General features: G+C 60.6%; 57 protein-coding genes and 2 pseudogenes (1 of these 59 running past the window's edge). 34 read left to right on the top strand and 25 right to left on the bottom strand.

Annotated elements, in window-relative coordinates; all coding sequences use genetic code 11:
- From NKI59_RS20785 to NKI59_RS20770, 4 genes are all read right to left on the bottom strand, one after another.
- On the bottom strand, positions 1 to 261 hold the 5' portion of the coding sequence (locus NKI59_RS20785) for an ABC transporter permease (RefSeq protein ID WP_023678808.1). The gene continues 690 nt to the left of window position 1, outside the view; the window shows 261 of its 951 coding nt (coding positions 1-261); its start codon is at positions 259 to 261; the stop codon falls past the left edge of the window.
- An 84-nt stretch (positions 262 to 345) separates the two neighbouring features.
- The gene (locus NKI59_RS20780; protein ID WP_352450650.1) at positions 346 to 2,016 is read right to left on the bottom strand and encodes a peptide ABC transporter substrate-binding protein; all 1,671 of its coding nucleotides are present in this window, start codon (positions 2,014 to 2,016) and stop codon (positions 346 to 348) included.
- 23 nt (positions 2,017 to 2,039) lie between these two features.
- A complete protein-coding gene (locus tag NKI59_RS20775; protein ID WP_352706477.1) occupies positions 2,040 to 3,704 on the bottom strand; it encodes an ABC transporter ATP-binding protein in 1,665 nt (554 codons plus the stop codon).
- Positions 3,705 to 4,120: 416 nt separating this feature from the next.
- On the bottom strand, positions 4,121 to 4,324 hold the full coding sequence (locus NKI59_RS20770) for a hypothetical protein (RefSeq protein ID WP_352622923.1): 204 nt from the start codon (positions 4,322 to 4,324) through the stop codon (positions 4,121 to 4,123).
- A gap of 156 nt (positions 4,325 to 4,480) precedes the next feature.
- Here NKI59_RS20770 and NKI59_RS20765 point away from each other — a divergent pair, with 156 nt between their 5' ends.
- The 3 genes from NKI59_RS20765 (at position 4,481) to NKI59_RS20755 (ending at position 7,451) form a co-directional block, all read left to right on the top strand.
- Positions 4,481 to 5,806 (top strand): NAD(P)/FAD-dependent oxidoreductase, encoded by a 1,326-nt coding sequence (locus NKI59_RS20765; RefSeq protein WP_352640987.1) that lies wholly within the window; start codon positions 4,481 to 4,483, stop codon positions 5,804 to 5,806.
- A gap of 84 nt (positions 5,807 to 5,890) precedes the next feature.
- On the top strand, positions 5,891 to 6,964 hold the full coding sequence (locus NKI59_RS20760; protein ID WP_352593981.1) for a tartrate dehydrogenase: 1,074 nt from the start codon (positions 5,891 to 5,893) through the stop codon (positions 6,962 to 6,964).
- Between the two features lie 10 nt (positions 6,965 to 6,974).
- Complete coding sequence (locus tag NKI59_RS20755; RefSeq protein WP_023678802.1) at positions 6,975 to 7,451, top strand: Lrp/AsnC family transcriptional regulator; 477 nt, start codon at positions 6,975 to 6,977, stop codon at positions 7,449 to 7,451.
- 305 nt (positions 7,452 to 7,756) lie between these two features.
- On the opposite strand, the gene NKI59_RS20750 is transcribed toward NKI59_RS20755, so the two are convergent.
- Complete coding sequence (locus NKI59_RS20750; RefSeq protein ID WP_352638017.1) at positions 7,757 to 9,133, bottom strand: aspartate aminotransferase family protein; 1,377 nt, start codon at positions 9,131 to 9,133, stop codon at positions 7,757 to 7,759.
- A gap of 429 nt (positions 9,134 to 9,562) precedes the next feature.
- On the opposite strand from NKI59_RS20750, the gene NKI59_RS20745 reads away from it, so the two are divergent.
- On the top strand, positions 9,563 to 10,252 hold the full coding sequence (locus tag NKI59_RS20745; protein WP_352706474.1) for a haloacid dehalogenase type II: 690 nt from the start codon (positions 9,563 to 9,565) through the stop codon (positions 10,250 to 10,252).
- Positions 10,253 to 10,406: 154 nt separating this feature from the next.
- On the opposite strand, the gene NKI59_RS20740 is transcribed toward NKI59_RS20745, so the two are convergent.
- The 5 genes from NKI59_RS20740 to argE form a co-directional block, all read right to left on the bottom strand.
- Positions 10,407 to 11,882 (bottom strand): NAD-dependent succinate-semialdehyde dehydrogenase, encoded by a 1,476-nt coding sequence (locus NKI59_RS20740; RefSeq protein WP_352706471.1) that lies wholly within the window; start codon positions 11,880 to 11,882, stop codon positions 10,407 to 10,409.
- Between the two features lie 18 nt (positions 11,883 to 11,900).
- A complete protein-coding gene (locus NKI59_RS20735) occupies positions 11,901 to 12,944 on the bottom strand; it encodes a tartrate dehydrogenase (RefSeq protein WP_352593976.1) in 1,044 nt (347 codons plus the stop codon).
- Positions 12,945 to 13,115: 171 nt separating this feature from the next.
- Positions 13,116 to 13,472, bottom strand: coding sequence for a cupin domain-containing protein (locus NKI59_RS20730; RefSeq protein WP_023678793.1), 357 nt, complete (start codon positions 13,470 to 13,472; stop codon positions 13,116 to 13,118).
- Between the two features lie 14 nt (positions 13,473 to 13,486).
- The gene (locus NKI59_RS20725) at positions 13,487 to 14,410 is read right to left on the bottom strand and encodes a 2-hydroxyacid dehydrogenase (protein ID WP_352593975.1); all 924 of its coding nucleotides are present in this window, start codon (positions 14,408 to 14,410) and stop codon (positions 13,487 to 13,489) included.
- 16 nt (positions 14,411 to 14,426) lie between these two features.
- Positions 14,427 to 15,551 (bottom strand): acetylornithine deacetylase, encoded by a 1,125-nt coding sequence (argE, locus tag NKI59_RS20720; RefSeq protein ID WP_352706469.1) that lies wholly within the window; start codon positions 15,549 to 15,551, stop codon positions 14,427 to 14,429.
- A 242-nt stretch (positions 15,552 to 15,793) separates the two neighbouring features.
- Here argE and NKI59_RS20715 point away from each other — a divergent pair, with 242 nt between their 5' ends.
- The 6 genes from NKI59_RS20715 (at position 15,794) to NKI59_RS20690 (ending at position 20,898) form a co-directional block, all read left to right on the top strand.
- Complete coding sequence (locus tag NKI59_RS20715; RefSeq protein ID WP_352593973.1) at positions 15,794 to 16,672, top strand: GNAT family N-acetyltransferase; 879 nt, start codon at positions 15,794 to 15,796, stop codon at positions 16,670 to 16,672.
- 66 nt (positions 16,673 to 16,738) lie between these two features.
- Positions 16,739 to 16,918, top strand: coding sequence for a YdhR family protein (locus NKI59_RS20710; protein WP_352706467.1), 180 nt, complete (start codon positions 16,739 to 16,741; stop codon positions 16,916 to 16,918).
- Between the two features lie 452 nt (positions 16,919 to 17,370).
- Positions 17,371 to 18,339 carry a helix-turn-helix domain-containing protein gene (locus NKI59_RS20705; RefSeq protein WP_352594023.1) on the top strand — a complete coding sequence of 323 codons (969 nt, stop codon included), beginning with the start codon at positions 17,371 to 17,373 and terminating at the stop codon, positions 18,337 to 18,339.
- A gap of 145 nt (positions 18,340 to 18,484) precedes the next feature.
- Positions 18,485 to 20,002 carry an aldehyde dehydrogenase gene (gene adh / locus NKI59_RS20700; RefSeq protein ID WP_352706465.1) on the top strand — a complete coding sequence of 506 codons (1,518 nt, stop codon included), beginning with the start codon at positions 18,485 to 18,487 and terminating at the stop codon, positions 20,000 to 20,002.
- 69 nt (positions 20,003 to 20,071) lie between these two features.
- Complete coding sequence (locus NKI59_RS20695; protein ID WP_352455633.1) at positions 20,072 to 20,404, top strand: DUF779 domain-containing protein; 333 nt, start codon at positions 20,072 to 20,074, stop codon at positions 20,402 to 20,404.
- A gap of 62 nt (positions 20,405 to 20,466) precedes the next feature.
- Positions 20,467 to 20,898: a potassium channel family protein gene (locus NKI59_RS20690; RefSeq protein ID WP_352593970.1), complete on the top strand. Its 432-nt coding sequence runs from the start codon at positions 20,467 to 20,469 to the stop codon at positions 20,896 to 20,898.
- 12 nt (positions 20,899 to 20,910) lie between these two features.
- Here NKI59_RS20690 and hemN read toward each other — a convergent pair whose 3' ends face one another.
- Positions 20,911 to 22,260 (bottom strand): oxygen-independent coproporphyrinogen III oxidase, encoded by a 1,350-nt coding sequence (hemN, locus tag NKI59_RS20685; RefSeq protein WP_352706463.1) that lies wholly within the window; start codon positions 22,258 to 22,260, stop codon positions 20,911 to 20,913.
- Between the two features lie 155 nt (positions 22,261 to 22,415).
- Between hemN and NKI59_RS20680 the strand changes: the two genes are divergently transcribed.
- Positions 22,416 to 23,144, top strand: coding sequence for a Crp/Fnr family transcriptional regulator (locus NKI59_RS20680; protein WP_352593968.1), 729 nt, complete (start codon positions 22,416 to 22,418; stop codon positions 23,142 to 23,144).
- Here NKI59_RS20680 and NKI59_RS20675 read toward each other — a convergent pair.
- Positions 23,141 to 23,557 (bottom strand): hemerythrin domain-containing protein, encoded by a 417-nt coding sequence (locus NKI59_RS20675; protein WP_352706550.1) that lies wholly within the window; start codon positions 23,555 to 23,557, stop codon positions 23,141 to 23,143. The two genes, NKI59_RS20680 and NKI59_RS20675, sit on opposite strands and share 4 nt — an antisense overlap.
- A 252-nt stretch (positions 23,558 to 23,809) precedes the next feature.
- Here NKI59_RS20675 and ccoN point away from each other — a divergent pair, with 252 nt between their 5' ends.
- The 10 genes from ccoN (at position 23,810) to NKI59_RS20625 (ending at position 34,135) form a co-directional block, all read left to right on the top strand.
- Positions 23,810 to 25,420 carry a cytochrome-c oxidase, cbb3-type subunit I gene (gene ccoN / locus NKI59_RS20670; protein WP_352593967.1) on the top strand — a complete coding sequence of 537 codons (1,611 nt, stop codon included), beginning with the start codon at positions 23,810 to 23,812 and terminating at the stop codon, positions 25,418 to 25,420.
- Between the two features lie 11 nt (positions 25,421 to 25,431).
- Positions 25,432 to 26,163, top strand: coding sequence for a cytochrome-c oxidase, cbb3-type subunit II (gene ccoO, locus NKI59_RS20665; protein ID WP_352706460.1), 732 nt, complete (start codon positions 25,432 to 25,434; stop codon positions 26,161 to 26,163).
- A 12-nt stretch (positions 26,164 to 26,175) separates the two neighbouring features.
- Positions 26,176 to 26,325, top strand: a complete 150-nt coding sequence (locus tag NKI59_RS20660; RefSeq protein ID WP_023759205.1) for a CcoQ/FixQ family Cbb3-type cytochrome c oxidase assembly chaperone — start codon at positions 26,176 to 26,178, stop codon at positions 26,323 to 26,325.
- 2 nt (positions 26,326 to 26,327) lie between these two features.
- The gene (ccoP, locus tag NKI59_RS20655; protein WP_352706458.1) at positions 26,328 to 27,191 is read left to right on the top strand and encodes a cytochrome-c oxidase, cbb3-type subunit III; all 864 of its coding nucleotides are present in this window, start codon (positions 26,328 to 26,330) and stop codon (positions 27,189 to 27,191) included.
- Positions 27,192 to 27,408: 217 nt separating this feature from the next.
- Positions 27,409 to 28,968, top strand: coding sequence for a cytochrome c oxidase accessory protein CcoG (gene ccoG, locus NKI59_RS20650; RefSeq protein WP_352593964.1), 1,560 nt, complete (start codon positions 27,409 to 27,411; stop codon positions 28,966 to 28,968).
- Entirely contained in the window at positions 28,965 to 29,462 is a 498-nt protein-coding gene (locus tag NKI59_RS20645; protein ID WP_352593963.1) for a FixH family protein, read from the top strand. Before ccoG ends, NKI59_RS20645 begins: the two co-directional genes overlap by 4 nt.
- Positions 29,459 to 31,747 (top strand): cation-translocating P-type ATPase, encoded by a 2,289-nt coding sequence (locus tag NKI59_RS20640; RefSeq protein ID WP_352706455.1) that lies wholly within the window; start codon positions 29,459 to 29,461, stop codon positions 31,745 to 31,747. The genes NKI59_RS20645 and NKI59_RS20640 overlap by 4 nt, the downstream gene beginning before the upstream one ends.
- Positions 31,744 to 31,899, top strand: a complete 156-nt coding sequence (gene ccoS, locus NKI59_RS20635) for a cbb3-type cytochrome oxidase assembly protein CcoS (RefSeq protein ID WP_352455561.1) — start codon at positions 31,744 to 31,746, stop codon at positions 31,897 to 31,899. Before NKI59_RS20640 ends, ccoS begins: the two co-directional genes overlap by 4 nt.
- 208 nt (positions 31,900 to 32,107) lie before the next feature.
- Positions 32,108 to 33,214, top strand: a complete 1,107-nt coding sequence (gene nirK, locus NKI59_RS20630; protein ID WP_352593961.1) for a copper-containing nitrite reductase — start codon at positions 32,108 to 32,110, stop codon at positions 33,212 to 33,214.
- Positions 33,215 to 33,265: 51 nt separating this feature from the next.
- Positions 33,266 to 34,135: an SUMF1/EgtB/PvdO family nonheme iron enzyme gene (locus tag NKI59_RS20625; protein WP_352622944.1), complete on the top strand. Its 870-nt coding sequence runs from the start codon at positions 33,266 to 33,268 to the stop codon at positions 34,133 to 34,135.
- A gap of 18 nt (positions 34,136 to 34,153) precedes the next feature.
- On the opposite strand, the gene NKI59_RS20620 is transcribed toward NKI59_RS20625, so the two are convergent.
- Together NKI59_RS20620 and NKI59_RS20615 are read right to left on the bottom strand one after the other, a co-directional pair.
- Positions 34,154 to 35,368, bottom strand: a complete 1,215-nt coding sequence (locus tag NKI59_RS20620) for an NnrS family protein (RefSeq protein WP_352706452.1) — start codon at positions 35,366 to 35,368, stop codon at positions 34,154 to 34,156.
- Positions 35,369 to 35,470: 102 nt separating this feature from the next.
- Complete coding sequence (locus NKI59_RS20615) at positions 35,471 to 35,908, bottom strand: pseudoazurin (protein WP_352706450.1); 438 nt, start codon at positions 35,906 to 35,908, stop codon at positions 35,471 to 35,473.
- Positions 35,909 to 36,058: 150 nt separating this feature from the next.
- Between NKI59_RS20615 and NKI59_RS20610 the strand changes: the two genes are divergently transcribed.
- A complete protein-coding gene (locus NKI59_RS20610) occupies positions 36,059 to 36,760 on the top strand; it encodes a Crp/Fnr family transcriptional regulator (protein ID WP_352706447.1) in 702 nt (233 codons plus the stop codon).
- Between the two features lie 4 nt (positions 36,761 to 36,764).
- On the opposite strand, the gene NKI59_RS20605 is transcribed toward NKI59_RS20610, so the two are convergent.
- The 6 genes from NKI59_RS20605 to NKI59_RS20580 all read right to left on the bottom strand — a co-directional run bounded on the left by NKI59_RS20605 (position 36,765) and on the right by NKI59_RS20580 (position 39,319).
- A complete protein-coding gene (locus NKI59_RS20605; protein ID WP_352594021.1) occupies positions 36,765 to 36,950 on the bottom strand; it encodes a DUF1858 domain-containing protein in 186 nt (61 codons plus the stop codon).
- Between the two features lie 133 nt (positions 36,951 to 37,083).
- Complete coding sequence (locus tag NKI59_RS20600; RefSeq protein WP_352455556.1) at positions 37,084 to 37,227, bottom strand: hypothetical protein; 144 nt, start codon at positions 37,225 to 37,227, stop codon at positions 37,084 to 37,086.
- Between the two features lie 65 nt (positions 37,228 to 37,292).
- Positions 37,293 to 37,751 carry an RrF2 family transcriptional regulator gene (locus NKI59_RS20595; protein ID WP_352578066.1) on the bottom strand — a complete coding sequence of 153 codons (459 nt, stop codon included), beginning with the start codon at positions 37,749 to 37,751 and terminating at the stop codon, positions 37,293 to 37,295.
- Between the two features lie 55 nt (positions 37,752 to 37,806).
- Positions 37,807 to 38,277, bottom strand: a complete 471-nt coding sequence (locus NKI59_RS35115) for a group III truncated hemoglobin (protein WP_352783693.1) — start codon at positions 38,275 to 38,277, stop codon at positions 37,807 to 37,809.
- Positions 38,278 to 38,650: 373 nt separating this feature from the next.
- A complete protein-coding gene (locus NKI59_RS20585; RefSeq protein ID WP_352640996.1) occupies positions 38,651 to 38,860 on the bottom strand; it encodes a DUF6455 family protein in 210 nt (69 codons plus the stop codon).
- A gap of 324 nt (positions 38,861 to 39,184) precedes the next feature.
- Entirely contained in the window at positions 39,185 to 39,319 is a 135-nt protein-coding gene (locus NKI59_RS20580; RefSeq protein ID WP_352640975.1) for a hypothetical protein, read from the bottom strand.
- 278 nt (positions 39,320 to 39,597) lie between these two features.
- On the opposite strand from NKI59_RS20580, the gene NKI59_RS20575 reads away from it, so the two are divergent.
- The gene (locus NKI59_RS20575; RefSeq protein WP_352706548.1) at positions 39,598 to 41,085 is read left to right on the top strand and encodes a PAS domain S-box protein; all 1,488 of its coding nucleotides are present in this window, start codon (positions 39,598 to 39,600) and stop codon (positions 41,083 to 41,085) included.
- Entirely contained in the window at positions 41,075 to 41,689 is a 615-nt protein-coding gene (fixJ, locus tag NKI59_RS20570) for a response regulator FixJ (protein WP_352593955.1), read from the top strand. The genes NKI59_RS20575 and fixJ overlap by 11 nt, the downstream gene beginning before the upstream one ends.
- Here fixJ and NKI59_RS20565 read toward each other — a convergent pair.
- Positions 41,686 to 41,910 (bottom strand): hypothetical protein, encoded by a 225-nt coding sequence (locus NKI59_RS20565; RefSeq protein ID WP_352593954.1) that lies wholly within the window; start codon positions 41,908 to 41,910, stop codon positions 41,686 to 41,688. The genes fixJ and NKI59_RS20565 overlap by 4 nt on opposite strands.
- A 274-nt stretch (positions 41,911 to 42,184) precedes the next feature.
- On the opposite strand from NKI59_RS20565, the pseudogene NKI59_RS20560 reads away from it, so the two are divergent.
- The 6 genes and pseudogenes from NKI59_RS20560 to NKI59_RS20535 all read left to right on the top strand — a co-directional run bounded on the left by NKI59_RS20560 (position 42,185) and on the right by NKI59_RS20535 (position 46,548).
- Positions 42,185 to 42,630 (top strand): annotated as a pseudogene (locus NKI59_RS20560) (pyridoxamine 5'-phosphate oxidase family protein).
- Positions 42,631 to 42,790: 160 nt separating this feature from the next.
- Positions 42,791 to 43,239: pseudogene (gene trxC / locus NKI59_RS20555) on the top strand (thioredoxin TrxC).
- A 2-nt stretch (positions 43,240 to 43,241) separates the two neighbouring features.
- The gene (locus NKI59_RS20550; RefSeq protein ID WP_352622935.1) at positions 43,242 to 44,495 is read left to right on the top strand and encodes an MgtC/SapB family protein; all 1,254 of its coding nucleotides are present in this window, start codon (positions 43,242 to 43,244) and stop codon (positions 44,493 to 44,495) included.
- A gap of 158 nt (positions 44,496 to 44,653) precedes the next feature.
- Positions 44,654 to 45,244 carry an NAD(P)H-dependent oxidoreductase gene (locus NKI59_RS20545; protein WP_352593952.1) on the top strand — a complete coding sequence of 197 codons (591 nt, stop codon included), beginning with the start codon at positions 44,654 to 44,656 and terminating at the stop codon, positions 45,242 to 45,244.
- A 322-nt stretch (positions 45,245 to 45,566) separates the two neighbouring features.
- Positions 45,567 to 45,857, top strand: a complete 291-nt coding sequence (locus NKI59_RS20540) for a hypothetical protein (RefSeq protein ID WP_352593951.1) — start codon at positions 45,567 to 45,569, stop codon at positions 45,855 to 45,857.
- Between the two features lie 244 nt (positions 45,858 to 46,101).
- Positions 46,102 to 46,548, top strand: a complete 447-nt coding sequence (locus NKI59_RS20535; RefSeq protein ID WP_352455548.1) for a pyridoxamine 5'-phosphate oxidase family protein — start codon at positions 46,102 to 46,104, stop codon at positions 46,546 to 46,548.
- A 221-nt stretch (positions 46,549 to 46,769) separates the two neighbouring features.
- Here NKI59_RS20535 and NKI59_RS20530 read toward each other — a convergent pair whose 3' ends face one another.
- The 4 genes from NKI59_RS20530 to NKI59_RS20515 all read right to left on the bottom strand — a co-directional run bounded on the left by NKI59_RS20530 (position 46,770) and on the right by NKI59_RS20515 (position 50,022).
- Positions 46,770 to 47,117 (bottom strand): hypothetical protein, encoded by a 348-nt coding sequence (locus tag NKI59_RS20530; RefSeq protein WP_352593950.1) that lies wholly within the window; start codon positions 47,115 to 47,117, stop codon positions 46,770 to 46,772.
- A gap of 2 nt (positions 47,118 to 47,119) precedes the next feature.
- On the bottom strand, positions 47,120 to 47,698 hold the full coding sequence (locus NKI59_RS20525; RefSeq protein WP_352593949.1) for a hypothetical protein: 579 nt from the start codon (positions 47,696 to 47,698) through the stop codon (positions 47,120 to 47,122).
- A gap of 295 nt (positions 47,699 to 47,993) precedes the next feature.
- Positions 47,994 to 49,355 (bottom strand): glucoamylase family protein, encoded by a 1,362-nt coding sequence (locus NKI59_RS20520; protein WP_352640974.1) that lies wholly within the window; start codon positions 49,353 to 49,355, stop codon positions 47,994 to 47,996.
- A gap of 22 nt (positions 49,356 to 49,377) precedes the next feature.
- Positions 49,378 to 50,022: a CBS domain-containing protein gene (locus tag NKI59_RS20515; protein WP_352706445.1), complete on the bottom strand. Its 645-nt coding sequence runs from the start codon at positions 50,020 to 50,022 to the stop codon at positions 49,378 to 49,380.
- 302 nt (positions 50,023 to 50,324) lie between these two features.
- Between NKI59_RS20515 and NKI59_RS20510 the strand changes: the two genes are divergently transcribed.
- The 4 genes from NKI59_RS20510 (at position 50,325) to NKI59_RS20495 (ending at position 55,638) form a co-directional block, all read left to right on the top strand.
- Entirely contained in the window at positions 50,325 to 51,032 is a 708-nt protein-coding gene (locus NKI59_RS20510) for an ABC transporter ATP-binding protein (protein ID WP_352706442.1), read from the top strand.
- A 5-nt stretch (positions 51,033 to 51,037) separates the two neighbouring features.
- Positions 51,038 to 53,401, top strand: coding sequence for an ABC transporter permease (locus NKI59_RS20505; protein WP_352594018.1), 2,364 nt, complete (start codon positions 51,038 to 51,040; stop codon positions 53,399 to 53,401).
- A gap of 3 nt (positions 53,402 to 53,404) precedes the next feature.
- Positions 53,405 to 54,631 carry an efflux RND transporter periplasmic adaptor subunit gene (locus NKI59_RS20500; RefSeq protein ID WP_352593945.1) on the top strand — a complete coding sequence of 409 codons (1,227 nt, stop codon included), beginning with the start codon at positions 53,405 to 53,407 and terminating at the stop codon, positions 54,629 to 54,631.
- Between the two features lie 638 nt (positions 54,632 to 55,269).
- Positions 55,270 to 55,638 carry a hypothetical protein gene (locus NKI59_RS20495; protein ID WP_352455540.1) on the top strand — a complete coding sequence of 123 codons (369 nt, stop codon included), beginning with the start codon at positions 55,270 to 55,272 and terminating at the stop codon, positions 55,636 to 55,638.
- Positions 55,639 to 55,766 lie beyond the last annotated feature (128 nt).

Genomic DNA, 55,766 nt, shown 5'->3' with positions numbered 1-55,766 from the left:
CGGCGCTCCGTCGCGAAAGGAGTGACCCCAGTCGCCCCGCACCAGCCGCCATGCCCAGTCCAGATATTGGATCCATATGGGTCGATCGAGGCCCAGCAGCCCCTTGAGACGCTCGATATCCTGCTGGGTCATTCCGGGATCGAGCCCGAATTGCGCCAGCGGGCCGCCGGGAAGGAGGTTCAGAATGCCGAAGCCGATGATCGAAACGATCACAAGCAGCACCAGGCTCTGCGAGAGGCGATTTAGCAGGAAGCCGCGCATTCGAGTCCCTCCATTGTGGGTTGATGATTTTAGTCTGTTGCCGCCGCCGCGGCGGAATCGGCGGGGCGGCGGCAACTGCGTGGATTAGGCCTTCCACTGCCAGGCTGCGGCATCCCACGACGCGGTGCGGGTGTTGGCGTTGGGCTCGAAGCCGTCCAACCCCTTCTTGCGCCCGAGGACGATTGTGTACGCGAACAGCGGCAGGAAGGGCAGATCATGGCGCACCACTTCCTGCACGCGATTATAGATCCCGCGTCGTTCTTCCGGATCGAAGCTGCGAGCGCCCTTTTCGAGCAGGGCATCGACCTCAGGGTTGGAATATTGCCCGGTGTTCGAACCGTGTCCGCCTTGAGCGGCGATTGCCTTCGTATGGAGCCGGTTTGTGGCGTCGGGGTCCGCGGCAATCAGATAGGTGACGCCCACCATGGCGGTGTCGAATTGCGACTTCAGCCAGAACTCGCCCCACATAACTGCAGCCGGCAAATTCGAGATCGTCATCTCGACGCCGATCTCGGCAAACGTCTGCTGCAGGAACTGCTGCGTCTGCTCGCGGAGGTTGTTGCCGGAAGTTGTCGAGTTGGAGAAGGACAGTCGCACCCCATCCTTGGCGCGGATTCCATCCGGCCCCGGCGCCCAGCCGGCCTCATCAAGGATTTGGCGCGCCCGGTCCAGATTGAACTCCTGAACCGGCAGGTTCGGGTCGTAGTAGTAGGACTCCTTCGGCATGAAGGTCTCGGTGAGAGTGCCCACGCCGTAATAGATCGTGTCGACGATCGCTTTCCTATCCAAGGCGGCGTAGAGCGCCTGGCGCACTGCCAACTCCTTGAACTGCGGGCGGCCCAAATTGAGGTAGATCGACTCCAGGGATGACCCGGTCTCAAGTGTCACCACGCGGTCTGCTAGTTCGCGGGCTTCAGTATAATGGTCGGCGGTGATGTACGACTGATCGACCAGGTCCACGTCGCCGCTCTTGAATTGCGTGTAGAGCACCGTCATGTCGGGGATGTATTTGAAGATGAGCTGCTCGACATAGGGGCCTTCGCCCGCGTACTCAGGATTGGCGACGAGCTCGATGTGATCACCTGCGACGCGCTGGCTCCATTTGAATGCGCCGGTGCCGACCGGCGCCTGGTTGAAGGCGGCTGTATTCGGATCGGCCTCTTTCTCCAGAATGTGCTTGGGCACGATGAACGTTTCGGCCAAGAACGAAAGATAGGGCGCAAAAGCCTCCTTCATCCGCCATGTGATCTCGGTTGGCGAAACCACTGTGATGTCCTGCACGAGCGAATGGCCGCTCGTGCGCCAAGCGCGAAACTTCGGGTTCGTGATGAGTTCAAGGGTGAATTTCACGTCCTCGGCCGTGAAGGGCTCACCATCGTGCCAGCGGGCATTGTCACGCAACCGGATGCGCCAGTTGAGACCGTCCTCCGAAATGCCGCCGTTCTTTTGGCTTGGCACCTCGGCTGCGAGGTTTGGATGTAGACCACCTTGGGGATCCATGCGGACCAGCGCGTCGAAAACCGAGAAATGGACCGCGTCATCGACTTCGATATGCGCCATCAGCGGATTGAACACGGTCGGCTCTTGGGAGAGGCCGACGATGACGCGACCGGCCGGGCCTGCAGGAGGGGTCTTGGCGAAGGCGGGCTTGCCCAACAGATTGGGCGCGATGAGGCCTGCAGCCCCACCTATCGCCATCAGTCGCAGCGCTTCGCGCCTCGAGTAGTTGGACGTAGTCGATGAATTTTTCGTCATGGTAGTTCCTCTCTTGTTATTTCTTATGCGTTTGCTGCTACTGGACGGGCATTGCCCGGCCGCTCTCCTGGAATTGCCGCTACCAGTTGGCGCGTGTAGGCTGCTTGCGGGTTCAGGAATATTTGCGAGGGCGGTCCGCGCTCGACGATCCGGCCCTTCTGCATCACCGCGATTTCGTCGCAGATCTGGCTGGCGACGCGCAGGTCGTGCGTGATGAAGACCATCGACACGCCCGTCTCGCGCTGGATCTGGTCCAGAAGCTGCAGGATCTGCGCCTGGATCGACACGTCGAGTGCGGAGACCGCCTCGTCGGCAATCAACAGCTTCGGCTTGAACATCAGCGCACGAGCGATGCCGATGCGCTGGCGTTGCCCACCCGAGAACTCGTGCGGGTAGCGGCCAAAAGCGCCGGCATCGAGACCGACATGGGCCAGAAGCGCACGCGCTTCATCGCGCGCTTGGACATAAGGCATCCCGTGCGCCATCGGGCCCACCGTCATGATGTGACCGACCGTCGAGCGTGGGTTCAGAGAAGCGAAGGGATCCTGGAAGATCATCTGGATCCGCGGTCGAAGCGGGCGGAACTTCGCTTCGGAAAGCTTGGCTATGTCACAGCCCTCGAACAAGATCCCGCCGCCGTCATTGTCCAGCAGCTTGATCAGCAGCCGGCCCAGCGACGATTTCCCCGAACCGCTCTCGCCTACGACCCCAAGCGTGCGGCCGGGCGCCAGTTCGAACGAAACCTCGTTGACCGCTGTCACAACTCGTTGCGCGCCGAACAGCGCGCTGCCGCCGCGATAGGTCTTCACCAGACCCTCAACCTTCAGGATCGGCTCCTTGCTGGCAGCCTCCGGACGAGGGCGATCTTCGCCGGTCAAATGCGGTACGGCAGCAATCAGGCGCTGGGTATAAGGGTGCTTGGGCGACTTCAGCACCTGTTCGGCGCTGCCCTGTTCGACGACATTGCCCTTTTCCATCACCACGACGCTGTCGGCGATCTCGGCCACCACGCCGAAATCGTGGGTGATGAACATCACGCTCATGCCCTTCCGCCGCTGAATGTCACGGATCAGTTGCAGGATCTGAGCCTGGGTGGTGACGTCGAGCGCGGTGGTTGGTTCATCCGCAATCAGCACCGTCGGCTCGAGCGCCAACGCCATGGCGATCATGACGCGCTGCCGCTGCCCGCCCGAAAGCCGGAAAGGGTACTGGTGATACATGAGTTCGGGATCTGGCAGGCCTACTTCAGTGAGCAGCTCGATAGCGCGGTTTCGACAGGTTTGTGGCGTGCCGAAGCCATGCGCGGCCATGACCTCGTCAATCTGCGCGCCCACCGTCATCAGGGGATTGAGCGCCGAGAGCGGGTCCTGAAAGATCATCGACACGACCCGTCCACGCAGGTTGCGCAGCTTGTCGGGCGACATGCCGATGATGTTCATCCCCTCCAGCTGGATTATTCCCGATGAGAGGCGGATCACCTTGGGCAGTAGCCCCATGATCGCGTTCGCCGTGACCGACTTACCCGATCCGGACTCGCCTATGATGCAGAGTATCTGGCCGCGTTTCAGATCGAAGGAAATGTCCTTGACAGCATGGGTCCGTTCCATGCCTTGCGGCAAATTCACCGTGAGGTCGCGCACCGAAAGCGCCACATCGTGGGGGGCTACAGCCTGGATGCTTGCGACCATCGAGATCACCTCCCCTTTCAACCGAGCGCGTCCACCCTGTTGCGGACCGCTTCATCGCCCTTTGAGCAGAAGCGCCTGACCGTAGCGGCCGCAGTCTGGCCTTCTCGGCGCTTCGCGCGCTGAGTCTGCGAGAGACGGGTTCTGCTCATCCTGGCGGTTCCCTTATGAAATCCGGTCCGTGTACCGGACTCTGTTCCCTTTTTTCTTGGAGAACTCTCCGAAGGGGCAAGCCCTGCCTGTCGGATGTCCTCTGGAGCCTGCCTACCATAAGGAAGGGTTGCTCCGTTCTTCCCGCCAGTTTGACTGTTCTGTTTCCGCAGAGTCTTCGAAACTTGGCCCTCGCGCGGCAGGAACTTCTGAAAAGAACATCCAGTTCGGCATTTCACTCTGTTCCCGTTTCGGCGCGGAAACCGGGATCAGGCAACCATATCCTTCATCCGGCAATACGCGCCCAAGAGGGATAGGACCAAGGCTTTCCGGTGTACATCGGCACATGTGCAGGTCATGCCGCCGAGCGGATTGGTGACCGTGCGGCCCATCACAATGTCGGCCAAGGCGCTGCCGATCAAGGTCGACAACTGCGCCGTGTGCCGCCCATACCGCAGATGACGCGACTGCATGAAGTGTACTCCTGCTTGGCTCGCAGCGAGCTTTTCGCACAATAATTGCCTGTCCTGGAGGCTGCTAAACGCAGGAAATTCCGTCCAGGCACAAACTCCGCAGCCTGCATTTGCGGGCGGCAGGTTAGGATGCTTCAAATTACCGGAGTCCCATCCATGCCCGCGCCGCTCATGCACATCGACTGCAGCCCTTCCCTCCCTCGCGAGGCGGAAGTCGTCGTCATCGGCGGCGGCGTGGTGGGCGTGTTCAGCGCATATTATCTGGCGCGCCGCGGCCTCAAGGTCGCCCTGGTCGAGAAGGGGCGTATCGCCGCCGAGCAGTCCAGCCGAAACTGGGGCTGGTGCCGCCAGCAGAACCGCGATGCGCGCGAGTTGCCAATGGCAACCAAGAGCCTCGATCTCTGGGAGAAGGTGGCACAGGAGACTGGTGAGGATACTGGATTTCGCCGCTGCGGGCTCCTCTATCTCTCACAAGACGAAAATGAGCTGGCAGGCTGGGCGAAGTGGCGCGATTTTGCGAGAACGGTCGGGATCACCACGCACATGCTGAGCGCGGAAGAAGCCACCGAACGGGGCAAAGCGACGGGCCGCAAATGGAAAGGTGGCGTGTTCTCGCCAACTGACGGAACGGCGGATCCTTCCAAGGCAGTGCCGGTTGCGGCGCGCGGCATCATGGCGGCGGGCGGCACCGTACATCAGCATTGCGCGGCGCGCGGGCTGGAATTGAGCGCCGGCCGGGTGAGCGCTGTGGTGACCGAAGCGGGCACCATCCATACAAAGACTGTTGTCATGGCCGGGGGCGCGTGGGCTTCTTCCTTCTGCAACCAGCTCGGTGTTCGTTTCCCGCAAGCTGCCGTGCGTTCGTCCATTCTGGCCGTGGCACCCGGCGCAAACAGCCTGACGGATGCCCTGCATACCACGCGCGTCTCTCTGACGCGGCGCAGCAACGGTGGATACGCGCTGGCGATCAGCGGGCGGGCGCGTGTCGATCCAACGCCGCAGCAGTTCAGGTTCAGCCGCGAGTTTGTACCTATGTTCGCCCGCCGCTGGCGCAATATCGCCCCGGGCGCCTTAGAGGGCTGGCGTCAAGGCCATGAAAGCCTGCGCAAATGGGCCCTCGACGAGATCACGCCAATGGAACGGAACCGCATTCTCGACCCGAAGCCCGACATGGGACAGATTCGGCTGACATATCGAAGAGCCTGCGAATTGATCCCCGAACTCCAACGCGTCGCGATCTCCGATGTGTGGGCGGGTTATATCGACAGTACACCCGATGGCATTCCCGCAGTCGGCGAAGTGGAGGGGATTCCGGGCTTCATCCTGGCGGCGGGATTCAGCGGTCACGGCTTCGGGATCGGCCCAGGCGCGGGGCATATGATCGCCGACATCATTACAGGCAGCGAGCCTATCGTCGATCCGCGTCCTTATAGGCCCGAGCGCCTGAAGACTGCTGCGTGGGGCAAGGTCGCTGAATTCTGAGAAGACCGTCTTGCCAACATACAATCGATCGCACACGAGATTGAGGTCACCAGGCGGCCAGCACCAAAAAACAGGGAAGTGACGATGCGCGAATATGAGATTGCCGCCATTCCGGCCGACGGGATCGGCCCAGAGGTGATTGCCGCAGGTCTCCAGGCGCTTGAGGCGCTGCAGCAGCGCTGCGGCGACTTCAAGCTGCGCCTCCAGCACTTCGACTGGGGCTCAGACTATTACAAGGTCCATGGTCGGATGATGCCCGAAGATGGGGTGGCGCAACTGAAGCGCTTCGACGCCATCTTCTTTGGCGCGGTGGGCGCCCCCGATCTGCCTGACGACATCACGCTCTGGGGCCTCCGGCTGCCGATCTGCCAAGGCTTTGATCAGTACGCCAACGTGCGGCCGACCAGGATATTGCCCGGGATTGTTTCGCCGCTGGCGGGCGTTGGCCCTGGCGATCTGGATTGGGTGATCGTACGGGAGAATTCCGAGGGCGAGTATTCGGGCCACGGCGGCCGCGCCCATCGCGGACTCCCCGAGGAAGTCGGAACCGAGGTCGCGATCTTCACGCGCGTCGGCGTCACCCGCATCATGCGATATGCATTCCGGCTGGCGCAGTCACGGCCGCGAAAGCTCCTGACAGTTGTTACGAAATCCAACGCGCAGCGCCACGGCATGGTAATGTGGGACGAAATCGCAGCCGAGGTGGCGCAGGAATTCCCGGACGTCGCGTGGGACAAGATGCTAGTCGATGCTATGACAGTGCGTATGACGTTGAAACCTCGGAGCCTCGATACGATCGTCGCCACCAATCTTCACGCCGACATATTGTCGGACCTTGCAGGCGCGCTCGCGGGCAGTCTCGGCGTTGCACCGACCGCCAACATTGATCCCGAGCGGCGCTATCCCTCGATGTTCGAGCCAATTCACGGCTCGGCATTCGACATCGCCGGCAAAGGTATTGCCAACCCGGTCGCCACCTTCTGGACCGCTGCCCAGATGCTCGAACATCTGGGCGAGAGCGCAGCGGCGGTGCGGTTGATGAGCGCTGTGGAAGCGGTGACGAGTGAAGGCGTGCTGACGCCGGACGTAGGAGGGACAGCGACCACGCAGGAGGTGACGGACGCCGTCTGTCGGGCGATCCGCGGTTCGAACCTGTGACAGGTTTCCAATGAAGCTCGACAGGATCGACATCAAGATCTTATCCCAACTGCAAAAGAACGGGCGGGTCACGAATGTCGAGCTTGCCGACCTGGTCAACCTTTCGCCGAGCCCTTGCCTGATGCGGGTGAAGAAGCTTCAGGCGGAAGGCTTCATCACCGGCTATTCCGCCCAGATCGATGTGTCCAAGCTCGGACAGACTCTAACGATCTTCACCGAAGTCACGCTCAAGCACCATCAACAGAACGACTTCGCGAGATTTCTCACCGCTATTCAGAAAGTCGATTCTGTCATCGAATGCCATCTGGTTTCAGGCGGCTACGACTATCTTGTGAAGTTTGTCACAGCGGGCATCAGCGAGTACCAGACAATCATGGAGCGGATGATCGAATTGGATATCGGAATCGACAAATATTTCAGCTTCGTCGTGCTGAAGTCACCGATCGTGAAATCCCATTTGCCTCTCGACATCATTTTCGACAAATGAAGCTGCTCCGCAGTCTTGGACCTGGAGAGCCGCGCGCCAGCATTCCCTCTTGCTGTTTTCGCTGCGCTTGTGCAACGGCATGCGATTCCACATACCGGCAAATGCTTGGCACTTGGCAGACGGCGGCATCACCTGAGGATTTGTTTCGGGGCCGCTAAAGCGCGTCGCGTTCGACCGGCCTCATGCGACGCGCTTTAGGTTCTTGTTTTGATGCATGTCGTTATCGCAAAACCGCTGCACACTTTTTCGCGACATGCATTAGGCGTCTACCGCATTGACCGAGGTCGCTTCGGCGATGCCAATGATCATCCCTGCATCGCTGACCGCACGTCCTTGTCTTCGAGCGTTTGATCCAGCGTCATTCGGGTACGTTCGAGGATTCCATCAATATCGTCCTCGGTGCAGCAGAGCGGCGGCGCAAAGCCGAGGATGCCGCTGTTGAAGGCGCGGATGACAAGGCCGTTCGCCCACGCGCGCTCGAAGATGCGGCGCCCCGGATCGGCCGCCGCCGGCAGCGGCGTTTTGCGCTCCTTGTCGGTGACCAACTCGATTGCTGCCAGCATACCGCGACCGCGGATGTCGCCAACCAGCGGGTGGTCGGCGAGCGAGCGAAGGCCTTGCATCAGGCGCTTCCCGGCCTTGCGCCCATTCTCGAGCAAGCCATCTTCATAGAGACGCAGGCATTCGAGCCCAACTGCCGCGCTCACGGGATGGGCCGAATAAGTATAGCCATGGCCGACGGCCGCTTTGCCGGCTCCGTCCGCGATCGTATTGTACACGTGGTCCGACATGAAGACGGCGCCCATCGGCACGTAGCCCGAGGTCAGTCCCTTCGCTGTGGTTATGAAATCCGGCACGACGTCGTCTTCCTCACACGCGAAGAGCGGGCCGGTACGGCCAAAGGCAGTGATAACTTCGTCGGCAACGAACAGAATGTCGTGTTCCTTGCACACGGCGTGCAGAGCCTTCAGCCAACCTGTCGGTGGAACGAGGACACCGCCCGAACCCTGGATGGGTTCGGCGTAGAAAGCTGCAACCCGGCCGGCGCCGAGTTCCGCGATTTTGGCCCGCAGGGCCGCGACCGATGCATCGATGATCGACTGCGGGTCAGAACCGACCGGATTGCGATAGGCGTAGTGCGAGGGAATCTTGTGCTGCCAGTCGTATGGCACACCGAAACCAGCATGGAAAGCCGCGATCGCTGTCAGACCTGACCCTGCCGTCGAGGATCCATGGTAGCCATACTCAACCGAGATGAACTGGTCTTTTTGCGGCGTACCCTTGGCATGGTAGTAATAGCGAATAAAGCGGATCGTACTGTCGACTGCGTCGGAGCCGCCAAGCGTGAAATAGACATGGTTCAAATCGCCGGGCGCCAGTTCGGCAAGCCTGGCGGCAAGGCGAATGGCAGGCTCGGATCCCAGCCCGAAATATCCCGTCGCATAGGGAAGCTCCCTTAGCTGCTTTGCGGCTGCTTCAACGACGCTTTCCTGGCCGTATCCGATGTTGACACACCATAGACCGGCGAATCCGTCCAGCAGGGTTTTCCCGCTTGCATCGGTCACGGTTGCGCCTTTGGCGGATTTGAGCACCCGCACGCCCGTGTCCTCGTGGCCCCGATAGCATGAAAACGGGTGAACCAGATGTGCGCGATCGAGTTCGATCAGTGAGTTTGCCAGCATTTCTTCCTCCGATTCAGCGCAGTGCCTGACTTACGAGAGCATTAAGTCCGGTGTGGTGTGGTTTCGTCCTTCAGCTCGTTTTCCAGCGTGATCTGCTGCGCGGTCATGGTTCATTCCGGGCCTGAATTCTCTAGGCCCAAGATAGGCTGCTGCGGACAGCAGTTCTTCCCGACCAGAACCTGAGCGATAGGCGTTTTGACTTTGCTTTGCCGCCGGCGCCGCATTTTATGCCGACGCACGGCTGAAGGATCGCGCTCCCGCCGAAGCCCGAAACGAACTCAGGCGCAACTCTCTGCCAAAGCTCTCACCCAATACAAAACAATCTGCTTCAGGGCGCATCGAATGCGGCGACTAGCCTTCTCCGGTCCTCATTATGATCCTTGCTGTAAAAGGCACGCAGTGCCGACAGGATCGGAAGGATCGACGCCCATGACCCAGTTCAGACCGAAATACATCACCTTCGACTGCTATGGCACGCTGACCAACTTCGACATGGCCGGCGCGGCGAGACGCATATACGGCGCGCAGCTCTCCCCAGCTGGGATGGCGCAGTTCATCAAGGATTTCTCGGCCTGTCGCCTCGATGAGGTCCTTGGCGCCTGGAAGCCCTATGTCGAGGTCGTGCACAGTGCCGTGGAACGGACCTGCAAGCGCAACGGCGTCGCATTCCGGCCCGAGGATGCCCAGCGCATCTATGCGGAATTGCCGACATGGGGTCCGCACCCGGATGTCCCGGTGGGCCTGGCCAAGGTGGCCAAGGAGATTCCGCTGGTGATCCTGTCGAACTCCATGAAGAGCCTGATCATGTCGAACGTGGAGAAACTCGGCGCGCCCTTTCACATGGTCATCACGGCCGAAGAGACGGGCGCCTACAAGCCGCAGATGAAGGGCTTCGAATATATGTTCGACAAACTAGGCTGCGGCCCGGAGGACATTACGCACGTGTCGTCCTCATTTCGCTACGATCTCATGACCGCCTATGATCTCGGTATCAAGAGCAAGGTCTGGGTGAACCGCGGCCACGAGCCTGCGAACCCCTTCTACGAATATACCGAAATCAAGGATATCGGCGGTCTGGCCGGCGCCGTCGGACTGGAGCCCGTTCGGGAATTCGCCTGAACGTCTGTTTGCTGGCGCAGTCACACCAGACTGAGGCGCTCCCAAAACGTTAATGCTCACTGGTCGCAATAGAGAAAGGGGCGGTTTTCACCGCCCCTTTCTTGTGGTTCCAACGCTTTAGGGCTGCAAGTGTTTCCACCTGCGTGCAAGATAACTAGTTAAGCCCGCCAACATGAAGCGCCTTGACCTCGAGATATTCCTCGATGCCGAGCTGCGATCCTTCGCGCCCCACTCCCGACTGCTTGACACCGCCGAAAGGCGCAACCTCGGTCGAGATCATGCCTGTGTTGAGCCCGACCATACCGAACTCCAGCGCCTCGGCAACACGCCATGAGCGCTTGAGGTTGTCGGTGTAGAAGTAGGCGGCAAGGCCGAACGGCGTACCGTTCGCAATGGCGATGGCCTCTTCCTCCGTCTCGAAGCGAAAAAGCGGCGCCACCGGACCGAACGTCTCTTCCGATGCCAGGAGCATCCCCGTAGTAGCTTCTCCCAGCACGACGGGCCGTGCATATTGCTTACCCTCCGGCATCGTCTCGCTTTGGGCGATGATCTGCGCACCTTTCGCCCGTGCATCCGCGATGTGACGCTCGATCTTGTCGATCGCGGCCGCGTTGATCATCGGGCCGATCTCAGTGCCCTCGTCGGTCCCTGCGCCAACCTTCATCCGCGTGACGCGCTGGCTCAGCTTTTCGGCGAAAGCATCGTAAACGCCTTCCTGCACGAGAATCCGGTTCGCGCAGACGCAGGTTTGACCGCCATTGCGGAACTTGGATGCGATCACCCCTTCAACTGCCTTATCCAGATCGGCGTCGTCAAAGACGATAAAGGGTGCGTTGCCGCCAAGCTCCAGGCTCAGCCGCTTGATGCTATCGGCCGCGCCACGCATGAGTAGCGCACCGACGCGGGTCGAACCGGTGAACGAGATCTTGCGCACCGTCTGATTGGCCATCAGTTCGTTGCCGATTTCGATGGGCATGCCCGTCACAATGTTGATCACGCCTGCAGGGATACCTGCCCGTTCCGCCAGAACGCCGAGCGCCAGCGCCGAGAATGGCGTCAATTCCGACGGCTTGATGACAACCGTACAACCTGCGGCCAGCGCCGGTGCTACTTTGCGTGCGATCATCGCATTGGGGAAATTCCACGGCGTGATGATGGCGCAGACGCCGACGGGTTCTTTCAGCACCAGAATGCGGCGATCGGCCGTGGGTGACGGAATGGTCGAGCCACCGATCCGGCGCGCCTCCTCCGCAAACCATTTCACAAAAGATGCGCCGTAGCGGATTTCCGCCACCGCCTCGGCAAGCGGCTTGCCCTGTTCCAGCGTAAGCAGGAGCGCGAGATCCTGTTCGTGCTGACGAATGAGGTCGTGCCAGCGCTCCAGAAGTCCTGCACGCTCGGCATGGGTCTTCTTCTTCCAGCTTTTGAAGGCCTCAGCCGCGGCGCCGATTGCGGCTCTCGTCTCGTTCTCCCCCATTGCGGGAACGGTGCCGAGAACACTTTGGCTGGCAGGGTCAATGACATCGACCACGCCCTTCGTTTCGCCATCCCGCCAGACACCGCCAATCAGCGCCTGCTGGCGGAAAAGGTCGGAATCGTTGAACATGCCAATCTTCGTCATCGCATTCATGGTCTTTCCTCTGCTTTTTCAGATCAATCCTGCCAGCACGGCCTGCGTGATTGTTTCAGTCCTGTCCTTGCCTGCGATCGTGCCAATCCCTCGCGCGGTTGCGGACTCGATTGCCGACATCACTTCGGCCGCAGTCTGCCCCTCACCCAGATGCTCGAGCATCATCGCACCGGACCAGATCGCGGCGATCGGATTGGCGACACCGAGATGCGCGATGTCGGGCGCCGAACCATGGACCGGCTCGAACATGGAAGGCGCGCTGCGATCGGGATTGATATTGGCGGAGGCGGCGTAACCCAGCCCGCCCTGAATTGCCGCTCCAATATCCGTGAGGATGTCGCCGAAAAGGTTCGATGCGACGATTACGTCGAGGCTTTCCGGCGCCAGGACCATACGGGCGGCAATGGCGTCGATGTGGTAGTGCGAGACCTCCACATCGGCATAGTCTTTCGCCACCTCGCGCGTGACCTCATCCCAGAAAACCATGGAGTGTTTTTGCGCGTTGGATTTGGTGACAGATGCGAGCTTCCTGCGACGCGCCCGCGCCTGTTCGAAACCGAAACGGATGATCCGTTCGACACCCGTACGCGTGAAAATCGCGGTCTCTACCGCGACCTCATCGGCCGTGCCGGAATGAACGCGCCCACCGGCGCCGGAATATTCGCCTTCCGTATTCTCGCGGATGCACAGGATATCGAAACCATCGGAGCGGAGGGGCCCCTGAACGCCCGGCAACAGCCGGTGCGGTCGTATGTTGGCGTACTGCGAGAACCCTTTCCGGATCGGCAGGAGCAGTCCGTGAAGCGATACTGAGTCGGGCACTTCCGCGGACCAGCCCACAGCGCCGAGATAGATCGCATCGAATTTTCGAAGTGTCTCGATGCCGTCTGACGGCATCATTGCACCGGTCTCCAGGTAGTAGGCGCACGACCACGGGAATCTTGTGTCATCAAGGGCGAAACCGCCCTGCTTAGCCGCCGCCTGCAGCACCTGCCATGCCGCCTGCGTCACGTCCTTGCCGATGCCGTCGCCGGGGATCAGCGCTATCTTGTAGGTCTTCATTGATGGAGGTCCTCATTCGCACTGGCGTCACCGGAACAGTAGTCGACCGCCCGCCGCATTTTCCGTCGAGGTTGAGCTCTCCGACGGCGTCGAATCGCGTCAGGCGGAACCTGGAAAGCCGATTGTTCTGGAACCGCCGCGCGCTATTCGGCCGGACCTTGAGCACTGAACTCAGTCATAAACGCAGACGTAGATTTTGCGCACGGTCTCGATAGTGCGCCAGACGCCGACGAAACCAGGCTTCATCACGAAACTGTCGCCGGCGCGGTAGGTCTTGGTCTCACCGCCCTTCTCCTCGATTTCGACGAGACCCGAAACGATGTGGCAGAACTCGTAGATCGTGCCCTTGATCGAATGCGTCTCGCCGGGCGTCGCCTCCCAGACACCGGTGAGCACCTTTTCTCCCTTCGAGGCATCCTGCGCCCAGGTCTTGAAGGATGGATTGCCGGAAATGAGCCGCTCCGGAGCCGGTAGTGCCTCCTTCGGCGCGAAGTCTGGAACTGTGTCGATCGTGATCAGAAGTGACATGTGATGTTTCCTGGTTAGTAGCCGAGTGTCCGATCGACGAGGCCGATCAGTTCTTCTCCGGCGCGGTGGCGCCGGATGTTGTCAACGACGGATTGTGCCGCCGTATGCGGTTGCGTCACCGAGGCGATGTGCGGCGTTATCATCACCTTCGGATGCGACCACAGCGGATGGTCTTCCGGGAGCGGTTCTGGATCGGTGACATCAAGCATCGCCGCAAATACGTGACCGGTGTCGAGCGCGTTGATCAGCGCGGCCTGGTCCAGTTGCGGACCCCTGCCGACATGCAGCAGCTGCGCCCCGACGGGCAGTAAGTCGAAGAACTCTGCATCGAGCATGCCGTGCGTTTGTTCCGTGAGCGGAAGCAGGCAGACGAGAATATCCGTTTGCTTCAAAAAGCCCGCGAGTTGGTCCGTGCCGTGAAAACAGGCGACGTCCTCTATCCGCTTTTCGCTGCGGCCCCACCCGGCAAGCGGAAACTGGAAGGGCTTCAAGCGCTCGATAGCCGCCTGGGCCAGCATGCCAAGGCCGAGGAAGCCAACCCGGCGTTCGGCCGCCTGTCGAGCGGCAATCGGTTGCCAGAGGCATCTTTTCTGCTGCTCAAGATAGGCGGGCATCTCGCGGTGGAGAGTCAACACGCCGAGCGCGACGTATTCCTGCATCATGCGTATGATGCCGTCCTCGACCATGCGCACAAGCTTCACATGGCTTGGCACCACGTCCTGCTTGAACTGGTCGACGCCCGCGCCGATGCAAAACAGCACTTCCAGATTGCGGTAGCGCGAGATCTCGTCCGGCACCGTCCAGGTGATGAGATAGCGCACCTTCTCCGGCTCCATCTCGTCCCCGGAATGGACGAATTCCAGATCTGGGAGCTGGCGCGCAAAGATCTCGCGGAAGACCGCAGCACGCGCCGCATCGGAATTGAAAAGAAACGCCATGGTGACCGCCCTTCCTTCAGGCCGCAAGACGCGCGCCGAGCCCCTCGATCATCTTCCGGCAAGCGGCGAGTTCACCAATCTCGATATATTCGTCGGGACGATGGGCACGGTCGATGTCGCCGGGTCCGCAAACGACCGCATCGATGCCGGCCTGCTGATAAAGTCCGGCCTCCGTGCCGTAACTCACAGCTGTCAGCGGCTCCTGCCCCGTCAGCTCCGTCAGAACGGCCGCTAGCTCGCTCCCGTTGCCGGGCGCAAGGGCGGGATAGGTGCTCAACTCATGCCACGCCACATCGAAGCCGCTGTCTCGCAGAGCGAAAAGCCGGGCCTTGACCGGCTCAAGCAGGGAGGCTGGAGAAACGCCGGGCACGGCGCGCGCCTCGATATCGGCTGTGCAGTGGCCAGCGATGATGTTGACCGCCTGTCCACCGGCGATGACGCCCACCTGCAAGGAAGAATACGGGGGCTCGAAATTTTGATCGAGCGGCCCGTCGGCGAGGGATTGGCCGTAGGCCACGGCGTGCGCGATGACGCCGGCCATGGCGTGCACGGCGTTGAGTCCGAGATCGGGGCGTGAGGAATGGCCGGATCGCCCGATCACCTCGAGCCGCGCGGCAGCCTTCCCCTTGTGCGCGCGCACGGGCTGCATCCGGCTCGGCTCGCCGACAATCGCGCCAAGCGGCCTCTCGCATAAGCTCGGCAACGCGGCTAGGAGATGCGGCACACCACGGCACCCAGCCTCTTCGTCATATGAGAATGCGAGATGAACTGGCTGCCGCAGGTTCATCGCCGCAAGTCCTGGGAGCGCCGCCAATGCGCAGGCGAGGAAGCCCTTCATGTCGGAGGTGCCGCGGCCGTAAAGCCTGCCGCCCTCGCGGCGCAGAACGAAGGGGTCCGAGCTCCATTCCGGCTCGCTGGCCGGGACGACATCCATATGCCCGGAGATGATGTAGCCCCGACCCTGGCGCGGGCCGATCGTGAGGAAAAGGTTGGACCGGTCACCCTCGGGGCCGGGGAGGACCGTCACCTCGGCTCGGGCCGCCTGACAGTAGTCGCGGATCCAATCGACGATCGCGCCGTTTGGCGTGCCCACAACAGAGGGAAATGCAACCAGGGTCGCGAGGATTTCTTCCACGTTCATGGCGGTCCGCTCTGCTTGCACACTATCACCGGGTGCAACCAGCCTATCCGCAGGCAGCAGTGTTCCCTGCCGAATTGCGTCGTGCTTTGGCCGAAGATTGCGAAAAAGCACCTCGAACCAGCGAAACCTGCTGGCTTTCCCGTATAATGCTGCGGCAAAAGAGGTATGTCGCGACATGGCGATCGATGACAGGATCAACACCGCGTGCCTTGCGCATTCGTTGAAGGAGCGGATCGATTGAGATGCAGAGATCAGTACGCCTGAAATCCTTCGAACTGGTCGCGCGGGACATTGATGATGTCGACGTCAAGCTGCTGCACGCGCTGTCGATCTCAGTCCGCTGGCCTCACCGGCCGAAGGATTGGGACTTTCTGCGCCGTGCCGGACGCGGCATTGTTGCCGTTGATGGTATTGGACGCGTTTTCGGGAGCGCGATGTGGTTTCCCCACGGGGACGACTTTGCCACCATTGGCCTGGTGATCACAACGCCACGCACACAAGCGCAAGGAGGCGGCCGATGGCTCATGGACCTAGTCCTTGAGCAGTGCGGCGATCGCAATTTGGCGCTCAACGCGACCCATGCTGCCTACCCCCTCTACGTTTCACTCGGCTTCACGACCGAGGCGATCGTATATCAGCGCCAGGGGGAGGTCCCACAAACACTCCCGGCTATGCCGGCCTTGAACGGTGAATTGCAGGCGCTGTCGAGCGACAGGCTTAAGGACATCACGCCGCTGGATACGCGCGCGTTAGGGATAAACCGCGAGAGGCTGCTCGCGTTGCTCGCAGTGGATGCCTCAATCTGCACTTTGAGCCGCGGCGGCGAAATCGTCGGCTATTCCATGTGTCGCGAGTTCGGTCGTGGTCACGTGATCGGCCCCATGGTCGCGCGAAACGATCTCGACGCGGTCCATCTTACAGCCCTGCATCTGAAGGAACTGGCAGGACGATTCGCCCGCGTCGACACCCGCGAGAAGGATGGCGTGTTTGCCGCGTTTCTCCAGCAGAGCGGCCTCGGCATTGCCGAGACCGTTACGACCATGTCCAAAGGGCGCCGCTTCCTGAACCGGCAAGACAATGGGCCTTGGGTCTATGGATTGGCCGGCCACGCCTTGAGCTGAATGCAAGCATACTGTCGCCTTCAACCAGCCGTCAGAGAATCAATGAGCCCGGGCTGATCTGGAAGTGTGGACCGAGGCGCCCGATCGAGATGTTGCGGGCGGGTCTATTTGTTCGACAGCGTCGAGCACGCGCAAGCGTATACCGAGAAACATTCCGCGCACCTGAACTGTTTCGGTATCGCCGACATCGGCGTTCGCTCGTACGCTGTCAACGAACGGCTGTCGATGGCCACCCGTGGACGATGAGCCGATATTGATATGTAATAATTTGGTGGGCCCGGAGGATGTGCCGAAAGCGTTGATTTGTTGGGTTTTGGAGGCCACAATCAGAAAGCTTCCCGTATTGTTCCGCACGATCCCGCAGCTGATTATGGTCAGCCGTCTTTGCTATGGATCAATGAATGCCCAGTTCATACCGGTAGGCTTGCGGGGATCAGCCGAACAGTTGCCTGGAAGAGAGAGAGAGAGAGAGAGAGAGAGAGAGAGTGTGTGTGTGTGGGGGGCACAGGCGAGGACGACTACCCATTGGCCAACGTCACTGACTGACAGGAAAACATAGCGGATGTCTGGTTCTTCTGTCGAATTGACAGTGCGGTGATCGAAAGCGGAACTTGGCAGGACACCAGCGTTAGCTTGCCTTGAAGCAGCCGTGGTTTAGTAGCCGACAGGAAGAGAGCTGGGGTTCTGGGAGGACAAGCATGGGTGAGGATCTATCCGGTCATCACGCCGACCGCGTTCAGGCCGCGATCGCTTCGGACGCGGCGGCGAAGTCCGCGCTGGTCGCTTCCTGGCGACGGTCTTCCAGTCTGCACCGGCTCGATCCGGCCGATTGCAGCCCCCCACGCTATCTGACAGAGGCGGAATTGGGAGAGGCCCGGCAACGCATCGGGCCGCTCGTCCGGGTTGCTCAATCAAGCCTGGACCGGCTCTATCTTGCGGTGGGCGGCGTTGGATGCTGCGTCCTGCTCGCCGATCGCGACGGCGTGCCGGTCGAACGGCGCGGCGCGCCTGTGGACGACGAGACGTTTCGTTCCTGGGGGTTATGGACAGGGTCCGTCTGGAACGAGGAGAGCGAGGGCACCAACGGTATCGGCACCTGTCTGGTGGAACAGCGCGTCCTGACGATCCACCGTGATCAGCATTTTCACACGCGCAACACCGGGCTGAGCTGCACCACGGCTCCGATTTATGATTACCGTGGAGACCTTGCGGCTGCCCTTGACGTGTCTTCCTGCCGGGCTGATCTGACCGAGGTCTTCTCCAAGCTTATTTCCATGGCCGTCGTCGACGCGGCGCGTCGGATCGAGGCCGAGAACTTCAAAATGGCATTCCCCAAGGCGCGCATTCTGCTGGCGCCGGTGCCCGACAAGGGTTCCGGCGCGTTGATCGCGGTTGATGCGGACGACCTTGTGGTCGGCGCGACCCGTTCGGCTCGCCTGGCGCTTGGAATTACGCAACAGTGTCTCGACAAGCCGATGCCTGCGGCCGATCTGCTCGGTTGGGCCGAGAGCCGCCCCGAAGTCCTCGCCGAGGCGGAGCGCGGCGTTCTGCAGCGGGCGCTGGCGCGGGCAGACGGAAATGTCTCGGCCGCGGCCCATGCGCTCGGCATCAGTCGCGCCACGCTTCACCGCAAACTCAACCGCCTGGACGTCCACAGGTCCCACTGACTTTTGAAACGTCGCGTGACTGTCGCAATTCTGCGACACACCCGCCCGCCCACTGTCCCCGGCGCATTGGCAATAGCGGTGGGAGATCGCAAGTGTCTTCCCGAAGCGTCGCATTCCGCGGCGCCAGCTTTGCGGAGGAAGACACATGAACAAGGTAGAATTCTCACGCCCGGTCAAGGCGCCCTTCGACAAGCGCTACGGCAATTTCATCGGTGGCAAATGGGCCGAGCCGCGTTCGGGCCGTTATTTCGAAAACTTCTCGCCGGTGAATGGTCAGTTGCTCTGCGAGGTGGGTCGCTCGGATGCCCAGGACATCGAGGCGGCTTTAGACGCTGCCCATGCCGCCAAGGACGCCTGGGGGCGCAGGAGCGTGGCCGAGCGCTCACTCATCCTCAATCGCATCGCCGATCGCATGGAGGAAAACCTCGATCTCCTCGCATCTGCCGAAACCTGGGACAACGGCAAGCCGATCCGCGAAACGACCGCCGCCGACCTGCCTCTAGCCATCGACCATTTCCGCTATTTCGCCGGTGCCTTGCGTGGCCAGGAAGGCAGCCTTTCGCAGATCGACGACGATACCGTTGCCTATCATTTCCATGAGCCGCTCGGGGTGGTTGGCCAGATCATCCCGTGGAACTTCCCGCTGCTGATGGCCTGCTGGAAGCTTGCTCCCGCGCTTGCCGCCGGAAACTGCGTCGTGCTGAAGCCTGCCGAGCAGACGCCGGCTGCCATCTTGCTGTGGGCCGATCTTATCGGCGATCTGCTGCCGCGGGGTGTGCTCAACATTGTCAACGGCTTCGGCCTCGAAGCCGGTAAGCCGCTCGCGTCGTCGCCGCGCATTGCCAAAATCGCCTTCACCGGAGAAACCACGACCGGCCGGCTGATCATGCAGTATGCCAGCCAGAACCTGATCCCCGTCACCCTGGAACTGGGCGGCAAGTCGCCCAACATCTTCTTCAAGGACGTTGTCGCCGAAGACGACGATTTCTTCGACAAGGCGATCGAAGGCTTCGTCATGTTCGCGCTGAATCAGGGCGAAGTCTGCACCTGCCCGAGCCGCGCGCTCATTCATGAATCGATCTACGACAGGTTCATGGAACGTGCGCTGAAGCGTGTCGAGGCGATCGTGCAGGGCGATCCGCTCGACCCGGCAACGATGATCGGTGCCCAGGCATCATCCGAGCAGTTGGAAAAGATCCTGGCCTACATCGACATCGGCCGCCAGGAAGGCGCCGAGTTGCTGACCGGTGGCGAGCGCAACGTCCTGCCCGGCGATCTCGCCGGCGGCTACTACGTGAAGCCGACGGTGTTCAAGGGCCACAACAAGATGCGCATCTTCCAGGAAGAGATCTTCGGACCGGTGGTCTCGGTCACGACCTTCAAGGACGACGACGAAGCGCTCAGCATAGCCAACGATACGCTCTACGGCCTCGGCGCCGGTATCTGGACACGCGACAGCAACCGCGCCTACCGGTTCGGCCGCGCGATCCAGGCGGGCCGCGTCTGGACCAACTGCTACCACGCCTATCCCGCGCATGCGGCCTTCGGCGGCTACAAGCAGTCCGGCATCGGCCGCGAGACGCACAAGATGATGCTCGACCACTACCAGCAGACCAAAAACATGCTGGTCAGCTACAGCCCGAAGAAGCTCGGCTTCTTCTGATCGCCGCTTTGACCCACAGGCGCGGCTCCGCGAGGGGGCCGCGCCAAAGGCTGGAAATCGGAAAACATGATGCGAGCGAAGGTCACAGCGACACCGGCAGCCCTTGAACTGATCGCCGAGATTGTCGCCGAGCACGGTCCGGTGCTGTTTCATCAATCCGGCGGCTGCTGCGACGGCTCTTCGCCGATGTGCTATCCGCGTATCGGCTTCATCGTGGGCGACCAGGACGTGCTGCTCGGCCACATCGGCGACGCGCCGTTCTACATCGGTGCGTCGCAATTCGAGGCTTGGAAACATACCGATCTCATCATCGACGTGGTGCCGGGTCGCGGTGGCATGTTCTCGCTGGATAACGGGCGGGAGAAGCGGTTCCTGACCCGGTCGACAATCTGCACCGCATAGGCGAAACCTGCCGGTTTGATTTCGAGCAAGGAAGGCACCGCAGCAATCTCTACCTTCCGAAGATGATCCTCAATCTGCTCATCGGCACCGTCGTCATTAGCCTTACGGTCCTGGTTCACACCTTTGGTCTGATCGTGGTCACACATGTGATGGGTCACCTGGTCGCCCGGTTTCGCATGCACGGGCGCCGCAGCCGCATCGTTGCGATGATCAGCGTGGTGATGGGGCTCTTTGCCATCATGACCGCAGAGGTGTGGCTCTGGGCAGGACTATACCGGCTGCTCGATATCTTTCCTGACTTCGAAACCGCGCTGTACTTTTCCACCATCACCTTCTCGACCGTCGGCTACGGCGACATTGTGCCCGCTCACGCATGGCGCGTCCTCGCGGCTCTAGAGGGCGTGAACGGATTTCTTCTGATTGGCTGGTCGACCGCCTATCTGATCGCGGCCGGCACCCGCATTGGCCCATTCAAGGCCGGCGAGCATTTCTGAACGGGCGATCGTTCAGACCGCTACGGAATGCCTGGCTGTACCGGTTTCGAAATATTTGTCGAACTTCGCCGCGATGCTTCTGACAAAGGGCCGGCTTTCCGCCGGCACGACGAAGCGGTCACCATCAAGTTCAAGCAGCCGCGCAGGACCATGAAGAGCCGTGGAACTCGCCTTGAGGAGAAGTCTTTGGCCGGCTTCGCCAAAGCGCTCCACCAGCTCAATCGCCGAGAAGGCGAAGTCACACATCAATCGCTCGATGATCCAGCCGCGAACACGGTCGTCGTCGGAAAGCGCGATACCCCGAACAGCGGCCAGCCCGCCATCAGCAACCATGCGTCCATACTCGGCGGTCGAAGGCATGTTCTGTGCATAGCCCTGGCGAAACTGGCTGATGGATGACGGGCCAAGGCCGATCAAGGTCTCGCAGCGATCCTCGGTATAGCCCTGGAAGTTCCGGTGCAGTGTTCCGGCGCGGGCGGCAAGCGCGAGGGCATCGCCCGGTTTGGCGAAATGGTCGAGCCCGATTGCTTCGTATCCCTGGTCCACGATCGCCCGCGCCGCAAGTTGCGATTGAGCAAACCGCTCTGCCGGACCCGGCAGCCATGCCTCGTCGATCATCGTCTGATGTTTCTTGAACCACGGCACATGGGCGTAGCCAAAAAGCGCTATCCGGTCCGGTTCCAGGGTCAGTGCCTGCGCGACGGTGGAGGAGACACTCTCCCTGGTCTGGTGTGGCAAGCCGTAGAGCAGGTCCAGATTGATCGATTCGACGCCGCGCGAACGAACGCCGTCGACTACCGCTTTGGTCTGCAAAAAGCTCTGCTCGCGGTTAATTGCCTTTTGCACCTTCGGGTCAAAATCCTGGACGCCGAGGCTCGCACGGGTCATGCCGATTTCGGCGAGTGCGTCGAGGCGGGCATCGTCCATATCATTGGGTTCGATTTCGACGCTGATCTTGGCGCCGGGAAGAAAGGTGAAGCTGTTGCGCAGGGCGGTTCCCAGCGCCACCAGATCCTCCGGTTTGAGCATCGTTGGCGAACCGCCGCCGAAATTGACGGCACGCACGCGGCCCTTGCCTGCGACAAGACCGGCGACGGTGGCGATCTCGGCATGCAGTGAGCGAAGATATGTGGTCACCGGTTCGTAGTGGCGTGTCTGCTTGGTATGGCAGGCACAGAACCAGCAAAGCTTGTCGCAGTACGGGATGTGCAGATAGAGCGATATCTCGTGGCCCTCGTCGAGCGCCTGCAGCCAGCCCCGACAAACGGCAGCATCGACGCTTGCATTGAAATGCGGCGCTGTCGGGTAGCTCGTATAGCGCGGCACGTTCTCACCAAGTCTGGCAACTAATTCTGGCCGCACGTCTCTATCCGCTCCACTTTGCATGGCCCGACGTTGCCCACATTACTGGCCGGTAGCCTTGATTTCGGTCAAAGTCCGCGGTGGACAAACTGCCGCAAGGATTTTCCTGCCGCCGATGCTATCTTGCCGGCAATTTGGGTCCTCGGACGATCATGATGACAGTGCGTCAGGATATTCACAGCACCGGCATTCCAGTGCTTTGCCGATCATGCGAAGCGCGCCACCATGGCGTCTGCGGCGCGCTCGATCCCGATCAACTGGTGGGCCTCGCCAAGACCTCATCGAAGCACACCGTTGAACCGGGCGCAGAACTGATTGGTGACACCCAGACCGTCGACCGTTATTCGAACGTACTTTCCGGCGTGGTGAAGCTCACAAAGAGCCTGTCGGACGGACGCCAGCAGATTGTCGGCCTCCAGTTTGCCCCCGATTTCCTGGGCAGGCCCTTCAAGGTGGAGAGCGCGATCAACGCCGAAGCCGCAACGACCGTTTCCCTGTGTTCCTTTCCAAAAGCCGCCATCGAACGCATGATGAAGGAATCGCCACAGCTCGAGCATCGTCTCTTCAAGCAGACGCTCAATGAACTAGACGAAGCACGAGACTGGATGGTGACGCTGGGGCGCAAGAGTGCTGCGGAAAAGGTGGCGAGCTTTCTCCTGATGATCGCCAGGAATATCGATCCCACGCTTGACCCGGCGGCCCAGTCGACAAGCTTTGACCTGCCGCTGACGCGCGCCGACATCGCCGATTTTCTCGGCTTGACGATCGAGACGGTCAGCCGCCAACTGACCAGGCTGAGAACAGACAGCGTAATCCGGATCGACAACAACCGGCACATGACTGTGGAGAACATGAGCCGGCTGCAGCGACGCTCCGGCGCCTAACCGGCATCGACGACCCCGATCATCGGCAAGACGTGCTCGCGTTCGAAGGCGATATGCCGGCGCAAGCTTTCGAATAAGCCGCGCAGCATGAAGCCGACAGCCTCGGCATTCTCGACTGTCTCGCCATGGCCGATCGCCAGCAGGATTTCAGTCACCTCGCCGGCAAAGCATTCGTCCTCGACGTGTTCTGCGCGCAATCGACGAGTTGAAGCAAGGTTGGAATCGCTGCCAGTCAAAGCAGCCTCGTAGGCCGGAAAGATAACCGTCTCCTCGTATTGGTGAATGTTGCGCAACAGCGGAACGATCGCGTTGGCCACGCCAATACACTTCAGGCGATCTGCGGCCGGCAACGTATCGGCGATCTTTTCCAAGGCGTCACAAAGCCGCAGCTTTTCCCCATGGGCACGTTTCATCACAGCGCCAGGGAGGAACTCTCGATCGAACCGTCCGACCGGCATGGAAATCTCGCGGCGGGCTTCAAACAGCGACGATTTCCGCTCGTTCTCCCCGTCCAATGAAAGCCTCCTGATCGTTTGCGAGTTCGAAGCTGCCCAATCCAAAAGCAAATGGCTTTGACATGGATCAAGGCAGCGACGACGCGACTGCTGAATTGGTGTCAAGCGGATTGGTATCCGCGCATCCCAATCCGAGGTCGGGGACAGGTCATGAAGTTCGGCACGCAAATCTTCGCCTTGGGCCTGTTCACATTTGCGGCCCTTGTGGCAGCCGGGTTCGGTGTGGACGAGCCATTCCGGCAGCATATGTGGGTACTGTTTTTTGTGCTGCTCGGCTTTGTCGCCATCCTCATCCGCAACACGAATTTCGAAGTGGCTGCTCCGATCGACCCGTCCGCCTACATGGATGGGCCAGTCCGCTATGGCGCCATCGCCACCATGTTCTGGGGTGTCGTCGGCATGCTGGTCGGCGTCGTCATTGCGCTGCAACTTGCCTACCCCGATCTCAACATTCAGCCCTGGTTTAACTTCGGCCGTTTACGGCCATTGCATACGTCGGGCGTCGTCTTCGCCTTTGGCGGCAATGCGCTGCTCTGCACGTCCCTGTATGTCGTCCAGCGCACCTGCCGCGCGCGGCTGTTCGGCGGCGATCTCGGTTGGTTCGTGTTTTGGGGCTACCAGCTCTTCATCGTCATGGCCGCGACCGGCTACCTGCTCGGCATCACCGAGAGCCGCGAATACGCCGAACCCGAATGGTATGTGGATATCTGGCTGACCATCGTCTGGGTCGCCTATCTCATCCTGTTCCTCGGCACGATCCTGAAGCGCAAGGAGCCGCACATCTACGTCGCCAACTGGTTTTACCTGTCCTTCATCGTCACCATCGCGATGCTGCATGTGGTCAACAACCTGTCGATGCCGGCCTCATTCCTGGGTTCCAAGAGCTACTCCGCCTTTTCCGGCGTCCAAGACGCCCTGACGCAATGGTGGTACGGCCACAACGCCGTCGGCTTTTTCCTCACCGCCGGCTTCCTCGGCATGATGTATTACTTCGTGCCCAAGCAGGCGAACCGGCCGGTCTATTCCTACCGGCTGTCGATCGTCCATTTTTGGGCGATCATCTTTCTATACATCTGGGCCGGCCCCCATCACCTGCACTACACCGCCCTGCCCGACTGGGCGCAGACACTCGGCATGGTGTTCTCGATCATGCTGTGGATGCCGTCATGGGGCGGCATGATCAACGGCCTGATGACGCTGTCGGGCGCCTGGGACAAGCTGCGCACCGATCCGATTATCCGCATGATGGTGATGGCCATCGCCTTCTACGGCATGTCGACCTTCGAAGGTCCCATGATGTCGATCAAGACGGTCAATTCGCTGTCGCACTATACCGACTGGACCATAGGTCACGTGCACTCCGGTGCGCTCGGCTGGGTTGGGATGATCTCGTTCGGCGCGATCTATTACATGGTGCCGAAGCTTTGGAACCGCCAACGTCTCTATTCGCTGCGGCTCGTCACCTGGCACTTCTGGCTGGCGACGCTCGGCATCGTCGTCTACGCGGCCGTCATGTGGGTGTCCGGCATCATGCAGGGCCTGATGTGGCGCGAATACGACGAGCAGGGCTTCCTGGTCTACTCCTTTGCCGAAACCGTGGCCGCCATGCACCCCTACTATGTCATGCGCGCCATCGGCGGGGCCATGTACCTCTCCGGCGCCCTGATCATGGCCTGGAACATCGCCATGACCATCCTCGGCTACCAGCGCGAGGAAGAGCCGATGCCGGGCTCCCTGCCCGTCCTGCAGCCTGCCGAATAAGGAGCCAGACAATGGGCTTGATGGACAAACACGCGCTGATCGAGAAGAACGCCACGCTTCTGCTCATCGGCTCTCTTCTTGTGGTGACTGTCGGCGGCATCGTCGAGATCGCACCGCTCTTCTATCTCGACAACACGATCGAGAAGGTCGAGGGCATGCGCCCTTACTCGCCGCTCGAACTTGTCGGGCGCAACATCTATGTGCGCGAGGGTTGCTACCTCTGCCATAGCCAGATGATCAGACCGTTCCGCGACGAGGTCGAGCGCTATGGTCACTACAGTCTGGCGGCCGAGTCGATGTACGATCATCCTTTCCAATGGGGATCGAAGCGCACCGGACCGGACCTCGCCAGGGTTGGCGACCGCTATTCCAATCAATGGCATGTCGAGCACCTTACGGATCCTCGTTCGGTGGTGCCTGAATCAATCATGCCGAGCTATGCGTTCCTGAAAGACACGCCGATCGAGGTGAAGGATTTCTCGACGCATCTGGTCGCCAACAGCCGTGTCGGTGTCCCCTACGGCGACGAGATGATCGCACACGCCAGCGCCGACTTGATGGCGCAGGCTGATCCCAACGCCGACACATCCGGCCTCGAAGCCCGCTACCCCAAAGCCAAGATCGGCGACTTCGACGGCAACCCGCAACAGGTCACCGAAATGGACGCCCTCGTCGCCTATTTGCAGATGCTCGGCACGCTGGTCGATTTCAAGAACTACGACGAAGCCGCCGGCTACCGCTGAGGAGTTTTATCCATGGATTACAATTTGATGCGGGAGTTTGCCGACAGCTGGGGTCTGGTCGCCATGGCGCTTTTCTTTGTCGGCGCAATTGCCTTCGCCCTGCGCCCCGGCAGCCGCAAGTTGGCCGACGAAGCTGCCCGGATTCCCCTTGAGGACGAGTGATCATGAGCGACGAGCACATCGATGAAATCTCTGGCGTTTCGACCACCGGCCACGAATGGGATGGCATTCGGGAGCTGAACAACCCGCTTCCGCGCTGGTGGGTCGTAACCTTCTACGCCACCATTGTCTGGGCAATCGGATACACCATCGCCTATCCGGCATGGCCTTTGCTGCATTCGGCAACAACGGGCGTGCTCGGCTATTCGAGCCGCAACGAAGTCAAGAACGAGCTATCGGCGGCTGAAGCGGCGAAGGGCAAATATGTCGCGGCGATAGAATCGAAGAGTGTTTCGGAGATCGCGGCGGACGATGGTTTGCGCGAATTCGCGATCGCCGCTGGTGGCGCCGCGTTCAAGGTCAATTGCGTGCAATGTCATGGCTCCGGCGCCCAGGGCTCCAAGGGCTTCCCCAACCTCAATGACGATGACTGGCTGTGGGGCGGCAAGGCGGATCAGATCCAGCAGACGGTCACGCATGGTATCCGCTTCGCATCCGATCCGGATACGCGGCTTTCGGAAATGCCAGCCTTTGGCGGCATTATCACTGCCGACCAGATCAAACAGGTCAGCGCCTATATTGCCGGCCTGTCCCAAGCCGTCAGCGACGAATCTTTGGTGGCGCCCGGTGCCAAGGTTTTTGCGGAAAACTGCGTTGCTTGTCACGGCGACAACGCAAAGGGCAACAAGGAGCTCGGCGCTCCTGATCTGACCGATGCCATCTGGCTCTACGGATCGGGCGAAACGGCCATTGCCGCCCAGGTCACAGCGCCGAAACAAGGCGTGATGCCGGCCTGGGGGGCGCGCCTGGGCGAAACCAGGATCAAGGAGCTGGCGGTCTACGTGCATTCGCTAGGCGGTGGAGAATAGGAACGGGGGCCTATTCTCCGGCCCTCACCGCCGAAGCGACGAGGCCCGGCTCTGCCGGGGCTCGATTTGTTTTCCGTGGGCCAGGCGATTGACCTGCATCAACGCGGCGCAATCCAGTCGGCAGCAAAATCCGCTCGACGCTGTATTTCGCTGACCTGCCTGTGCCCAGTCAGAACATTTGCCCGGCGAAATCAAAGCTGCGCGACGGGAGAAACCAGTGCTGGACAATACGCAGGTAGAACGGCTCGAAGCCGAGGCGGTCAACTCCGCCAAAGTGCGACAGCCGATGTATGCCGCGCGCAAGAAGATCTTCCCGAAGCGGGCCTCGGGCAGCTTTCGCCGATTCAAATGGCTGGCAATGGCGGTCACGCTTGGTATCTACTATCTGACACCTTGGCTGCGGTGGGACCGCGGCCCGTTTGCCCCTGACCAGGCCGTGCTGCTCGATGTCGCCAACCGGCGTTTCTACTTCTTCTTCATCGAGATATGGCCGCAGGAATTCTACTATGTGGCCGGCCTTCTGGTCATGGCCGGCGTCGGTCTTTTCCTGGTTACGTCGACTGTCGGTCGTGCCTGGTGCGGCTATACGTGTCCGCAGACCGTGTGGGTCGATCTGTTCCTGGTCGTCGAGCGAGCTATCGAGGGCGACCGCAACGCGCGCATGAAGCTCGATGCCGGGCCTTGGACCGCCCGCAAGCTCGCGCTGAGAATGTCGAAACACGCCATCTGGCTGATCATAGGTGCAGCGACCGGCGGCGCCTGGATCTTCTATTTCGCCGATGCGCCGACCTTGCTCGTCGAACTCTTCACCGGCACGGCAGCGCCTATCGCCTACATCACCGTCGCTGTGCTCACAGCGACGACCTATACGTTCGGCGGGCTGATGCGCGAGCAGGTCTGCACCTATATGTGCCCGTGGCCGCGCATCCAGGCGGCCATGCTCGACGAAAGTTCGCTCACCGTCACGTACAATGACTGGCGCGGCGAACCGCGCACGCGCCACACCAAGAAGGTCCAGGCCGCCGGACAGTCCGTCGGCGATTGCGTCGACTGTAACGCCTGCGTGGCTGTCTGCCCGATGGGGATCGACATTCGCGATGGCCAGCAGCTCGAATGCATCACCTGCGCGCTCTGCATCGACGCCTGCGACGGCGTCATGGACAAGCTCGGCAAGGAGCGCGGCTTGATCTCCTACGCGACACTCTCCGACTACAATGCCAACATGATGCTGGCGACCGCGGGCGGCGCCTGTTCGGTCAATCCGTCATTGGTCAGGACCGCTGACGGCCTGTTTTCGGACAGGGTGGCGCATTTCCATGTCCGCAAGATCTTTCGGCCACGCACCTATGTCTACATGGCCATGTGGTCGCTGATCGGCCTGGGTCTGCTCTTTTCGCTGCTGACGCGCGACCGGCTCGAGATCAATGTTTTGCACGACCGCAATCCACAATTCGTGACGCTGTCCGACGGCTCGATCCGCAATGGCTATACCGTCAAGCTGCTGAACATGATCCCCGAACCAAGAACGATCGTCGTCAGCATTGGGGGTTTGCCAGGCGCAGAGATGAGCATCGTTGGTGTCGACCTCCCTGCCGATCGCTCTTTTGCGATCCAGGTCGAACCCGACCGCCTGAAGATGTTGAAGGTTTTCGTGCGCCTGCCTGCTGATCAGATCCATGGCGCAGCGCAGACCTTCACACTCCGGGTCGAGGACAAAGCGAGTTTCGAGTCCAACGAATACACCGCCACCTTCAACGCGCCGGAGATCGCCAGATGAACGCCACCACGCGAAAATCCCGGGAATTCACCGGCAGGCACATGTTGGCCATCATCCTTGCTTTTTTCGGCGTGGTCATCGCGGTCAATCTGACCATGGCGACGCTTGCCAATACAAGCTGGACCGGGCTTGTCGTCGAAAACACCTATGTGGCGAGCCAGCAATTCAACAGGAAGGCCGAGGAAGGGCGCGCGCAGGCAGCCCTCGGCTGGACCGGCAAGTTGACCATTGCATGGGGCGAAGTCCGCTATGGCGTCACCGACGCCGCCGGCAAGGGGGTTCCCTTGCATGGCGTCAAAGTGCTGTTTCGCCATCCCGCTTACGAGAAAGAAGATGAGTCCATCACGCTCGCCGCCGCCTCGGGCCACGAGTTTGCCGTGCAGCACATGCCAAGGGACGGTGTGTGGATCGTCGAAATCGACGCCGATGCCGGTCTGGCAAGGCCTTTCCACGACGTGCGCAGGATCATGATCTCCGATGGTGCGCTGAAATGAGCTGCTGTGCACCGGGCGCGGAAATGGCGCTGGATCTGGGCAACGCTACATCCGTCCTGCCGTCCAGCGAAGAGATCAAGCTGGCGAGCCGGTCGCTTGGCGATGGCCTTAGCCAGACCGATCTTTCAGTTCCGACGGTTCATTGCGCAGCCTGCATCCAGACAATCGAGACGGCGTTGGCAAAACTCGATCACGTCGAGGCCGCTCGCGTCAACCTGTCAACGAAGCGGGTCTCGGTCCGGTGGCGCGGGGACGAGGCCCCACCATTCGTCGCCATGCTGGGGCGGCTGGGTTACCAGGCGCATTTGTTCGAACCCGAGATTGGTGAAAAGGACAAAACGCTCTCGGAGCTTATCCGCGCCGTCGCTGTTGCCGGATTTGCGGCGGGCAACATCATGCTGCTGTCGGTTTCGGTCTGGTCCGGTGCCGAGGGCGCGACCCGCGACCTGTTCCACTGGGTCTCGGCACTGATCGCCATCCCCGCACTCGCCTTCGCCGGCGGCATCTTCTTCAAGTCGGCCTGGAATGCCTTGCGTCACGGCCGCATGAACATGGACGTGCCGATCGCGGTCGGCGTGTCGCTGGCCTATGCGATGAGCCTCCATGAGACGATCACCCATGGCGACCACGCCTATTTCGACGCGTCGGTGTCTCTGCTGTTCTTCCTGTTGATCGGCCGCACGCTGGATCACGTGATGCGCGCACGCGCCCGCACCGCCGTGAAAGGCCTGTCACAACTGGCCGCGCGTGGCGCCATGGTGCTGCGCGACGGTGGCGCACGCGACTATCTGCCGGTTGGCGAGATCGAACCGGGCATGCTGTTGCTGATAGCGGCCGGCGAAAGGATCCCCGTCGACGGCAAGATCACGCGTGGGACATCGGACGTCGACTGCTCGCTGGTTTCGGGAGAGAGCACGCCCAGAAGCGTGGCTCCAAACGATGCCGTCCAGGCCGGCGTGCTCAACCTTACCGGCCCGCTGACCATCGAGGCGACAGCCGCCGCGAAGGATTCGTTCCTGGCGGAAATGGTTCGGCTGATGGAAGCCGCCGAGGGCGGTCGCGCACATTACCGCCGCATCGCCGATCGCGTTTCAGCACTCTATGCTCCAGTTGTTCATCTCACCGCCTTCGTGACATTCCTTGGCTGGATGGCGGCAACCGGCGACTGGCATCGGGCGATAACCATCGCCATCGCCGTTTTGATCATCACATGTCCGTGCGCGCTCGGGCTCGCCGTGCCGATCGTCCAGGTGGTCGCCGCGCGGCGGCTGTTCGAGAACGGCATCATGGTCAAGGATGGTTCGGCCATGGAGCGCCTGGCAACGATTGATGCAGCGGTGTTCGACAAGACCGGCACGCTCACGCTCGGCCAGCCCCGTCTCGTCAATGCGGCCTCGATCGATCCGGCCATGCTGACGATTGCGGCCGACATGGCCGCGCATTCGCGTCATCCCTTTTCAAAGGCCATAGCCGGTCTTGCCGCTGGCGGCGGGCAGCACAAATTCGATGCCGTCACCGAGCATCCGGGGTTCGGTATCGAAGCAACTGACGTCGGAAGTATCTGGCGGCTGGGCAGACGCGGATGGGCTGGATGGAAGGCCCGCACAGGCGGCGAAGGCAAACATGGCTATGGCGGGACGGTCCTGACGAAAGACGGGATCGTTGTCGCGACCTTCAATTTCGAGGATGCGTTGCGTGCCGACGCCAAGGCGGCGATCGAGCGATTGAACGATGCCGGGATGTCGGTTCAGATGCTGTCGGGCGATAGCGCGGCCGCCTGCCGCGAAATCTCGAAAATGCTGGGTATCGATGACTTCGTTCCGTGCCTGCTGCCGTCCGGCAAGGTCGAATGCATCGAAACCCTGGCGAAAGAGGGACACCGGGTTCTGATGGTTGGCGACGGCTTGAACGACACGCCTGCGCTGAGCGCGGCGCATGTTTCGTTCGCGCCGGCCACGGCCGCCGACATTGGCCGCAATGCGGCGGATTTCGTATTCCTGCGCGAAAGCCTTCTGGCAATCCCCCTCGCGCTGGACGTCTCGCGCAAGGCGGGAAGCTTGATTCGCCAGAACATCACGATCGCCATCATCTACAATGCCGTCGCCGTGCCGATCGCGATCCTGGGGCACGTCACCCCTCTTATCGCCGCGATCGCGATGTCCGCGTCTTCCCTGCTTGTCATCGGAAATGCTCTGCGTCTGCGAGGTTCTATGCCAGATTCGCCGGCCAAAGATGTCCGGCGCGACAGGCTGTCCGACAGCAGCAAACTGGCCCAATCCTCATGACCACCCTTGCCTACCTCATCCCTGTCGCCCTGTTCCTTGGTGCGCTTGGCCTGGGGGGCTTCCTGTGGGCGTTGAGGAGTGGCCAGTACGAAGATCTTGACGGAGCTGCCGAGCGGATCCTTATCGATCGGGAAGACAGACTGGAGCGCTGATCCAGGGCCGAGGGCTGACAAACAGCGCCGGTGCAGCCAACCGCTCCCACACACCTTCCCCACTGCGACTATGCCGCGCACGATTGCTGTTTCCGGGGTTGTTGCTGCCTAACACTGAACGCCACCAATTTGCGCCAGCGCAAAGAAACGCTGCGTCAGGCCAGATACCTTCTGCTCATCCGCAACGGTTGAGAGATAGGAGACTGACATGATCACGCGACGCGACGCCCTTTTCGGAGCAGCGATTGGCGCTGCCACCGTGGCGGCACTGCCGGCATTTTCGGCAACGGTGACAAAGACGGACATTCGAGGGTTCGCCCGCGAAAAGATCGAGCTCGTGGCACCGCCCTTTGTGCATCCGCACGATCAGATCGCCACGGTTGGACCGAAAATCGTCGAGTTCACCATGACCATCGAGGAAAAGCCCGTCGTCATCGATGCCGACGGCACGACGCTCAATGCGATGACCTATAACGGCTCGATTCCTGGCCCTCTGATGGTCGTGCATCAGGACGACTATGTCGAACTGACGCTCATCAATCCCGACACCAACTCACTCGCTCACAACATCGATTTCCACGCCGCAACCGGCGCGCTGGGCGGCGGCGCCCTGACGCTGATCAATCCCGGCGAGCAGGTGACCTTGCGCTTCAAGGCAACCCGAACGGGTACGTTCGTCTATCACTGCGCACCCGGTGGCGCGATGATCCCATGGCATGTCGTCTCCGGCATGAGCGGCGCCATCATGATCCTGCCGCGCGATGGGCTCAGGAACGACAAGGGCGAACCGGTAAAGTACGACAAGATCTTCTACATCGGCGAGAACGACTTCTATATTCCGCGCGACGAGAAGGGCAACTTCAAGACCTACGAATCGGCCGGCGACGGTTACGACGACATCGTCAAGGTCATGCGCGGGCTGATCCCGACGCATGTGGTGTTCAATGGCAAGGTCGGTTCGCTGACCGGCGACAATGCGATGAAGGCGAAGGTCGGCGAGACCGTGTTGATCGTCCATTCGCAGGCCAACCGCGATACGCGACCGCATCTGATCGGTGGCCACGGCGACTATGTCTGGGAACAGGGCAAATTCGCCAATCCGCCGGCCAAGGATCTGGAAACCTGGTTCATCCGTGGCGGCTCCGCGGGGTCGGCGCTCTACACGTTCCTGCAGCCCGGCGTCTACGCCTATGTCAATCACAATCTGATCGAGGCCGTGGAACTCGGTGCGACCGCTCACTTTATGGTCGAGGGCGAATGGAATGACGACCTGATGACGCAGGTCGAGGCGCCGACACCCCTCGCCACCAACTGACGGCACTCCAATTTGCCCGGACAGCGATGCTGTCCGGGCATGGACAAAGCGATGTCTCCATTGATCCTCAAGGTTCTTCCGGTCGCCCTCGTCGCCGCTGCCGTTCCGGCAGGGCTCTCGATACAGACGGTCTTCGGGGATCGACAACCTCACCCCATCGCTATGACGGTTACCTTGCTTTCGGGTTCGATCACCTATCCGACGCCAGGGGAGTTCCTGATGGAGGGACGCCCGCAAGCCAATCCCCGCCTCAAGCGGCAACTCAACAGACCTCTCGAAATCATGGCCTACCAGATCAGCGCGGCCGACTATGCGGACTGTGTGTCGGCAGGAAGCTGTCAGCCGGCACAGGAGACGCGCGCGATCCCAAGCAACGCTCCCGTAACTGGAGTGAGCTATCTCGATGCCAATGCCTACGCCCGGTGGTATTCGCAAGTGACGGGCGACCAATGGCGGCTGCCATCCGACGAAGAATGGGCGTTTGCCGCGGCGGAGCGGTTCGCAGGGGAATTTGAGGGTGTCGAAAACGACGCCAACAACCCCGCCAGACGCTGGCTCACCAGCTACAAGGCCGAGGTGGACCTCAATCGCAAACCGGACCCGTTGCCCAAGAGCCGTGGCTCTTTTGGTTTCAATTCCCTGGGCCTCGCCGACTTTTCCGGCAATGTTTGGGAGTGGACTTCGACTTGCTATGTCCGCACCACATTGCCTGCGGATGGAAGCGGCGTTGCGAGTTCGGTCGACAATTGCGGCGTCCACGTCCTTGAAGGGCTTCACAGAGCCTACATGTCGAACTTCGTCAGCGACGGAAAAAGCGGCGGCTGTGCCGTTGGCACGCCTCCCGACAATCTGGGTTTCAGGCTGGTCCGGGACCATCGGGGCTGGGCGAACCGTATCGTCGGCTACCTCGGCATTGCCTGACAAATCAGAAGCGGCTTTTCATTCGCGTTTCGACGGTCGCCTGCTCTCCCCGCCGCCTCGCCGCACCTTTGGCCTTATCAACGCACTTCCATAGATCAGAATGAAGCCGGCAAATGCCGCCACCCATGCGGTGCCGGCCATGTCGATCACTATGTCATAGGGGACGAAGGCAGCCAGGATTCTCAATGATCCTGCGAGGAGGACGGCTCCAAAAATGAACGAGGCGCCTTTTCCAGCCTTGAGCTCTCGCCCGGTGTGACCGAGCGTTGCGCGGGTCATCACGGCAAGCGTCATCGCGCCGACCGCGCCAGTTCCGAGTGCGTGGAGTCCCGCCGCCGCCGGCACGGCATCGGGGAAGAAGATCGACACCGAGACAAGGGCGAGACCGACCGGCACGAAGGCATATGCGAGATGGAGTACGAGCACCAGCGGATCCCGCAAGGTGCGCTCGCCGGCCCACCGCGACAAGCGCCACGCCTGGCTGATTGCAGCGGCCGCCAGGAGCATTCCTGAGGCGCTGTTGTCGGGCGCGAACGTCCATGCTCCCAGCGCGATGGCTGAGATGGCTATCGATGCCATGTCAAAACGGTCGAACGGAGCAGGCAGCCGGCCAGGATTTTCGCGGACGAGCCAGTTGCGGGTGAAGCTCGGAATGATGCGCCCGCCGATCAACGAGATGAGCATGATCGCCGCGGCCATGCCGAGCCTGCGGCTGATGTTGGATGTGCCTTGAAGATGCGCCTCGATGTGGAACGTGCCGTTGGCGCCAGCCAGGACGGCAAGCGGCAGCAGCACCTTGAGATTACGCCAGTTCCGTCCTGCGACGATCTCGCGGGCCGCCGCGGCAGCAACCGCAAGCAGAAATGAGCCATCGATCACGGCGGCTGCTTCCCAGCCGATATCCGCCGAGACAAAGACAGCGACACGGCCGGCAAGCCACAGGACCACCAGCGCCAGCAGCGGCAGGCCTTGCACAGGCAGCCGGCCGGTCCGGTTGGGAATGGCGGTCAGCAAGAACCCGGTAACGATCGCCGACAGATAGCCGAACAGCATCTCGTGAATGTGCCAGTCGACGGGAACGAACGCACTGTGGGCATTGAGTTCGCCGGCATACATCGGCAGCCAAAGCAGAATGGAGAGCGACGCATACAGCGACCCAAGGAAGAAGAACGGCCTGAATCCGTAGGAAAGAAATGCGGGCCCGGTGTAGGCCCGCAGGCGTGGAATCCCCATGATTTGCGTCTCCAAATGAACAGGGCCGGATGAACCGCCGCCCTCGGTCCGTCCGGCCCGCGCCCGCGCTTTATGTGGCAGGCATGGCTGTATCGAATGCCGTCAGTTGGCCGGGATCTGGGTGAACAGCTCGGCGAATACTGTCTTTGCCTTCCCGGGATGCTTGACCGCTTTGGCGGTATCGAGATTGACCGGCTTGCCGACAACGATCAGCGCGACCATGCCCATGCCGTAGTGCGGCGCGCATTTGACGCCATACACACCTTCCTGGGTGAGTGTGACGGTGATCTCCTCGCTGGGCTTTCCCTTGAAAGGCTCAGCGCCATCCGGAAGCATGCCCTTGATCGACTCTGCGTCATGGCTCTTGTCGGTCGGCACGAACTTTACGGTATCGCCGGGTACTGCCTTGACGAAGGCCGGCTGGAAAACCATGGCGCCCTTTTCGCCCTTGTTGAGCATTTGCACCACATGCTCTTCCGCGCTTGCGCCGCCGGCGAGCGCGAGGATGGAGATTGTGGCGGCGAGGATGGAGAGTTTCATCGGTTCGTCCTTTTGTTTCGTCGTCACGGCATTTGGCCGTTCCATGCCTTTTAGCCTGACAAGCCCCGGCAGAATTTGCGCTGGCGCAAACTCGGAGTAGAAAGCTCTTCCATGGACTGATGCGAAACTACAGGATCGTGAGGAATCCGCTTGGCTGCGTTGGACCGATCGCTGATATCGCGGCTGCCGCTCTTTCAAGGACTGACGCCCGACGAGCAGAGCGAGATCCTGCGAGATGCGCGGTCGTCTCGCTATGCCAAGGAGACGACGATCTTCGCGCAGGAAGCCGATGCCCATTCCTTCTTCGTGCTGATCGCCGGGCACATCCGCGTCGTCCGCACCACGCCGGATGGACAGCAGGTCATCGCTAGATACATCAGCGAAGGCGAGATCTTTGGCGTCGCCGCAGCCCTTGGCCGGACGACTTACCCCGCCAGCGCAGTCGCGGCGGTGGACTGCGTGGTGTTGGCCTGGCCCAACGCGCTATGGCCGGGACTGGCGAAGCGGTTTCCTGTGTTTGGGGCGACCACCTACCGGACGGTCGGAAACAGGCTGCAAGAAACCCAGACGCGGGTTGTGGAGATGTCCACTGAACAGGTGGAGCAGCGCGTTGCTCACGCGCTGCTGCGACTGGCAAATCAGACTGGTCGGAAGACCGACAGCGGCATCGAAATCGACTTTCCGATCTCGAGGCAGGACATTGCCGAAATGACGGGGACGACACTGCACACGGTCAGCCGGCTGCTCAGCAAATGGGAAGAGAATGGGATAATTGCCAGCGGACGCCAGAAAGTCACTGTCAAGGACGCGCACCGGCTTGTGGTCCTCTCAGGGAGTCGAACCAAGCGCTGATTTATCACCTGCGCGCTCGAACAGCCGATTCCAAATCCACCAGGAAGGCGGTCTCATTGATCTGATGCTCTCGGCACGCCTCAGCGATCGTATGGAAGGTACCGATTGGACAACCGACGCAAAGCATCCTGTATCTCAGCACGACAGCCACCGTTGCCGGCCATTTTCTCATGATCTCGTCGACGACCATGTCGGAATTGAACGAACTGAGCTCCTTCACGATGAAGTCTCCGCCATTGCGAAGCGTCTTAATAGATTCCTCTCAGGCCGCCTTCTTTGCGCTTTCGCAACTTTGATGAGCATTGCCGTTTGGCTAGGAAAAGCTAGACAAACGTCATGACCATAATTGCACCGATGACAATCAGAACAAGCCCGCCGATCAGCATAGGGAGCAGCGTGTTGTTCAGGTCGACGCCCGACTCGAATTGGTTGGCCACCGGTGTGTCATTTTTGTCTGGGTCAGTCATGCTTGTCTCCACGGGCCGGCAGACGCGAACCGCGCGGCGTTGCGGTTGAATTGTCGATCGAGGCCTTACCCATGCTTATCGTACGCCGAAGCTTCGGATGCAGGCAGCCCGCCGACAAAGTCCTGGGGCATCAATGCGACGTCGGCCAGCGTGTAACGATCAAGGGTGTTCTGGAAGGAGGCCATCGCGTCGCCGAACATTCCTGAAAGTTTGCAGCGGCCGGTGAGCACGCACTGATTTCCGGTCCCGAAGCACTCCACAAGCGCGAAATCTGGCTCCGTCAGCCGTACCACGTCGCCGATCCGGATCATCTCGGGGCTCCGCCCGAGGGCTAGCCCACCGGAGCGGCCGCGGACCGCTTTCAAGTAACCGCCGCGCGTCAGGGTGTTGGCGACCTTGTTGAGGTGCGTTTTGGATACCTTGAACGTGCGTGCCACCTCCTCGATCGTGATCAGGCGATCACCGGCAGAGGCCGCGTACATTAGCATCCTCAAGGCGTAGTCCGAGAAATTGGTCAACCGCACTAATGGTTCCTCTTTGCAATTCTCGTACAGGAGCCACTTACAATCCAGCCCCGCATCACAGGTCCTTCTCGACGATCGGTTCAATGCCCATCGTAGTCTCGCCACGGCTGAAGGCGACCGCGAGACGGAAGCTGTGAGCTATGCGCAGTGCGCGGTCCATGAACAGCGCCGCAACCTCGGGTGGGCAAACACGGCGCACCGTTGCGCGAAACAGCTTTAGCCAACGCCGGAAATGCGCGACTCCAAGGCCGGAGATCGCCAGGTGTGGCGGTAATGGACGGCCTTCATAACGGGACGACCGGAGCAGCGTAGCGGACCAGAAGTCGCACATCTTAGCCAGATGGCGCGGCCAAGCCTCAGGATGGATAGCGTTATGAAAGATGGGGCCGAGAAGGTCGTCGCGGCGAATCTCATCATAAAAGCCGTCAACCACAAGACGGATCATGGCCTCGTCAAGCACGTCTGGCAACGGGGCACCACCGATGACGATCGTTTTGTTGCTCCGACCATTCGCAATCATGTGCATGCTCTTAGTTTTCGAAGACCCAAAGACCTCAAAATAATTCCCACACTCAAACAGCTCCGCAACGCACCGAGTGAAGTCGCGTCCACGATGACGATTGATGCATTTGCTTCAAAGGAGGCCTTCGTCGGTATGGGTCGGAATCGCACCTTAAAGAAAGATTGTCAATATATCTTATTGGCGGGCAGCTCGTGGCTGGAGGGGCCGGTCGGCTGTTTAATGAGAGCGGAGTTGCAGGCATTCGCGGGCGGTGTGCGCCGGAACGCCATCAGCCAGCAGATGCGAAACATTGGCCGAGCAATGACCGCCCAGGAAATCGAGGAGCTGCAGCACGCGGCCTTGGTGACGCGATCTGCGGTATGCCTGCACAACCGCTCTATCGTTGGCCGGCTGCGTGCTGCAGCCGTGCGATCAGGTCGCGGTTGCGGCAATAGTCTGGCGGATCATCAGCTTGCTGGTGTTCATCAAGCCAAGTCGAGCATTCATCCTGGTGCCCGCAGGAGCGACACCGGTCGACCGCTCGATTGGTGACGGCAACATGGTCCGGAACGACCTTCAAATATTTGTCGACGCCGAGCTTCTGCATCATGCGGCTCATCAAGGCGGTCCTGGCGTCAACTGAAATCAGGTAGTCGAGAAAACTCATGTCGTTTCGCTCCCGTTTTCTGGCAGATCATTGCGATATCGGCGATCGCTGCATTGATCTCGGTCAACAGGCGTCTCCCTCGTGGTGATATCTATCGTGCGTGCCTCAAGCGATGGCGTGAAGGTCCTGATGCGACCGGCGGCCAATACAACATGAAGCGGTTGATGCTGCTCTCTTCCATCAGCGTACGCGTGACGCCGCCGAACGCCCATTCCCGCAGGCGGCTATGACCGCATGCGCCGGAAACCATCAGGTCTGCATGAATCATGCGTGCGAACGCCACCAGCTGTTCGCCATCACCATCGCCGGGATGAATTCGGTCCGCACCGTGATGCCGTGGTGCTCAAGAAAGACGGGGACGTCCGCGAGGCTGTCACAGATGCTTTCTTTGTAGCACATTTGTGGTCGCCTTTCGCTGGAGCGTTTGGATGCTATGATGAAGTGCATCCGCCGGCACTCGACGCCTTGATGCGTGTCAAATGACACTACTCACCGGATCCCGAACCTCTGACTATGCCGGTTTTTGCGTGTGCAGAAAGAGCGATGAATGATAGTTAGAATGCGTTGCGGGTTCCCTGATCAAAGGACTTGATTTGGACGACAAACAAACACGTGACCTGTCGACCGGCGTTCGCGCCGAAGGGCGGGTCGCGGCCGAACACGACCGGCTCTCCCAGATGTTCGAGCAGGCCCCTGGTTTCATGACCTTGATGCGTGAGCCGGGTCATGTATTCGAGCTGACCAATGCCGCCTATCAACGTCTGATTGGCCAGAGGCAAGTGATAGGAAGGTCGGTACGCGAGGCCCTGCCCGAGCTCGAAGGCCAAGGATTCTACGAACTGCTGGACCAAGTATACGAAACGGGCAAGCCCTACAGAGGTCAAGGCGTGAAGGTCGCCCTTCGCAACAAGGACGGCGAGCCGGTCGATGAACGCATCCTCGATTTCGTATATCAGCCCATCAAGGCTGACGATGGTCGCATCACTGCGATCTTCGTCGAAGGCACCGACGTCAGCGAACTCTCCTATGCAAACGCCGCACTTCGACTGCGCGAAGATCATTTGCGTTCGATCCTAGCGACAGTGCCCGATGCAATGGTGGTCATCGACGAACAAGGCCGTATTCAATCCTTTAGCACGGCTGCCGAAACGCTGTTCGGCTACCAGTCCAGCGAAGTCATCGGCCAGAATGTCAATCTGCTGATGCCGTCGCCCTACCGCGAAGAGCATGATGCCTATCTTCACCGCTATTTAGCGACAGGGGAGCGCCGGATCATCGGGCTCGGTCGCACCGTCACTGGAATGCGCAAGGACGGCTCGACCTTTCCGATGGAACTCTCTGTCGGCGAGATGCATCCGGGAACCGGGCGCTTCTTTACCGGCTTCTGCCGCGACTTGACCGAACGCCACCGGGCGGAGGCAAGAATACAGGAGCAGCAGCTGGAGCTTCTCCACATGGCGCGGTTTACTGCGCTCGGCGAAATGGCCTCGACGCTTGCCCACGAGATCAACCAGCCGCTCACCGCCATTACGAACTACCTTAAAGGCAGCCGGCGGCTTCTCGAAAAAAGCACGGAAGACAACGCGCCGATGCTGAGGGAGGCCGTCGAAAAAGCAGCGGAACAGGCCTTGAGGGCCGGAGACGTCATTCGCCACCTTCGCGATTTCGTCGCAAGAGGCGAAAGCGAGCGCCAGGTCGAACGCCTGCCGGCGATTATCAAGGAAGCCTCGTCACTGGCCCTGGTCGGCGCAAGAGAAATAGATGTCCGCGCCAGCTACAAGCTTGATCCCGCCGCCGAACTGGTCTTGGCCGACCGCATCCAGGTTCAGCAGGTTCTGCTGAACCTGATGCGCAATGCGATTGAAGCCATGCAAGGCATGCCACGCCGCGAGCTGCAAATCATAACCATAGCCCGTGATGACGGCATGGCTGAGGTAAGCGTGGTTGACACAGGCACTGGACTGGCGCCGGAAGTCTCCGCCCAGCTTTTCCAGCCATTTGTCACGACCAAAAAGCAGGGCATGGGGGTTGGCCTCTCTATTTGCCGCACGATCGTCGAGTCGCACGGCGGTCACATCTGGGCTGAGGCAATGCCGGCCGGAGGAACCGCCTTCCGGTTCACCTTGCGCATCTGGGAAAAGGAAGAGGTCGCCAGTGGCCGGTAGCAATCTTGTGCACGTCGTCGACGACGACGTCGACGTTCGCAAATCGCTTGGTTTTCTGTTGGCGACGGCCAACTTCGCCGTGCGCTTGTACGAATCGGCGACAGCTTTTCTGGCGGTGGCCACGAGCAGTCTTGACGGCTGCATTGTGACCGATGTGCGCATGCCGGGCATTGACGGCATCGAGTTCCTGCGACAGCTCCGGAGCCGCGGGCATACGCTTCCGGTCATCGTCATGACGGGTCATGCCGATGTGGCCCTCGCTGTTCAGGCGATGAAGGAAGGTGCCGCCGACTTCATCGAAAAGCCGTTTGACGACGAGGTGCTGATCGAAGCGATCCGCTCCGCATTGGACAGTCGCAATCGGACGGAGGCGACACACCCACAAGGCGTGGAAATCCGTGGTCGTCTGGCGGCCCTGTCGGAGCGGGAGCGACAAGTGCTGGACGGCCTTGTGTCCGGCCTGCCGAACAAGACGATTGCCTATGACCTCGGCATCAGCCCGCGCACGGTCGAGATCCATCGCGCCAATGTCATGAGCAAGATGGCCGCGAGCAGTCTGTCGCATCTCGTGCGCATGGCTTTGGTTGTGGAGTCCAAACGTTAAAGCGAGTCAGTAAGAGACCTGTGGTTGTTTGCCGGGATCGTATCCGGCACCCAGTCTCGCCAGTGGGTCGGGTGAACGTCGATGCGTGCGCGGGTGGCGGCGTTCTTCCAGCCTTCCCGCTCCTTGATGCACGGAAAGACAAGCGCATGTTCGCCGTCCTCGTCGAGGACGGCCAGTTCCAGCTCACGATCGAACGGAGCGCTTGAGATCGGCTTCCACATCATCCCCTATGATGGGTGGGAGCAGCAGGCCCCGCCTTGATCTGGATCATTTTCCAAATCCCCACTCCGGTATGGACGCTGACACTGACATGGGCCGCCATGCGAGTCACCGGCGGGCCTAGCCATGGTTGTCGATTCATCTGTCGGCCGACCGACTCCTTGATCGTGATCAATGACCTCCCTGGCGGCAGGGCTACGATCCGCGATGACGAATATCAGAGTCGATGGAGCACCGGCGACACCGTGCTGTCACGAAAAACAGGAGATCGCGCCGATGCTGATCCGCACGCTTTCTGCTTTGGAATGTACAAAATTGCTGACGGCCAACCGGGTCGGCCACTTGGCATGCGCTAAGGATGGACACCCCTACGTCGTGCCATTCTACTATGCCCACGCCGACAATCACCTCTATGCATTTTCCATGCCGGGCAAAAAGGTCGACTGGATGCGTGCCAATCCGCTGGTGTGCGTCCAGGTGACGAACGCCGCCAAGGGCGGGCATGGAGAAGCGTGGTTGTCGATCGTGTCTATGAAGAACTGCCTGATCGGATCGGCTACAAGGTTCAGCGCGACCATGCGTGGTCGGTGTTGACCAAGCACGTCGACTGGTGGGAGCCTGGCGCTCTGAAGCCGGTTACGCCTCCTGTTTCGGACAGCACTCCGCATGTTTTCTTCAGGATCGTTATCAAGCAGGCATCGGGTCGGGAAGCAAAGGAATAGCGTGCTTCCCGTCCGAACACCGCGGGCGCACAGCCGCTGTGGATTGTGCCGTGCAATCCGTTTTCACGCCAATTCGTCCATCGCGCAAAAAAACATTGGAAGTCCGAGCCAGCTTGGGGATAGGCACTCTGTGGCGCATGTATACCAGTGGTGAAGGGCGATGGCGCAGGAAAATCTGGTGGTGTGCAGCAAATGCGGCGGAATCAATCGACTGCCGCCAGCGCGCGATGCCAAAAACGCAAAATGCGGAAGTGCGGGAAAAAGCTGTTCTCAGGCCACCCCGAGGACGTCGATGCACGAACCTTCGATCGTCAGGTCAAGCGAGGCACCGTTCCCGTTGTCGTGGATGTCTGGGCGCCATGGTGCGGGCCCTGCAAGATGATGGCGCCCGCATATGAAGCCGCAGCAAACGAACTGGAACCGCATGTTCGGCTGATCAAGCTCAACTCCGATAATGAGCAGGCCGTTTCAGCCAGGCTCGGCATTCGCGGCTTCCCGACCATGATCCTGTTCCATGGCGGACATGAGGTTGCGCGCACTTCCGGTGCAATGACGGCGGGGCAGATCGTCAGGTGGATCCGCGACCACCTGCCTGTGGCCGGCGCCTAATCGTGGATCCGCTCATCGCCCGACTCGGACTTGCACTGACTATAGGCCTGCTCGTCGGACTGGAGCGCGGCTGGCGAGAGCGGGACGCGCCCGATCGTAGCCGGACGGCCGGAATTCGAACCTACGGCATATCCGGTCTGCTCGGCGGCATTCTCGCAGCTCTGGCCGATGCTCTCGACGCAGTGTCCGTGCTGGTCGGTGGTTTCATCGCCTTTGCGGCAATCTTCGCCTGGTACAAGGCGCGTGAGGCAGCCCATGATGAGGATTTCAGTGTTACGGCGGTAGTAGCAGCCCTTTGCGTGTTCGCGCTCGGTGCATTGTCCGTCGCAGGCGATTACCGCGCCGCTTCTGCAGGAGGAACAGCACTCGCGGCCATCCTTGCCAGTCGAGAAATCCTGCACGGCCTCCTGAAGCGGCTGACCTGGATCGAGCTTCGTTCCGCGCTGATCCTGGCTGTGATGAGCGCGATCATCCTGCCCTTGCTGCCAAACCGGACGATGGATCCATGGGGCGGCTTCAATCCATGGGAAGTCTGGTTCCTCACGGTGCTGATGGCGTCGATATCGTTCGCCGGCTATGTCGCCGTTCGCGTCCTGGGGACCACCCGCGGCCTGCTCGTCAGTTCGCTCGCCGGCGCCATCATCTCTTCCACCGCCGTAACCGTGGCGCTGGCCCGCAACGCCGTGTCGGGAAGCAATCCTCTGCCGCTCGCTGGCGCGGCGTCGCTGGCCGCAATGGTTTCCTTGCTACGCGTCTGCGCCGTGGTTCTGATCGTCGAGCCAATCGTGTTCGCTTCGGTTGGCATTCCCGCAATTGCCGCGGCGCTCTCCTTCGCTGCTTGCGGAGCATTGCTGCTGGCTCGGGACAGCGGGGATCACGAGGGTCCCGCGGTCGCGCGCAATCCATTCGACCTAGGCCCGTTGCTGCTCTTTGCCCTGCTGTTTGCGATCGTCGCGACCGCGAGCGCTGCATTGGCTGCTCAATTCGGCGGACGCGGCTTGCTGGCGAGTTCGGCGTTTGCAGGCATGTTCGATGTCGATGTCTCGGTTCTCAGTGCCTTGCGCCTGGTCAAGCATTCGGTCCCTGTCGAGACCATTGGCCAGGCGGTGCTCGCGGCACTGGCAGCAAACGCGATCTGCCGCCTGTCGCTGGCCGCATTTGCCGGCCCGATCAGGTTCTGGTTCCCGCTCGCAGGTGCAACCCTCGTCGCCGCAATAGCCGGCTACGGCACGATGTTGCTGCCATCGACCTTCTGATAGCGCCGAGAACCGGCCTCTTTTGATGCCGATCAAGGGCCAAGCCGGACAGCCGCTTTATGAAACTCCGCGAAGGAGTACGCCATGATCAGCTTGAAGGGTCTCACCCCGAAATTCCCGCACGTCCGGTTCGTGCCAAGCCGCCTCGGAGGTAACCCATGCCGCGGCGCATCTTGATTGTTGTCGGCCATCCCGATCCATCACCGCACCGGCTCTGCCGTAGTCTCGCCAAGGCCTATGCCGAGGGAGCGGAACTGGCGGGGCATGTCGTCCGCCGGGTCGACCTCGCGGCACTCGATTTTCCAATGCTTCGGACGGTGCAGGAGTTCGAGCACGGCGCGATTCCCGACAGCCTAAAGGACGCCGCTGAAGCGATAGTCTGGGCGGAGCACATTGTATTTGTCTTTCCGCTGTGGCTCGGGACCGTGCCGGCTCTGCTCAAGGCTTTTCTGGAACAGGTGATGCGGCCGGGAACTGCCTTTACCTACCGGGACAAGGGTGGCGGCTTGCCCAGGAAACTGCTCCGCGGCCGCTCCGCTCGCGTCGTGGTCACGATGGGCATGCCGGCCGTTCTTTACCGGCTATGGTTCCTCAGTCACGGCATTGCCGGCATGCGGCGGAGCATTCTGCGTTTCGCCGGCGTGAGCCCGGTGCGCGAAACCTTGTTCGGCATGGTCGCGGATGCCACCGATCCGACGCGGGCGAAATGGTTCGAACAAATGCGCAGGCTCGGTGAGCGGGCGCTTTAGCACGATCGTCTTCAACCGGAACAGCAAAACTCCCCTTTCGCACGAATGCAAAGGTGGGCGAACGTGAGAATTGGCACGGCTTTGCGAAGTGCTGGTCAGCAAAGGCTCGCCCGCCGACGTCGCAATGGACCCTGAGCGCACTGCTCGCCTCGGCCTTTGTCGTTGCGCTCGGCTACGGAATCGTCTTGCCGGTCCTGCCGATGATGGTCGAGCGGCTTGCCGGTGCGACAGATCCGACATTCAATGCGCGGCAGATTGGCTTCCTGACTGCTGCCTATGTCGCCGCGCCGGTGGGCGCCGCTTTCCTCTCGGGGAAGTGGTCTTGTTTGATCGGGCGCAGATCTGTCCTCTCCAGGGACTTGTCTTCTCGCCGCTCGTCAACCCGGCAGCGGCGAGGCTGCTTGTGGCTCCTGCCCTCCTGGTGATGGCGATGGGTCTGGCGGTTGTGCCGATACTTGCCGGGCTCACGGAAATGCTGTTTGCGGTTTCCGTTGTTTCGGCTTCGGCCGGCGTGATCAGCCCGCTGCCCGCCTACTGGGTGTCGCGCATCAGTGCACGACGCCAAGGTATGGAACTCGGCATCGAGTCGGCAGCGGTCAGCCTCGGGCGCTAGTGGGCTCCGCGGCCGCCGGCCTGCTGTTCGGGGTTCCCCGGGCTGGAAGGCGCCGCCTTCTTCGCCGCTGCCGCAGCAATGGGCCTCGCCGCGATTGCAAGCCTGAAGCTGCCGCTGCCATTGGCGTGCGCACATTCCGAGGCGCGGTCGAGCCCTGCCGACCGAGCGGACGCAGCAGTTTGATCCACGTCATTGCGAGTGCGGCTGCCAGGATGTGAAATACAAAAAACAGGAGATCTCATCGATGCTGATCCGCACGCTGTCTTCACTCGAATGTACGAAGTTGCTAGCGGCCAATCGTATTGGCCACTTGGCATGCGCGAAGGACGGGCAACCCTACGTCGTGTGTTTCAACTACGCCTACGCTGACACTCACCTCTACGCGTTTTCCTTGCTAGGCAAGAAGATCGAGTGGATGAGAGCCAATCCCTTAGTGTGCGCCCAGGTCGAGGAACACGGCCAAGGACGCGGATGGAGAAGCGTCATTGTCGACGGCCGCTTTGAAGAACTGAGTGACCGGACCGGCCACGAGTTTCAACGCGGTCATGCATGGGCAGTGTTGAGCAAGCACACGGACTGGTGGGAGCCTGGCGCGCTCAGGCCGATCACACCTCCCGTGTCAGACAGCACACCGCACGTTTTCTTCCGGATTCTCGTAGAAGAAATTTCGGGCCGGGAGGCAATAGAATAGGCTGTTTTCCGGTAGATTGACGCGTTGCACGCAGCGCAAGCACCTGGCTGACAGTGGATTGCGCCGGGCCGATCGTTATTCAGCCTTTGAATTGTCAGCGCGACATTTCGATCGGCGCCGATGATCGCGAACGTGCCGGTGGCAAGGGGAAGCTATAGATCGCGCGAACTTGGCCGCTTTCGATGGACCATGCCCGCGCCCAACTCAAGTAAGTTTCTTCTCTACCTGCCCTGGATGAGGTCCATGACAGGCGGGAACGTCAGCAATACGCCTACCGCCAGCAACGCGAAGGACACAGAAAGGACCTTTGCCATTTCCACGTTCTTTGGGGCCCACCTGCGCGAAAGGATAAACCAGGCAATCAACCAGACGATGACTGCGCTGGTCGAGACGCCGGACAAGGCGCCGGTTGGTGTATAAAACGTGAAAAAGTGGTTGAGTGATGTAAAGGCATCGCCGGCCAAGGCGAATATCCCCATAGCGGCAGATCCAATTCCAGCGGCCAGGATGGCGGCCGCACCGGGACCGTTGGGAATCTCGTCCGGCCTGATAGGCTTGATATTGGCCATGACTATTCGCCCTCCTGTTCACCGGCGATGATTTCAATCATCGCGCCACCACGAACCGGGGCGTATTTGTTGAGAAACGCCCCGAAAGCACCCGCTACACCAGTCGCCACGAAGGCAACAACCGCGAAGCCGATGACGGCCGTGCGGATTTCTTTCTGCCTGGCCAAAGCCGGTCCGTATTTGGCGAAGACATAGGCGACCATCGTCATGGCAATTGGCGCAAGCCAAGCCACGTGCTCTTTCCACTCCATCCCCAAGCTATGCCACGCGGATGTCTTCGGGTTGGAGGTCAGCAGAAACTTTGGATAGTCGGCCAAATTGGTAACCCCTGGGGGCACCGCCGCTCGATACCACGGATATACTATGTAGGCACCCGACAGCACCGCACCCCAGGCAAGGAAGACCATTATCGAGAGATAAAGCAAAAGCAGATTGTGTTCTCTGGCGCTTGGGATGGATGGGGCTCCAGGCGCAGACATTCGATAGAGCTCGGCAAGTGCACCCGAAAACGCGAGCATAAAGAGTGCTCCAAAACCCATACCGTGGAATACTGTCATAAGATCGCGGGAAGAGATTTCCATGACGTCATCTCCTACGTTGACAAGCTTTGATCAAAGGCCGATGGGGGCGTTCCGCTTTGATCGAAATCAATTTGCGATATCCGATAACATTATTTTGAAGCTTTATTTGAACAAACTTGCCACTGCCCTGCTTCGTAATGCAAGACGCCTACGCGCAGCTGTTGGCGGCCGGCGCTGAAAGGGTCGTGAGGACGGACCCCATTCCGCATCCGCCGAATGCGATTTCCCTCGCCGGCTTAACGCTCGCCTATTTCTCAGCCTTCGTCGTATCCACCCGAACTCAATCCATGCCGAATCAAGCAGCCGGCGTCGACTCCTGATTGAACTCTTTCAACCAGCCACCTTCAAATCCCGCCCGTTGCAGGCCGGTGCGAATATACCGGCATGAGCGCATCAGCCGCCACAGGAGGCCGCTGCATTCGTTCTCGATCATGAGCACGACGGGACCTTCGTTGAGGCCGAAATGCCAAGGCGAAACCCACCATCCAAAGGCGTTGCCGGATGTTCCTGGATGCGTCGGATTGAAGGCCGCCTTGAAACCATAGGCATTGGCGGCCTTGAGCTTGGCTTGGTGGATGCAGAAGCTGATCGCCGGCCGGACGATTTCGGGAGCAAAAGGCAGGGAGGCAGCGACCGACCATGGAGCGAGCGTGCCATCGTCGGGACCATAGGGCACGCCGCGCGCGACATAACCCTCGAACTGGCGCTCGATGCCGTTCAACTTGAGCGTGGAAGGACCAGGCCCCTCGCTTGCGGTGATGCCCCAGCAGTGTTCGCCATAACCCTCAAATCCACGCGGATTGTCGACGGCGTAGCGTTGCTGAACGAATGTGGCCCGTCGGCTGTTCTCGAAATAGTCGCTTCCCTTGCTGCGCATGAAGGCATCCTGGATGTCACGAAAATCGATCCAGACATGGGAAAGCTGGTGAATGAACAGCGATCCAGCATAAAGATACTCGTAGCCGTAACAATTTTCCCATCGGAATGTTGCGGTCCAGGCGGGGTAGCTAGTCTCGGGCAAGGGGTGGGTCGGCGAACCCAGTCCCAGGACATAGAGCAAGAGCGCCTCGTCATAGCCTTGCCAGCGATATTTCAGGAACCCGTGCTCGGGTGTCCAGCCGTGGGCGACGGTCTCTCCCCCGTCCTGCGCCCAGCGCCAATCGGCACGGTGATAAAGCGCCTCGGCCAAGGTCCGGATCTCGGCCTCGGGCGCGGTGTCGGCATCGAAATACTGCCCTGCAGCCAGCGCGCCCGCCAGCAGGAACGTGCTGTCGATCGTCGACAGCTCGCATTGCCAGGTCCGCCGGCCGGTCTGCATGTCCAGGAAGTGATAATAGAAGCCGCGGTATCCGGTAGCGTCGGGCTCGGGGCCCTGCGGACTGTTCCAGAAGAAGCGCAGCGTTGCCAAGGTGCGTTCCGCGGCCGCGCTTCGCGTCATGAATCCGCGCTCGACTCCCACCGGATAGCAAGCCAGCGCCAAGCCGGTGGCCGCAATGCTTGCCGGCCAATCCGCCTCGGTCTTGTCCAGGATGAGACCATTGGCGGGGTTCGCCTCATGAATGAAGTAGTCGAATGTCTCCCGCTGCAATATCGCCAGATCGTCTTGCATGGCAGAGGTGTTCGCGACGCTGTTGGTCTCGGGAGAATGCGCTCGCATCGCGCTGCGTTCCCCCCGCTGTTCACGGATGCGCCAGACACAGATGGTCGAACACACCTTTGACGCCCCTGACGCCTTCGGCAACCACGCGCACAGCATCCCGTTCACTCTGCGATCTGACCGCACCCGAAAAATGCACCAGGCCATCAGTCACCATAAGCGTTAACGCGTCTGCTTCGACCCCTGCGTCCTCTCGCAGCCGTGTAAGAATGCTGCGCCGGATCGCATCGTCACCTGCCGCCGTAGCGTCGTCAAACCTCGTCGCAACGACGACGCGCAGAAGATCGGCGCGGCTGACGACGCCGACCAGACGCTGTCCTCTCATCACCGGAATGCGATTTATGCCGTGCTCCTGCATCAGCGCAACAATTCGCGCTATCGGGGTTTCCTCGTCCGCCACGATGACATCCGAGGTCATCAGATCCGCCACTTTCCAGCTGTGGCCCTTCACATAGCTGCGCGGTGCACCTATCGGAAATACTGGGGCACCCAGTTCTGACCTGCGCAGGAAATCACCCTCGCTCACAATTCCAGCCAGGCGGCCTTTGTCATCGACGACAGGCATGCCGCTGATGCGATGATCCAGCATGATCCGCGCTGCATGTCTTACGCTGTGGTCAGGCGACACGGCAACAATGTTTGGACTCATTACATCCTTTGCTTTCATCTGCCTCATCCTTGGCTCAGTTCAAGTGAACAGGCGCCCGAGCGCCAATCGGCGGCATCGTAGCGTAAATGCCGCCGACCTCTTTGAGGCAAGTCAATGCCGGTTCCGAACCGACCGGTGCGGCCGACTCGACTGCTCCCACAACATGTCGAGCGGCTACCGGAACACATGACCGCCCCCGAAGCGGTTTTGATTTGTATCAATGTCGCGCTCACCTCGACGGGTGACTGTGCCATGCGACCTCGCGGATTGATGTCTGCGCCGACGCGACAAGTGCCTCGAACATGCGATCCCTGGCGGCCATGGCTGATACTGTCTTCACCGCAAGAGCGCTGACCAAAACCTACACCTCGGGCGAGACGCAAGTGCTTGCGTTGCGTAAGCTGGATCTTGAGATCGCGGCGGGAGAGATGGTCGTTCTGCTTGGACCGTCGGGCAGCGGGAAGTCGACCCTGCTCAACATCATGGGCGGGCTTGACCACGCCACGAGCGGCCAGTTGTTCTTCAGGGACCAGGAACTGACCAACCTCGATGATCGGGGGCTGACTGCCTATCGGCGGCAGCACGTCGGGTTCGTTTTCCAGTTCTACAACCTGATCCCCAGCCTGACCGCTTATGAAAATGTCGCTCTCGTCACGGAGATTTCCGATCATCCGATGCGCCCGGAGGAGGCTTTGGCGCTAGTCGGGCTTGAACCGAGGATGCACCATTTCCCGGCTCAATTGTCCGGTGGCGAACAGCAACGCGTGGCCATTGCCCGTGCCATCGCCAAGCGCCCGGACGTGTTGCTTTGCGATGAGCCGACAGGCGCGCTGGATTCCAAGACAGGCATCCGGGTAATCGAGGCACTGCTCGGCATCAATGCCCAGCTTGGCACCACGACACTCATCATCACGCACAACGCCAGCATCCAGGATGTCGCCGACCGCGTCCTGTTTTTCGCCGACGGGCAGATCTCCAGAATCCGCAAAAACGAGGTTCGCCGGACTGCTGCGGAACTTGTCTGGTGAACAGGATGGGCGCGCTGGACATCAAGCTCCTCCGCGACTTCGGGCGGCTCTGGGCGCAAGCGCTTGCCATCGCCCTCGTCATTGCCGGAGGCGTGGCGACGCTCATCCTCGCCGTCGGATCCTACCGTTCCCTGGACGAGACGCGCACTGCCTACTACGAACGCTACCGCTTCGCCGACGTCTTTGCTTCGGTAAGCCGCGCGCCAAAAACGCTTGTCGACCGGATTGCCGAGATTCCCGGCGTTGCTTCGGTCGACACACGAATTGCCAAGCTCGTGCTGCTTGACATACCGGGTTATCTGGAGCCGGCGACAGGTGAAGTCATATCCCTGCCCGAAACCCAGGAGGCTTCGCTCAACCTGCTCTACATGCGTGTTGGTCGCATGCCGGAGCCCGGACGCGCCGAAGAGGTCGTCGTCAACGAGGGCTTTGCCTTGTCCCACCGCTTTCAGCCCGGGGCCCGATTCTCGGCAATATTGAACGGCCGGAAACGTGAATTGACGATTGTCGGGATCGCGCTGTCTCCCGAGTTCATCTACGCGGTCGGGCCAGGTGACATCATGCCGGACGATCGTCGCTTCGGCCTCATCTGGATGTCGGAAAAAACGCTCGCCAGCGCCTACGATCTCGATGATGCGTTCTCGTCCGTGTCGTTGAAGCTGCTGCGGGGCGCGTCCGAGAGTGAGGTCATGATGCGCCTGGACGCCCTGCTCGAGCGCTATGGTGGCCGAGCGGCCTATGGCCGGAAGGACCAGACTTCGCACGCCTGGCTGAACCACGAACTCGATATGCTCAACAACATGAGCCGGACCCTGCCACCGATTTTCCTTTTGGTGTCGGCATTCCTGGTCAATCTCACACTGAGCCGGCTCGTTGCGCTGGAGCGCGAGCAGATCGGGCTGATGAAGGCGCTGGGATACAACAACGCCAGCATCGTCATGCACTACCTCAAATTCGTCACCGTCATCGTGATGATCGGCATTGTAATCGGCAGTGCAGCGGGCACTTGGCTGGGGATGCGCATCACCAGTCTGTTCGGTGACTTTTTCCATTTTCCGTTCCTCGTCTTCACCAAGAGCCCGGACCTCTACGTCATTGCCGCCGCGCTCAGTCTCGTCGCTGCAATCATCGGGGCTGTGCGAGCGCTTCGAGAGGTCGTGCGATTGGCGCCTGCCGTCGCGATGCAGCCGCCGGCGCCTCCGCGCTATCGGCGACTGCTGCCTGCGAGCTTCACAGTCGACAGGTTCATGTCGCAACCGACCACGATGATGTTGCGCAATATCACTCGCCATCCAGTCAGGTCGTTGTTCACGACGCTTGGAATTGCGCTGGCGACAGCCATCCTGATTGTGTCACTTTTCACTGGCGATGCGATGGAGCAGCTCATCGACGTGACGTATTTCCTGGCCGACCGTCAGGACGCCACCGTCAGTTTCGTGGAAAAACGCCCGCTGGACGTCGTGCTGCAGATCGCGCGGCTTCCGGGCGTTCTCGCCGCGGAGCCCTACCGCGAGGTGCCGGTCCGCATCAGGAGCGGAAACGTCGAGCGCCGGATCATGATCAGCGGCAGGCGGCGTGACGCCGATCTCAACCGCATCATTGATGTCGACCTGCGGCCGGTCGTTCTGCCGGAAGCGGGCCTGGCGATTTCGAGCATGCTTGCTAGGATTCTCGCGGTGAGGGTCGGCGATTCCGTCGAGGTCGACTTGCTCGAAGGAGCGCGGCGGACCTCTGTCGTTCCTGTGGCAGCCTTGGTCGAAGATTACTTCGGCATCCGCGGGATGATGGATTCAGAGACGCTCGCGCGCCTGATGCGCGAAGCGCCGTCTGTGAACAGCATCAATGTCAGCCTCGACCAGAACAGCCGGGAAACTTTCTATGCCGCCATCAAGAACCTGCCGATTGTCGGCGGCCTGGCTCTGCAGAGTGTGTCGCTTGCGAATTTCCGCAAACTGGTTGCCTTGCTGATCACGACAATGGCCAGCATCTACACCGGGCTGGCTGCCGTCATCGCGTTTGGTGTCGTCTACAACAGCGCCCGGATCTCGCTTTCCGAACGGGCGCGGGAGTTGGCCAGCTTGCGCGTCCTTGGCTTCACCCGGGGTGAAGTGTTGCGCATCCTGCTGTTGGAACTCGCCCTGCTCACATTGATCGCGCAGCCGCCTGGATGGCTCATTGGCTTTGGTCTTGCCTGGATTATGCAGAAGAACCTGGCCGGCGAACTGATGCGGGTGCGCCTGATCGTTGAGCAGTCCACCTACGTCTTCGCCAGCGCGATCGTGATCGCCGCGGCCGTGCTTTCCGCGCTCGTCGTTCGCCGAAGGCTCAACGAGCTGGACCTTGTCACCGTTCTCAAGACACGGGATTGAACCATGCACACGATCTGGATGAAGCGAACGTTGGGCATTGTAGCGTTGACCATCTTGGGCGCCGGCGCCGTCTGGTTCGCATGGCCGCGGCCGATTGCAGTGGATCTGGCAACGCTGACGAAAGGTCCCATGGAAGTCACGATCGACGACGAAGCGAAAACGCGCGTGCGTCACGTCTATACGGTGTCAGCCCCGATCGCCGGCAAAGTCCTGCGGATCTCTCCACCCCGCCACATCGGAGACCACGTCACCAAGGACGAAACCGTCGTGGCTGTGATGCAGCCGACACTGCCGAGCTTTCACGATGCGCGCACCCACGAGGAACTGCTGGCGGCGCTGGCTGCGGCCGATGCGACGGTAAACCTTGCGGCAGCCGAAATGCGCCGGATCGAGGCTGCGCTTGTATTTTCGAGAACGGAGTTGGGGCGGGCGGAAGCACTTGCGCGCACTGAGGCGATTTCTCTCAAAGCCCTCGATGGCGCCAAGTTCGACGTCGAAACCAATGAGGCAGCCCTGGCCAGTGCAAAAGCTCAGCTGGAGGTCCGCCGAAACGAGCGTAACAGCGTTGCAGCCCGGCTTGGTGAGCAGTCGGGAACCGCGCCGGAGCCAGATCCCGCCTGCTGCATACAGTTGCGCGCTCCCGTGGCAGGCAGCGTGCTGAAGATCATTCAGGAGAGCGAAGGGGTAGTCCAAGCCGGTGCACCGCTGATCGAAATCGGCGACCCGCTCGATCTCGAAATCGTCGCGGACCTGTTGTCGACCGACGCTGTCCGCATAAAGCAAGGCGCGCCGGTCTGGATCGACAACTGGGGTGGACTGCCGGTCCAGGGCCGCGTCTCCCGCGTCGATCCGGCGGGCTTCACCAAGGTTTCCGCACTTGGCATCGAGGAACAACGCGTCCGCACGACGATCGACTTCACCGACCCTCCGGCGAAGTGGTCGGGGCTAGGACATGATTACCGCGTGATAGTGCATGTCACGATCTGGAAAGGCGATGACATCCTGGCCGTCCCGGTGGCTGCCCTGTTCCGACAAGGAGACGACTGGGCGGTATTCGCGGTAAGGGACGGCCGTACACGGGTATCTATCATCAAGATCGGTCAGCGAAACAGCCGTACGGCGGAGGTTCTGTTGGGCCTTGCCCCAGGCGATCGCGTGGTACTGCACCCGAGCGACAGGGTCACGGACGGCGTGACCGTCGCGGAGCGCGATGTCCAATACTCTCAATAGCTAGTGTCGGAACGGCAAAGTCGATGGGAAAGGCGGAAACCAGCGGGAACTGGCGGGTGGACAACAAAGGACGACATTTATGGCGAGACGGCACTTCGACGGATTATGTTTGAACGTCTTCTTTTTAGTCCTCTCGCGGCGTCCCTCCGGTGAGTAGCAACGATGCCTCGGGTCAGGTCACGACATCGTCGTGATGACCTGAATGTCGGCCAGCTCTCATGTGTCGTCCCAGCCTAAAGCCAACCTGTCGCAATCAGCCCAAGGCTGACGAGCGGGCATGCGCCGCATATCGGCCGTTGAGGTCGAGCTTTGCTACCACGGGACCGGTCGATAGTGTCTCGAGCGTTTGTGATCTTCTTGTGAAACCGCTCACAAAGCCAGGATCGCCAACGCTTCTACTCATGCTATGATCTCTTTAAGGCCATGCAAGAACAAGTAATTTGTTCTTGCTGAGTCTATCGCCGCGCAAAGACATTGTGCTTAGCACCCGCATAATGAGCCTGCCAGCCGCCTTGTGCGCTGCAGGCGACGAGGACTATCCAGCCTCTGAACGTCTCCGCCAACGCCGACATGGACATTCGATTCGAACATTGACGCGAGAGGTGATAGTCTGACCTTGGAACCTTGGAAGGAGGAAAATGCGCGCCATTGCACTATTTGCCGGCGTGTTGGTGACTCCGCCCTCGATGGCGGCGGAGCAGCTGATCTTTTACACAGCTAGTTTTCCAGATGCCACGTCGGTCCAGCTCAGCGTCGTGAACAACAATGTCTCGCTATATGGGGACTATGACTTTGACGTCGCTATTGGCCTAGTCGAGACGGACGCGAACGGCGCCATCAGGTATGAAGATGGCGGCAGGCACCGTGCACAAGTTCGCTGTAACTATCCGGCATATGTGAGCGTAGGTGCGCGAAAATATCCCATAGAGATGCCTCTGAGCCGCTCCGCACGTGACGACTGGAAAGAAAATCTCTGGAGGATTTTCTGCCCGGCACCTTCATCCTGACTTCCGTACCCATGGCATTGCTCGACCGGGTTACTTGATACCGGTGACCGTGATGCGTCCGTTGACGCGATCGGCTGTGAACTCGATCGCCTGACCCGTTTTGACCTTGTCGAGCAGGCCCTGCTCGG

This window comes from Mesorhizobium sp. M0598, from assembly GCF_040320865.1.
In the GTDB taxonomy this organism is placed as follows: Bacteria; Pseudomonadota; Alphaproteobacteria; order Rhizobiales; family Rhizobiaceae; genus Mesorhizobium.
This window is presented reverse-complemented; position numbering and strand designations above follow the sequence as displayed.

Bases quoted from the DNA above. Each gene is read 5' to 3' on its own strand.
- NKI59_RS20755 (WP_023678802.1), top strand. From the start codon at position 6,975: ATGAAGCTCGACAGGATCGACATCAAGATCTTATCCCAACTGCAAAAG.
- NKI59_RS20660 (WP_023759205.1), top strand. From the start codon at position 26,176: ATGGATTACAATTTGATGCGGGAGTTTGCCGACAGCTGGGGTCTGGTC.
- ccoO (WP_352706460.1), top strand. From the start codon at position 25,432: ATGGGCTTGATGGACAAACACGCGCTGATCGAGAAGAACGCCACGCTT.
- NKI59_RS20675 (WP_352706550.1), bottom strand. From the start codon at position 23,557: ATGAAACGTGCCCATGGGGAAAAGCTGCGGCTTTGTGACGCCTTGGAA.
- NKI59_RS20730 (WP_023678793.1), bottom strand. From the start codon at position 13,472: ATGTCACTTCTGATCACGATCGACACAGTTCCAGACTTCGCGCCGAAG.
- NKI59_RS20735 (WP_352593976.1), bottom strand. From the start codon at position 12,944: ATGAAGACCTACAAGATAGCGCTGATCCCCGGCGACGGCATCGGCAAG.
- NKI59_RS20535 (WP_352455548.1), top strand. From the start codon at position 46,102: ATGCTGATCCGCACGCTGTCTTCACTCGAATGTACGAAGTTGCTAGCG.
- argE (WP_352706469.1), bottom strand. From the start codon at position 15,551: ATGAACGTGGAAGAAATCCTCGCGACCCTGGTTGCATTTCCCTCTGTT.
- NKI59_RS20715 (WP_352593973.1), top strand. From the start codon at position 15,794: ATGCAGAGATCAGTACGCCTGAAATCCTTCGAACTGGTCGCGCGGGAC.
- ccoN (WP_352593967.1), top strand. From the start codon at position 23,810: ATGAAGTTCGGCACGCAAATCTTCGCCTTGGGCCTGTTCACATTTGCG.
- NKI59_RS20575 (WP_352706548.1), top strand. From the start codon at position 39,598: ATGTTCGAGCAGGCCCCTGGTTTCATGACCTTGATGCGTGAGCCGGGT.
- NKI59_RS20695 (WP_352455633.1), top strand. From the start codon at position 20,072: ATGCGAGCGAAGGTCACAGCGACACCGGCAGCCCTTGAACTGATCGCC.
- NKI59_RS20760 (WP_352593981.1), top strand. From the start codon at position 5,891: ATGCGCGAATATGAGATTGCCGCCATTCCGGCCGACGGGATCGGCCCA.
- NKI59_RS20780 (WP_352450650.1), bottom strand. From the start codon at position 2,016: ATGACGAAAAATTCATCGACTACGTCCAACTACTCGAGGCGCGAAGCG.
- adh (WP_352706465.1), top strand. From the start codon at position 18,485: ATGAACAAGGTAGAATTCTCACGCCCGGTCAAGGCGCCCTTCGACAAG.
- NKI59_RS20565 (WP_352593954.1), bottom strand. From the start codon at position 41,910: ATGTGGAAGCCGATCTCAAGCGCTCCGTTCGATCGTGAGCTGGAACTG.
- NKI59_RS20770 (WP_352622923.1), bottom strand. From the start codon at position 4,324: ATGCAGTCGCGTCATCTGCGGTATGGGCGGCACACGGCGCAGTTGTCG.
- NKI59_RS20600 (WP_352455556.1), bottom strand. From the start codon at position 37,227: ATGACTGACCCAGACAAAAATGACACACCGGTGGCCAACCAATTCGAG.
- NKI59_RS20520 (WP_352640974.1), bottom strand. From the start codon at position 49,355: ATGCGAGCGCATTCTCCCGAGACCAACAGCGTCGCGAACACCTCTGCC.
- NKI59_RS20645 (WP_352593963.1), top strand. From the start codon at position 28,965: ATGAACGCCACCACGCGAAAATCCCGGGAATTCACCGGCAGGCACATG.
- ccoS (WP_352455561.1), top strand. From the start codon at position 31,744: ATGACCACCCTTGCCTACCTCATCCCTGTCGCCCTGTTCCTTGGTGCG.
- NKI59_RS20640 (WP_352706455.1), top strand. From the start codon at position 29,459: ATGAGCTGCTGTGCACCGGGCGCGGAAATGGCGCTGGATCTGGGCAAC.
- NKI59_RS20605 (WP_352594021.1), bottom strand. From the start codon at position 36,950: ATGGTCGTCGACGAGATCATGAGAAAATGGCCGGCAACGGTGGCTGTC.
- NKI59_RS20530 (WP_352593950.1), bottom strand. From the start codon at position 47,117: ATGGCCAATATCAAGCCTATCAGGCCGGACGAGATTCCCAACGGTCCC.
- NKI59_RS20545 (WP_352593952.1), top strand. From the start codon at position 44,654: ATGCCGCGGCGCATCTTGATTGTTGTCGGCCATCCCGATCCATCACCG.
- NKI59_RS20620 (WP_352706452.1), bottom strand. From the start codon at position 35,368: ATGGGGATTCCACGCCTGCGGGCCTACACCGGGCCCGCATTTCTTTCC.
- NKI59_RS20740 (WP_352706471.1), bottom strand. From the start codon at position 11,882: ATGAATGCGATGACGAAGATTGGCATGTTCAACGATTCCGACCTTTTC.
- NKI59_RS20515 (WP_352706445.1), bottom strand. From the start codon at position 50,022: ATGAAAGCAAAGGATGTAATGAGTCCAAACATTGTTGCCGTGTCGCCT.
- NKI59_RS20765 (WP_352640987.1), top strand. From the start codon at position 4,481: ATGCCCGCGCCGCTCATGCACATCGACTGCAGCCCTTCCCTCCCTCGC.
- NKI59_RS35115 (WP_352783693.1), bottom strand. From the start codon at position 38,277: ATGCACATGATTGCGAATGGTCGGAGCAACAAAACGATCGTCATCGGT.
- nirK (WP_352593961.1), top strand. From the start codon at position 32,108: ATGATCACGCGACGCGACGCCCTTTTCGGAGCAGCGATTGGCGCTGCC.
- NKI59_RS20775 (WP_352706477.1), bottom strand. From the start codon at position 3,704: ATGGTCGCAAGCATCCAGGCTGTAGCCCCCCACGATGTGGCGCTTTCG.
- NKI59_RS20495 (WP_352455540.1), top strand. From the start codon at position 55,270: ATGCGCGCCATTGCACTATTTGCCGGCGTGTTGGTGACTCCGCCCTCG.
- ccoP (WP_352706458.1), top strand. From the start codon at position 26,328: ATGAGCGACGAGCACATCGATGAAATCTCTGGCGTTTCGACCACCGGC.
- NKI59_RS20615 (WP_352706450.1), bottom strand. From the start codon at position 35,908: ATGAAACTCTCCATCCTCGCCGCCACAATCTCCATCCTCGCGCTCGCC.
- NKI59_RS20580 (WP_352640975.1), bottom strand. From the start codon at position 39,319: ATGTGCTACAAAGAAAGCATCTGTGACAGCCTCGCGGACGTCCCCGTC.
- NKI59_RS20585 (WP_352640996.1), bottom strand. From the start codon at position 38,860: ATGCAGAAGCTCGGCGTCGACAAATATTTGAAGGTCGTTCCGGACCAT.
- NKI59_RS20680 (WP_352593968.1), top strand. From the start codon at position 22,416: ATGACAGTGCGTCAGGATATTCACAGCACCGGCATTCCAGTGCTTTGC.
- NKI59_RS20505 (WP_352594018.1), top strand. From the start codon at position 51,038: ATGGGCGCGCTGGACATCAAGCTCCTCCGCGACTTCGGGCGGCTCTGG.
- NKI59_RS20725 (WP_352593975.1), bottom strand. From the start codon at position 14,410: ATGGCGTTTCTTTTCAATTCCGATGCGGCGCGTGCTGCGGTCTTCCGC.
- NKI59_RS20690 (WP_352593970.1), top strand. From the start codon at position 20,467: ATGATCCTCAATCTGCTCATCGGCACCGTCGTCATTAGCCTTACGGTC.
- NKI59_RS20525 (WP_352593949.1), bottom strand. From the start codon at position 47,698: ATGGAAATCTCTTCCCGCGATCTTATGACAGTATTCCACGGTATGGGT.
- NKI59_RS20750 (WP_352638017.1), bottom strand. From the start codon at position 9,133: ATGCTGGCAAACTCACTGATCGAACTCGATCGCGCACATCTGGTTCAC.
- NKI59_RS20500 (WP_352593945.1), top strand. From the start codon at position 53,405: ATGCACACGATCTGGATGAAGCGAACGTTGGGCATTGTAGCGTTGACC.
- NKI59_RS20625 (WP_352622944.1), top strand. From the start codon at position 33,266: ATGTCTCCATTGATCCTCAAGGTTCTTCCGGTCGCCCTCGTCGCCGCT.
- NKI59_RS20745 (WP_352706474.1), top strand. From the start codon at position 9,563: ATGACCCAGTTCAGACCGAAATACATCACCTTCGACTGCTATGGCACG.
- NKI59_RS20705 (WP_352594023.1), top strand. From the start codon at position 17,371: ATGGGTGAGGATCTATCCGGTCATCACGCCGACCGCGTTCAGGCCGCG.
- NKI59_RS20510 (WP_352706442.1), top strand. From the start codon at position 50,325: ATGGCTGATACTGTCTTCACCGCAAGAGCGCTGACCAAAACCTACACC.